This window comes from Shewanella carassii (assembly GCF_002777975.1).
GTDB classification, from domain to species: domain Bacteria; phylum Pseudomonadota; class Gammaproteobacteria; order Enterobacterales; family Shewanellaceae; genus Shewanella; species Shewanella carassii.
In genome coordinates this window covers 1-55,586 of sequence record NZ_NGVS01000029.1, presented here as the reverse complement: position 1 = coordinate 55,586, position 55,586 = coordinate 1, and the positions used below count along the sequence as shown (strand labels likewise).

At 53.6% G+C, this 55,586-nt stretch carries 62 protein-coding genes (1 of these 62 running past the window's edge); 49 read left to right on the top strand and 13 right to left on the bottom strand.

The genetic code is table 11. The annotated features are described in order from the left end of the window. A protein-coding gene (locus tag CBE72_RS14370; RefSeq protein ID WP_157929093.1) for a FliM/FliN family flagellar motor switch protein crosses the window boundary here: on the bottom strand, positions 1-242 show its start. The gene continues 475 nt to the left of window position 1, outside the view; only the first 242 of its 717 coding nucleotides appear in the window; it begins with the start codon at positions 240-242; its stop codon lies off the left edge, out of view. A 733-nt stretch (positions 243-975) separates the two neighbouring features. Here CBE72_RS14370 and CBE72_RS14365 point away from each other — a divergent pair. The 8 genes from CBE72_RS14365 to CBE72_RS14330 all read left to right on the top strand — a co-directional run bounded on the left by CBE72_RS14365 (position 976) and on the right by CBE72_RS14330 (position 8,654). After that, positions 976-1,824, top strand: coding sequence for a MotY family protein (locus tag CBE72_RS14365; RefSeq protein WP_100144422.1), 849 nt, complete (start codon positions 976-978; stop codon positions 1,822-1,824). A gap of 70 nt (positions 1,825-1,894) precedes the next feature. Continuing rightward, positions 1,895-3,139 (top strand): sigma-54 interaction domain-containing protein, encoded by a 1,245-nt coding sequence (locus CBE72_RS14360; RefSeq protein ID WP_100144556.1) that lies wholly within the window; start codon positions 1,895-1,897, stop codon positions 3,137-3,139. Between the two features lie 25 nt (positions 3,140-3,164). After that, positions 3,165-3,500 carry a flagellar hook-basal body complex protein FliE gene (fliE, locus tag CBE72_RS14355; protein ID WP_100144420.1) on the top strand — a complete coding sequence of 112 codons (336 nt, stop codon included), beginning with the start codon at positions 3,165-3,167 and terminating at the stop codon, positions 3,498-3,500. A gap of 9 nt (positions 3,501-3,509) precedes the next feature. Continuing rightward, positions 3,510-5,177: a flagellar basal-body MS-ring/collar protein FliF gene (fliF, locus tag CBE72_RS14350; protein ID WP_100144418.1), complete on the top strand. Its 1,668-nt coding sequence runs from the start codon at positions 3,510-3,512 to the stop codon at positions 5,175-5,177. A 10-nt stretch (positions 5,178-5,187) separates the two neighbouring features. Next, the gene (locus tag CBE72_RS14345; RefSeq protein WP_100144554.1) at positions 5,188-6,174 is read left to right on the top strand and encodes a flagellar motor switch protein FliG; all 987 of its coding nucleotides are present in this window, start codon (positions 5,188-5,190) and stop codon (positions 6,172-6,174) included. Continuing rightward, positions 6,174-6,911: a flagellar assembly protein FliH gene (fliH, locus tag CBE72_RS14340; RefSeq protein ID WP_100144416.1), complete on the top strand. Its 738-nt coding sequence runs from the start codon at positions 6,174-6,176 to the stop codon at positions 6,909-6,911. Before CBE72_RS14345 ends, fliH begins: the two co-directional genes overlap by 1 nt. Next, a complete protein-coding gene (locus tag CBE72_RS14335) occupies positions 6,901-8,226 on the top strand; it encodes a FliI/YscN family ATPase (protein WP_100144414.1) in 1,326 nt (441 codons plus the stop codon). The genes fliH and CBE72_RS14335 overlap by 11 nt, the downstream gene beginning before the upstream one ends. Beyond that, positions 8,223-8,654, top strand: a complete 432-nt coding sequence (locus tag CBE72_RS14330; protein ID WP_100144412.1) for a hypothetical protein — start codon at positions 8,223-8,225, stop codon at positions 8,652-8,654. The genes CBE72_RS14335 and CBE72_RS14330 overlap by 4 nt, the downstream gene beginning before the upstream one ends. Here CBE72_RS14330 and flgN read toward each other — a convergent pair. From flgN to flgA, 3 genes are read right to left on the bottom strand one after another with little or no spacing between them, the layout of a single operon-like run. Then, positions 8,637-9,089 (bottom strand): flagellar export chaperone FlgN, encoded by a 453-nt coding sequence (gene flgN / locus CBE72_RS14325; RefSeq protein WP_100144410.1) that lies wholly within the window; start codon positions 9,087-9,089, stop codon positions 8,637-8,639. The two genes, CBE72_RS14330 and flgN, sit on opposite strands and share 18 nt — an antisense overlap. Continuing rightward, on the bottom strand, positions 9,086-9,370 hold the full coding sequence (gene flgM, locus CBE72_RS14320) for a flagellar biosynthesis anti-sigma factor FlgM (protein WP_100144408.1): 285 nt from the start codon (positions 9,368-9,370) through the stop codon (positions 9,086-9,088). The genes flgN and flgM overlap by 4 nt, the downstream gene beginning before the upstream one ends. Positions 9,371-9,430: 60 nt before the next feature. After that, positions 9,431-10,177, bottom strand: coding sequence for a flagellar basal body P-ring formation chaperone FlgA (gene flgA, locus CBE72_RS14315; RefSeq protein WP_100144406.1), 747 nt, complete (start codon positions 10,175-10,177; stop codon positions 9,431-9,433). Between the two features lie 79 nt (positions 10,178-10,256). On the opposite strand from flgA, the gene CBE72_RS14310 reads away from it, so the two are divergent. From CBE72_RS14310 to CBE72_RS14205, 22 genes are all read left to right on the top strand, one after another. Then, on the top strand, positions 10,257-10,607 hold the full coding sequence (locus CBE72_RS14310; RefSeq protein WP_100144552.1) for a flagellar basal body rod protein FlgB: 351 nt from the start codon (positions 10,257-10,259) through the stop codon (positions 10,605-10,607). Between the two features lie 2 nt (positions 10,608-10,609). Then, entirely contained in the window at positions 10,610-11,020 is a 411-nt protein-coding gene (flgC, locus tag CBE72_RS14305) for a flagellar basal body rod protein FlgC (RefSeq protein WP_100144404.1), read from the top strand. A gap of 11 nt (positions 11,021-11,031) precedes the next feature. Continuing rightward, positions 11,032-11,697, top strand: coding sequence for a FlgD immunoglobulin-like domain containing protein (locus CBE72_RS14300; protein WP_100144402.1), 666 nt, complete (start codon positions 11,032-11,034; stop codon positions 11,695-11,697). Positions 11,698-11,708: 11 nt separating this feature from the next. After that, a complete protein-coding gene (gene flgE, locus CBE72_RS14295) occupies positions 11,709-12,908 on the top strand; it encodes a flagellar hook protein FlgE (protein ID WP_100144399.1) in 1,200 nt (399 codons plus the stop codon). Between the two features lie 10 nt (positions 12,909-12,918). Beyond that, positions 12,919-13,650: a flagellar basal body rod protein FlgF gene (locus tag CBE72_RS14290; protein ID WP_100144397.1), complete on the top strand. Its 732-nt coding sequence runs from the start codon at positions 12,919-12,921 to the stop codon at positions 13,648-13,650. 19 nt (positions 13,651-13,669) lie between these two features. Continuing rightward, the gene (flgG, locus tag CBE72_RS14285; protein WP_100144395.1) at positions 13,670-14,455 is read left to right on the top strand and encodes a flagellar basal-body rod protein FlgG; all 786 of its coding nucleotides are present in this window, start codon (positions 13,670-13,672) and stop codon (positions 14,453-14,455) included. Between the two features lie 5 nt (positions 14,456-14,460). Beyond that, a complete protein-coding gene (gene flgH, locus CBE72_RS14280) occupies positions 14,461-15,123 on the top strand; it encodes a flagellar basal body L-ring protein FlgH (protein WP_100144550.1) in 663 nt (220 codons plus the stop codon). A gap of 11 nt (positions 15,124-15,134) precedes the next feature. Then, positions 15,135-16,256 carry a flagellar basal body P-ring protein FlgI gene (locus CBE72_RS14275; RefSeq protein ID WP_100144393.1) on the top strand — a complete coding sequence of 374 codons (1,122 nt, stop codon included), beginning with the start codon at positions 15,135-15,137 and terminating at the stop codon, positions 16,254-16,256. Beyond that, positions 16,256-16,654: a rod-binding protein gene (locus CBE72_RS14270; RefSeq protein WP_100144391.1), complete on the top strand. Its 399-nt coding sequence runs from the start codon at positions 16,256-16,258 to the stop codon at positions 16,652-16,654. The genes CBE72_RS14275 and CBE72_RS14270 overlap by 1 nt, the downstream gene beginning before the upstream one ends. Then, positions 16,651-18,021: a flagellar hook-associated protein FlgK gene (flgK, locus tag CBE72_RS14265; protein WP_100144389.1), complete on the top strand. Its 1,371-nt coding sequence runs from the start codon at positions 16,651-16,653 to the stop codon at positions 18,019-18,021. Before CBE72_RS14270 ends, flgK begins: the two co-directional genes overlap by 4 nt. Before the next feature lie 10 nt (positions 18,022-18,031). Beyond that, a complete protein-coding gene (gene flgL / locus CBE72_RS14260) occupies positions 18,032-18,949 on the top strand; it encodes a flagellar hook-associated protein FlgL (RefSeq protein ID WP_100144387.1) in 918 nt (305 codons plus the stop codon). Between the two features lie 49 nt (positions 18,950-18,998). Further along, entirely contained in the window at positions 18,999-19,979 is a 981-nt protein-coding gene (locus tag CBE72_RS14255; protein WP_100144385.1) for a hypothetical protein, read from the top strand. 96 nt (positions 19,980-20,075) lie between these two features. After that, positions 20,076-20,858: a flagellin N-terminal helical domain-containing protein gene (locus CBE72_RS14250; RefSeq protein ID WP_100144383.1), complete on the top strand. Its 783-nt coding sequence runs from the start codon at positions 20,076-20,078 to the stop codon at positions 20,856-20,858. A gap of 253 nt (positions 20,859-21,111) precedes the next feature. Next, on the top strand, positions 21,112-22,449 hold the full coding sequence (fliD, locus tag CBE72_RS14245; RefSeq protein WP_100144381.1) for a flagellar filament capping protein FliD: 1,338 nt from the start codon (positions 21,112-21,114) through the stop codon (positions 22,447-22,449). An 11-nt stretch (positions 22,450-22,460) separates the two neighbouring features. Beyond that, positions 22,461-22,841, top strand: a complete 381-nt coding sequence (gene fliS / locus CBE72_RS14240) for a flagellar export chaperone FliS (RefSeq protein WP_100144379.1) — start codon at positions 22,461-22,463, stop codon at positions 22,839-22,841. After that, entirely contained in the window at positions 22,834-23,175 is a 342-nt protein-coding gene (locus CBE72_RS14235; RefSeq protein WP_100144377.1) for a hypothetical protein, read from the top strand. Before fliS ends, CBE72_RS14235 begins: the two co-directional genes overlap by 8 nt. Further along, the gene (locus tag CBE72_RS14230; protein ID WP_229672025.1) at positions 23,172-24,389 is read left to right on the top strand and encodes a flagellar hook-length control protein FliK; all 1,218 of its coding nucleotides are present in this window, start codon (positions 23,172-23,174) and stop codon (positions 24,387-24,389) included. Before CBE72_RS14235 ends, CBE72_RS14230 begins: the two co-directional genes overlap by 4 nt. Positions 24,390-24,416: 27 nt before the next feature. After that, on the top strand, positions 24,417-24,863 hold the full coding sequence (locus tag CBE72_RS14225; protein ID WP_100144375.1) for a flagellar basal body-associated FliL family protein: 447 nt from the start codon (positions 24,417-24,419) through the stop codon (positions 24,861-24,863). Positions 24,864-24,885: 22 nt separating this feature from the next. After that, positions 24,886-25,596: an RNA polymerase sigma factor FliA gene (locus CBE72_RS14220; protein WP_100144546.1), complete on the top strand. Its 711-nt coding sequence runs from the start codon at positions 24,886-24,888 to the stop codon at positions 25,594-25,596. A gap of 15 nt (positions 25,597-25,611) precedes the next feature. After that, complete coding sequence (gene motA, locus CBE72_RS14215; protein WP_100144373.1) at positions 25,612-26,469, top strand: flagellar motor stator protein MotA; 858 nt, start codon at positions 25,612-25,614, stop codon at positions 26,467-26,469. After that, positions 26,469-27,437 (top strand): flagellar motor protein MotB, encoded by a 969-nt coding sequence (locus tag CBE72_RS14210; RefSeq protein WP_100144371.1) that lies wholly within the window; start codon positions 26,469-26,471, stop codon positions 27,435-27,437. The genes motA and CBE72_RS14210 overlap by 1 nt, the downstream gene beginning before the upstream one ends. Next, positions 27,437-27,859, top strand: a complete 423-nt coding sequence (locus tag CBE72_RS14205; protein WP_100144369.1) for a PilZ domain-containing protein — start codon at positions 27,437-27,439, stop codon at positions 27,857-27,859. Before CBE72_RS14210 ends, CBE72_RS14205 begins: the two co-directional genes overlap by 1 nt. Positions 27,860-27,868: 9 nt before the next feature. On the opposite strand, the gene CBE72_RS14200 is transcribed toward CBE72_RS14205, so the two are convergent. The 4 genes from CBE72_RS14200 to hslR form a co-directional block, all read right to left on the bottom strand. After that, on the bottom strand, positions 27,869-28,300 hold the full coding sequence (locus tag CBE72_RS14200) for an acyl-CoA thioesterase (RefSeq protein ID WP_100144367.1): 432 nt from the start codon (positions 28,298-28,300) through the stop codon (positions 27,869-27,871). 135 nt (positions 28,301-28,435) lie between these two features. Then, entirely contained in the window at positions 28,436-29,977 is a 1,542-nt protein-coding gene (locus CBE72_RS14195; protein ID WP_100144365.1) for a phosphoenolpyruvate carboxykinase, read from the bottom strand. A gap of 166 nt (positions 29,978-30,143) precedes the next feature. Continuing rightward, a complete protein-coding gene (gene hslO, locus CBE72_RS14190) occupies positions 30,144-31,007 on the bottom strand; it encodes an Hsp33 family molecular chaperone HslO (RefSeq protein WP_100144363.1) in 864 nt (287 codons plus the stop codon). A 19-nt stretch (positions 31,008-31,026) separates the two neighbouring features. Further along, positions 31,027-31,425, bottom strand: coding sequence for a ribosome-associated heat shock protein Hsp15 (gene hslR / locus CBE72_RS14185; RefSeq protein WP_100144361.1), 399 nt, complete (start codon positions 31,423-31,425; stop codon positions 31,027-31,029). Between the two features lie 259 nt (positions 31,426-31,684). Between hslR and gspC the strand changes: the two genes are divergently transcribed. The 17 genes from gspC (at position 31,685) to CBE72_RS14100 (ending at position 48,001) form a co-directional block, all read left to right on the top strand. Beyond that, positions 31,685-32,599 carry a type II secretion system protein GspC gene (gene gspC / locus CBE72_RS14180; protein ID WP_100144359.1) on the top strand — a complete coding sequence of 305 codons (915 nt, stop codon included), beginning with the start codon at positions 31,685-31,687 and terminating at the stop codon, positions 32,597-32,599. 26 nt (positions 32,600-32,625) lie between these two features. After that, the gene (gspD, locus tag CBE72_RS14175; protein ID WP_100144357.1) at positions 32,626-34,749 is read left to right on the top strand and encodes a type II secretion system secretin GspD; all 2,124 of its coding nucleotides are present in this window, start codon (positions 32,626-32,628) and stop codon (positions 34,747-34,749) included. After that, on the top strand, positions 34,742-36,307 hold the full coding sequence (gene gspE / locus CBE72_RS14170) for a type II secretion system ATPase GspE (RefSeq protein ID WP_100144355.1): 1,566 nt from the start codon (positions 34,742-34,744) through the stop codon (positions 36,305-36,307). Before gspD ends, gspE begins: the two co-directional genes overlap by 8 nt. Positions 36,308-36,310: 3 nt before the next feature. Beyond that, positions 36,311-37,534, top strand: coding sequence for a type II secretion system inner membrane protein GspF (gene gspF, locus CBE72_RS14165; protein ID WP_100144353.1), 1,224 nt, complete (start codon positions 36,311-36,313; stop codon positions 37,532-37,534). 49 nt (positions 37,535-37,583) lie between these two features. Then, positions 37,584-38,018, top strand: a complete 435-nt coding sequence (gspG, locus tag CBE72_RS14160) for a type II secretion system major pseudopilin GspG (protein ID WP_100144351.1) — start codon at positions 37,584-37,586, stop codon at positions 38,016-38,018. 1 nt (position 38,019) lies between these two features. After that, positions 38,020-38,592, top strand: coding sequence for a type II secretion system minor pseudopilin GspH (gene gspH, locus CBE72_RS14155; protein ID WP_100144349.1), 573 nt, complete (start codon positions 38,020-38,022; stop codon positions 38,590-38,592). Beyond that, on the top strand, positions 38,579-38,962 hold the full coding sequence (gene gspI / locus CBE72_RS14150) for a type II secretion system minor pseudopilin GspI (RefSeq protein WP_100144347.1): 384 nt from the start codon (positions 38,579-38,581) through the stop codon (positions 38,960-38,962). Before gspH ends, gspI begins: the two co-directional genes overlap by 14 nt. Continuing rightward, entirely contained in the window at positions 38,943-39,674 is a 732-nt protein-coding gene (gene gspJ / locus CBE72_RS14145) for a type II secretion system minor pseudopilin GspJ (RefSeq protein ID WP_100144345.1), read from the top strand. The genes gspI and gspJ overlap by 20 nt, the downstream gene beginning before the upstream one ends. Next, entirely contained in the window at positions 39,674-40,663 is a 990-nt protein-coding gene (gspK, locus tag CBE72_RS14140) for a type II secretion system minor pseudopilin GspK (RefSeq protein ID WP_100144343.1), read from the top strand. Before gspJ ends, gspK begins: the two co-directional genes overlap by 1 nt. Before the next feature lie 48 nt (positions 40,664-40,711). Next, a complete protein-coding gene (gene gspL, locus CBE72_RS14135) occupies positions 40,712-41,902 on the top strand; it encodes a type II secretion system protein GspL (protein ID WP_100144341.1) in 1,191 nt (396 codons plus the stop codon). Further along, positions 41,903-42,382 carry a type II secretion system protein M gene (locus CBE72_RS14130; RefSeq protein WP_100144340.1) on the top strand — a complete coding sequence of 160 codons (480 nt, stop codon included), beginning with the start codon at positions 41,903-41,905 and terminating at the stop codon, positions 42,380-42,382. It abuts the gene before it with no gap. A gap of 9 nt (positions 42,383-42,391) precedes the next feature. After that, on the top strand, positions 42,392-43,153 hold the full coding sequence (locus tag CBE72_RS14125; RefSeq protein WP_100144338.1) for a type II secretion system protein N: 762 nt from the start codon (positions 42,392-42,394) through the stop codon (positions 43,151-43,153). A gap of 195 nt (positions 43,154-43,348) precedes the next feature. After that, a complete protein-coding gene (nudE, locus tag CBE72_RS14120; RefSeq protein WP_100144336.1) occupies positions 43,349-43,912 on the top strand; it encodes an ADP compounds hydrolase NudE in 564 nt (187 codons plus the stop codon). A gap of 60 nt (positions 43,913-43,972) precedes the next feature. Further along, entirely contained in the window at positions 43,973-44,785 is an 813-nt protein-coding gene (gene cysQ / locus CBE72_RS14115; RefSeq protein ID WP_100144334.1) for a 3'(2'),5'-bisphosphate nucleotidase CysQ, read from the top strand. Between the two features lie 4 nt (positions 44,786-44,789). Continuing rightward, on the top strand, positions 44,790-45,227 hold the full coding sequence (locus CBE72_RS14110) for a GNAT family N-acetyltransferase (RefSeq protein WP_100144332.1): 438 nt from the start codon (positions 44,790-44,792) through the stop codon (positions 45,225-45,227). 297 nt (positions 45,228-45,524) lie between these two features. After that, positions 45,525-46,139 (top strand): TetR/AcrR family transcriptional regulator, encoded by a 615-nt coding sequence (locus CBE72_RS14105; RefSeq protein WP_157929092.1) that lies wholly within the window; start codon positions 45,525-45,527, stop codon positions 46,137-46,139. Then, entirely contained in the window at positions 46,130-48,001 is a 1,872-nt protein-coding gene (locus CBE72_RS14100) for an MFS transporter (RefSeq protein WP_100144329.1), read from the top strand. Before CBE72_RS14105 ends, CBE72_RS14100 begins: the two co-directional genes overlap by 10 nt. A 65-nt stretch (positions 48,002-48,066) precedes the next feature. Here the strand turns inward: CBE72_RS14100 and mnmH are convergent, their stop codons facing one another. The 3 genes from mnmH to CBE72_RS14085 all read right to left on the bottom strand — a co-directional run bounded on the left by mnmH (position 48,067) and on the right by CBE72_RS14085 (position 51,459). Next, positions 48,067-49,182 carry a tRNA 2-selenouridine(34) synthase MnmH gene (gene mnmH / locus CBE72_RS14095; protein WP_100144327.1) on the bottom strand — a complete coding sequence of 372 codons (1,116 nt, stop codon included), beginning with the start codon at positions 49,180-49,182 and terminating at the stop codon, positions 48,067-48,069. Then, a complete protein-coding gene (gene selD / locus CBE72_RS14090) occupies positions 49,179-50,222 on the bottom strand; it encodes a selenide, water dikinase SelD (protein ID WP_100144325.1) in 1,044 nt (347 codons plus the stop codon). Before selD ends, mnmH begins: the two co-directional genes overlap by 4 nt. Positions 50,223-50,352: 130 nt before the next feature. After that, entirely contained in the window at positions 50,353-51,459 is a 1,107-nt protein-coding gene (locus CBE72_RS14085; protein ID WP_100144323.1) for an acyl-CoA desaturase, read from the bottom strand. Positions 51,460-51,602: 143 nt separating this feature from the next. On the opposite strand from CBE72_RS14085, the gene fabR reads away from it, so the two are divergent. Then, positions 51,603-52,217, top strand: a complete 615-nt coding sequence (fabR, locus tag CBE72_RS14080; RefSeq protein ID WP_025010659.1) for an HTH-type transcriptional repressor FabR — start codon at positions 51,603-51,605, stop codon at positions 52,215-52,217. Positions 52,218-52,541: 324 nt separating this feature from the next. Here fabR and trmA read toward each other — a convergent pair whose 3' ends face one another. Continuing rightward, positions 52,542-53,645, bottom strand: coding sequence for a tRNA (uridine(54)-C5)-methyltransferase TrmA (gene trmA / locus CBE72_RS14075; RefSeq protein WP_100144321.1), 1,104 nt, complete (start codon positions 53,643-53,645; stop codon positions 52,542-52,544). Between the two features lie 166 nt (positions 53,646-53,811). Here trmA and murI point away from each other — a divergent pair, with 166 nt between their 5' ends. Further along, positions 53,812-54,627, top strand: coding sequence for a glutamate racemase (gene murI, locus CBE72_RS14070; protein WP_100144319.1), 816 nt, complete (start codon positions 53,812-53,814; stop codon positions 54,625-54,627). A gap of 2 nt (positions 54,628-54,629) precedes the next feature. On the opposite strand, the gene CBE72_RS14065 is transcribed toward murI, so the two are convergent. Further along, entirely contained in the window at positions 54,630-55,079 is a 450-nt protein-coding gene (locus CBE72_RS14065; protein ID WP_100144317.1) for an RNA recognition motif domain-containing protein, read from the bottom strand. Positions 55,080-55,586 lie beyond the last annotated feature (507 nt).

Here is a 55,586-nt window from a genome sequence, read left to right as displayed (position 1 = left end):
CTTTCCAGCACACCTTGCATCACCTTGAGTCCCAAGCGATATTCAGACTGAGTCGGGGCTCCCAGAGGCGAGTACAGCAGACTGGATTGACCGCCATAGTAGCTGCTGGCCAACTGTTCCAGAGTGCAACGATCAATTCGTAATAAACCCAATAGTTTGCGTTGATATTTAAAGGCAAACCAATGATGTTTATTACAACTTTTCAGTACAGTTTCACCCGGCGTTAATTCGGTACGAATCAATGCCGGTCTCCCTTGCCTGGTTAAAGGCTTGAGAATTTGATTTACCGCTTGCAACAATCCTTGATTACAGTTATCCAACTGACCGAATAAACGGCTACGGGCTAATTTTTCTCTAATTAGAGCAATTGGCCTACAATCATGAGTCTGATCTGATTTTATTAGCTCTGCCCGTGCAGTTATCTTCATTACATTATTACCGTGCAGTTATTTTCATTAAACTATTACCGCGCAGTCGCCGCCCGCAACAATACAGCTACAAAAGTAAGTCATATTTTCGAAAAAATTTAACCTGCCCTATATTTGACATAGGGGGCAGAATATTATCTAGAGTCTGCGCATCATACAAGCTGAAAAGCATGTATTTATTCAGTGTCAAAAAAGCATAATTGAGACAAAAAATTGACACATTGATGTTAATCAAAAAACAGCATTTGTAATTTGACAGGATACATTTGTATGGGGTATTTTCGCCGTCAATTTTCTCTTTGGAATTGCGATTTTTATTATTCTGAGCACTTTTTGTTATCTTGAAGTTTGCTGGAATAGTTATTTTCATAGTGAATAAAGTTACACCAAATTATTAGCATGATATTCGATATAAAACGTATTTAACATTCGATAATAGATCGTAATTTATTCGCTTCGAGTTCACTGCTGGAAATTAGGAGTAATGCCAAAGGAATTTGCATCGTAGGTATTCCACCCACTTACCCACCACCAACTGGAATTTACTGTGTTGAAGCCTTTGACTCTAGCTTTGTGTTTCTTGCTGTTCAGCTCAATCAGTCATGCAGTACCAAGCAATCAGCCTGTGACTTACAGGGTCGCTGCCGATGACACCGACTGGCAGCTGACCACTAGTGTCTTTGCTTGTCGCCTCAGCTATAGGGTTCCCGGAGCCGGCTTGTTGCAGTTGGAATTGCTTCCTGGGCAGCACTCTAATTTGTCTTTGACTTCATCTTGGTTGACTCAAGCTATTCCGGCACAGGCCAGTGTCAGTTATCCGGCATGGAGTCAGGGGTTCCCGGACGTCATTCAGAGCCATCCTATGCATTGGCAGGCTGGAAAAGCCAGTCTGCGAGCAGACCAATTGGACATCTACCTCAAGGGGTTGGAGCAGGGATGGCGCTGGAAATTCGCCTTGGGTCAGAATGCGGAAATGATCTTGGAAGTGGATACTCTCAGCGCCAAGGATCACTTGCAGGAACTGTCTCAATGCCGACACAAGTTAGTGCCCCAAGATTATGAATATGTACATGATCTTTCGATTTTTTACCCTTCAGGCACCGCAGGTTTGGACTCGGCCATGTTGGCTGATATCGCGGCAGTTGCCCGTTATGTGGAAGCCGACCGCTCTATCAAGACCATACTGATCGATGGCCATGCTGATGACAGCAGCTCGCGCCTGGTTGATCTGGTCTTGAGTAAAGATAGGGTGGAAAACGTGGTGGCTGCTTTGGTGGAAATGGGGGTGAAACGGCAGATGATCGAAGCCAGACATCATGGCAATCGTCAGCCCTATTCCAAAGAACGCTCTGAAGTGAACCGTAGAGTACGGATTCGACTGGTCAAAGCAATATGAGGATAGCGTCTTGAAAAATTACAGCGTGGTCGGCTGCAAGGGACTGGTAACGGCTCAGACGGCTCAGCTCATGGAAGACGAAGGCTTCAATATCATAGAGAGTGGTCAATCCTGGTTGGCGCTGGTTGATATTTCTGATTGCACCCCCGAGGAGGTCGCTGGTCGCTTACATCGACAGCGGGCTCACAATCTGGTTGCCCTGCTGCAACCTGAGCAGACAGAGCTGGCGGTCAAAGCCATGCAGGCTGGAGCACAAGACTACTTGCTGCTGCCCCTGGATGAGGGACAGCTGATCAAGCTGCTGTTTCGCCTGCGGCAGATGGAGCAGGAAGACAGTGAACTGGTGGTGGCTTCCCCTCTGAGTCGGCAGTTGTTGATGTTGGCTCACCGAACCGCCAAGGCCGATACCACAGTCTTGCTTACCGGCGAGAGTGGTACCGGCAAAGAGCCGTTGGCACACTTTATTCACCGTCATTCCAGTCGTAGAGAGCAGCCTTTTGTGGCGGTGAATTGTGCCGCTATTCCTGAACAGATACTCGAGTCGGTATTATTTGGCCATGTTAAGGGGGCCTTTACCGGAGCGTCATCAGATCAGCCGGGTAAATTCGAATTGGCAGAAGGTGGCACTCTGTTATTGGATGAAATCGCCGAATTGCCTTTATCTCTACAGGCTAAACTCTTGCGGGTTTTGCAGGAAAGGGAGGTCGAAAGAGTCGGCAGTCATAAAGTCATTCCCTTAAATATACGCGTGATTGCAGCAACCAATAAAAATTTAAAAGAAGCTGTTTCTCAAGGTCGGTTCCGGGAAGATCTCTATTATCGTTTAGATGTCTTGGCGCTGGAATTAAAACCACTTAGAGATAGGGCGGAAGATATTATTCCGCTTGCGGAACATTTTATTCAGCTTTATAGCTATTTGACTAATGGTCATGAATGTTATTTAAGCGAAGCGGCGAAAAAAGCCTTAATTAGTTATGACTGGCCAGGCAATGTCAGAGAATTGGAAAATGTGATCCAACGAGCCTTAGTCATGCGCCATGGCACTATTTTACAGGTGGTCGATTTAGGGATCAGGCTACCGGACAATATTGAAGTCATGGCGGCGGTTCCCGAATCGATTAATGGACTGAAAGCTTCTAAAAAACATGCTGAATTTCAATATGTCATCGAAGTTTTAAAGCGCTTTGGCGGTCATCGCAGCCGCAGTGCCGATGCTCTGGGAATGACTACCCGGGCGCTGCGTTACAAGCTGGTACAGATGCGTGATGCCGGCATAGATATCGACAGCCTTTTAGCCAAGGCCAAGGCCGCCTGACGGCTGACAACAGAGAATGGCAGTAATGAGCAACAACAGTATTTCCGCCGGTTTTAACACTATCCAGCAAACCCTGGCGATCCATAAAGAGATCGCCCAGGGCGCAATCATGCCATCCATAGATGGACATACCCCGCAAGTCGTCTCCTTCGGCAGCCTGATGAAACAGAAGCTGCAGGAGATCAACCAAGATCAATTGACTTCATCAATGCTGACCCAAGCGGTCGATAGCGGCAAGAGCGATGATCTGGTCGGCGCCATGGTGGCGTCTCAAAAAGCCAGTTTATCGTTTTCGGCCTTGATGCAGGTGCGTAATCGCCTTGTACAAGCTTTTGATGATGTGATGAAAATGCCCATTTAAGGACAATAGATGTCGATGAGTTTAGCCCTGCCAGCAAAACAGTCTGCCGCCGGACAGAAGCCCATGCTGGATGCGATAAAGGGAAAGTTATCCAATGTGAATCAAATGCTGTTGCTGGCCATCCTGGCCTCAACAGTCGCCTGTGTGTTGGTGTTGTTTCTCTGGAGTGGCAGTCAGGGATATCGGCCCTTGTATGGGCTCAAGGAGAAGGTTGATAGCAGCCAAATCATAGAAATCCTTGAGGGCGAAGGTATCGACTATCGCCTGGATGCCAACTCAGGACAGATCCTGGTCGCGGAAAACAAGCTGAGCTCGGCGCGGATCTTATTGGCGGCCAAAGGGGTACAGGCGCAACTGCCCGAAGGACTGGAAGACTTGGCCAAGGCGCCAATCGGTACCAGTCAGTTTATGGAGCATGCCCGCTACCTGCATGGATTGGAAGGGGAACTGGCGCGCACCATAATGGCCATTGACGCCGTGCGTTATGCCCGGGTACACCTGGCCATCCCCAAGCGAACCCTGTTTATTCGCGCCGAACCGGAAAAGCCGACAGCATCTGTGATGTTGGAACTCTATTCCGGGGCGCGCCTGAATGAGTCCCAGGTTGCCGCCATTGCCAATTTGGTTTCCGGCAGTATTACCGGCATGGCACCTGCACAGGTCAAAATCGTTGATCAGGCGGGGAATTATCTGAATGCTGAGATGACTTCCGAGCAAGATATCAGCCAATCTCGCAGCAAACAGCTCAAGTATACCCGCGAACTGGAAAATGACCTGCTTGCCCGCGCCGAGGCGATGTTGACGCCGATCCTGGGGCGAGACAACTATCAGGTGCAACTGGTCGCCAAGGTGAACTTCAATCAGGTTGAAGAAACCCAAGAGTCAGTGGATCCCAATCCAGTGATGACTCAGGAAACGCTCAATAAAGATCAGACTAATGGCAACTTGGCCCTGGGGATCCCTGGCGCCCTGAGCAATAAGCCGGTCTCCAAGAAGAAAGGCAAGAAAGAGGACAACGAAGAGAGCAGCCTGCGGCAACAGGAGACCCGCTCTTATGAAGTTGGACGCTCGGTGCGGCACACCAAATACCAACAGATGCAGCTGGAAGGGCTTTCGGTTGCGATTCTGCTGAACCAACAGGCCGCGGGCAAAGAGGGTTGGCAACCACAGCAGTTGCAACAGATAAGCGATATGGTCAAAGACGCCATAGGTTTTTCTGATGAACGTGGTGATCAACTCAACATCAATAGCTTTGACTTTGTGGTACCGGAAAAGCCGGTGATAGAGCCGCTGCCCTGGTGGCAGAACGAACATATGTTCGAATACCTCAAGTACGGCATAGGTACTTTGCTGGCGCTACTGCTGATTTTGTTTGTCCTGCGCCCCTTGGTGCAACATCTCACCACTGGCAGTGCCCGCCCCAAAGGGGTGTCCGACAAGAGTGCCGATGACAGCAAAGCCATCTCGGTAGAGGCCGAGCCGCAACTGGAAAATAGCGCACCGGAACAACTGGCATTGCAAGCCGAGGACAGCCAGGCGCTGCCTCAGTCCAACTTGCCACCGCCAGGCTCGCCATTGACAGTGAAGATGCAACATCTTGGTATGTTGGCAACCGAAGAACCGGCCAGGGTTGCTGAAGTGATCAGCCATTGGATGAAGGATAAAAGTCGTGACTGAACAAACCACTCTGGACAATCTTGAACAGGCCGCCATGTTGCTGCTGTGTATGGGGGAAGAGGGTGCTTCCCAAGTAATGGCTCATCTCGACCGCCAGGACGTAGAGCAGTTGAGTTACAAGATGGCGCGCCTGTCTTCGGTGACTCAGCATGAAGCGGAAGCGGTACTGAATCGTTTCTTCGACCGCTACAAAGAACAGGCGGGTATTGCCCGGGCCTCGAGAGCCTATCTGCAGAAGACGCTGGACTTGGCTCTGGGTGACAGAGTCGCCAAGGGGCTTATCGATAGCATCTATGGTGATGAGGTCAAGATGCTGGTGAAGCGGCTCGAATGGGTCGATGCCAAGCTGTTGGCGCGGGAGCTGCAGCATGAACACGTGCAACTGCAAGCCATCATGTTGGGCCTGCTGCCGCCGGAAATTGCCGCTCAGGTGCTGCAGTACTTGCCTGGCGACAATCAGGATGAGGTGTTGGTGCGTATCGCCCGCCTCGGCGAGTTGGACCGGGATGTGGTAGAAGAGCTGCGGCAACTGGTGGAACGCTGCATGGTGATGGCGATGGAAAAGAGCCATACCCAGGTTTCCGGTGTGCGTCAGGTGGCCGATATTCTTAACCGTTTCGATGGCGATCGTGAGCACTTGATGCAGATGATACGTCTGCAGGATAGCCACTTGGCCAATGATGTGACCGAAAACATGTTTGACTTCATTATCTTGGGTCGTCAGAAGCCGGAAACCCTGCAGGAGATCCTCGGTGCTGTCGAAGCCGAGTCTCTGGCCTTGGCGCTCAAGGGTATCGATGGCGAACTCAAACGTACCCTGCTTACCGCACTGCCCAAGCGGATGTCTTCAGCCATTGAAACCCAATCAGAAGCCTTGGGTGCGGTGCCGCTGAGCATGGCCAATGACGCGCGGCGCAGTATTATGGATACGGCCAAAGAGATGATGGAAAACGGTGAAATTGAGCTGCAGCTGTTTGAAGAGCAGGTGGTTGAATAATGGCTGAAGATAAACGGCATTGGCGCCTGGGGAGTTCCCCGGTACGCCGTTACCAATTTGCCCCTTTGGAAGGTGAAAATGACACCAGCGCTCCCCAAGGCAATTGGCAAGACTTCCAGCAGGCAATGGATCGTGGCTACCAGGAAGGCTGGGAACAGGGTTATGAAGCCGGTAAGACCCAGGGGGAAGCCGAGGGCCGTCAACTGGGACAGCAGTCCGGCCTGCGTGAAGGGATAGAGCAGGGACGTCAACAGGGGCTGGCCCAGATAGATGAACAGCTGAATCAATTGTTGACTCCGATGACCGCCCTGCAGCAGCTGCTCAGTGAGAGTCAGGCGCAGCAGATCCAGGCGCAGCAGCAACTGATTGTCGACCTGGTCAGAAGGGTGGCACAACAGGTGATCCGCTGTGAGTTGTCGTTGCAGCCGTTGCAAATTATCGCCCTGGTCGAAGAAACCCTGCAGGCCCTGCCCAAGGATGCCGTTGATATCAAGATCCATCTGGAATCATCGACCATCAAACAGCTACAACATTTGGCGGCTGACAAGGTGGCACAATGGCATCTGGTGGCCGATGACAGCCTTAGCCAAGGTAGCTGCCGGGTGGTCTGCGATCAGTGTGATGCCGATGCCTCCATGGAAACTCGGCTCAACAACTGTCTCGATCAGGTTGAAGCGCATCTGAATGACAATGTCATGACAGCCCCAGAGGTTCCAGTCGAGACTCATGAAGACTAATGTTTTGACCGGAAACTGGCCTATGGTACCGGTTGCCCAGATTTATGGGCGTCTGACACGAGTGAGTGGCCTGTTGTTGGAAGCCGTTGGCTGTAATCTCGGCATAGGTGATCGCGCCATGGTGGAGCGGCGCGATGGGGTCTATGTCGAGGCCGAGGTTGTTGGTTTCCATCAAGGCATTCTGTGTCTTATGCCCATCACTGATACCCAGGGGCTCAGTCCGGGTGCCCGGGTGATCCCCCAGACAGATACACATAAGATCCCCCTCGGCAGCGGTTTGCTCGGCCGGGTTCTCGATGGTCTCGGTCAGCCTCTGGACGCACTGGGCCCCTTGAGTGGCGTGCAGTTATACCGTCCAGTGACTCAGGTTCCCAATCCTTTGGCCAGGCAACCTATATCACGGATCCTGGATGTGGGGGTTCGGGCCGTCAACGGCTTGCTGCCGGTTGGCTGCGGTCAACGGATCGGTCTGTTTGCTGGCCCCGGCGTGGGCAAGAGTGTGCTGCTGGGCATGATGACCCGTTTCACCGAGGCCGACCGTGTGGTGGTGGGACTGATTGGTGAACGCGGTCGCGAAGTACGTGAATTTATTGAACAGGCCCTGGGCGAAGAGGGGCGCCGCCGCGCCGTGGTCGTGGCCGCACCGGCCGACACCTCACCCCTGATGCGCCTCAGAGCCATGCGTTTGTGTCATCAGATAGCCTGTGGTTTTCGCGATGAGGGCCATAGGGTGTTGCTATTGGTGGATTCGCTGACTCGTTACGCCCAGGCGCAGCGGGAGATCGCCCTGAGTCTGGGAGAGCCTCCGGCCACCAAAGGCTATCCGCCATCGGCGTTTGCCCAACTACCATCTCTGGTGGAGATGGCCGGTAACGGTACCCATCCCCAGGGAACACTGACGGCGTTTTACACCGTGTTGACCGAAGGGGAAGAGGCCCAGGATCCCATCGCCGATGCGGCCAAGGCGATACTGGATGGCCACTTCTATTTGAGCCGTCGTCTGGCCGAGGCCGGACATTTCCCGGCGCTGGACTTGGGAGCATCGGTCAGTCGTCTGGCAATGCAGATTGCCCCCAAGGAACAACAACAGGAGATGGCGTTAGTTCGGCGCATGTTGGCGCGCTATCAGGAAGTACGGGAACTCTTGCCGTTAGGGGGCTATCAGCCGGGACAGGATCCCGAGTTGGATGCCGCCGTAAAATGTTATCCATTGATTGCCGCTTATCTCACTCAAGCCACAGAAGATGCGGTCGACTTGGCCAGCAGTCAGGAACAGTTGCAGGCGTTGACCCAGGCCTTGCGGGGTGAAGCATGAAACTGTTGCAACGTCTGAGCAGCTTGGAGCAGCGCAAACTCAGTGAGTTGGCAGAACAAAAGCAGGCGTTGCAGCAACGTCAGGCTCAGGTGCAAGGGCAGCAACAGCAGGTGGCCTTGTTGGAGTCTCATTACAGCCAGTTTCGTCAGGGTTCGATAGTGGGTCTTCGCAATAGCCAGGCCTTGTTGCAAAGGCTGCAACCCTTGAAATTAAGCCTCAGCAATCAACAGCAGTTATTGGGCAATGAGCAACAGCGGTTGCATGGTTTGTGGCAGCAGCAGTTAGGGCGATATCAAAGGGTGAATTGGTTCGGTGAGCAGCAGCGCCAGCGTCAACGGCAACGCCAGGAGCAGCAAGAGCAATTTCAACTTGATGAGTTGGCTTGCAGCCGCTCTGTGCGACTTAAGGGTTCAGAGAAACTGAGGTGAGCTTGAAGACTGTTGGTATTCGTCGGCGTTATTGATGCCCAGAATGCCGCGGATCACTTCTTGTTGCCGCACCAATAGCTGACCATTGAGTTCATTAAGCCGCTGACTCTCCTTGGCTTGTTGCAGCAGTTGTTGCCACAGTTGCTCCAGCTTGCTGCCAGCCGACGCCGGAAGTTTACGGGCCAATAACTTGATGCCCTGATGATCATTGCTGACGCCTATTTGGGTCAGATAACCACTCCTTTGCTGTGAACTCTGTTGTAACTTGGCAACCAGCCTGTCCTGCAGTTGATTGTGTTGAATGAGTCCCTGGTTATCGTGGCGCAGCATCAACTGGCGCTGCTGTTGCAACAGGGCTTTCAATTCTCGGTAATCCAGTATGTCTTGGCGGATCCCGGCGACCAGATGGTTCAACGCCTGGCGTTTTCCGCTCATTTGGCGTGTTTCCCATGTTGCTGCAGCATGGCCGTGGCCATCGCTTCGACATCCAGCTCAAAACTGCCCTGTTGCAGCGCCTGTCGCAACTCGGCCACCTTGAGTTGATCCACTTCGCTCTCTTGGGCCAACTGAGCCTGAGCCTGGTTCAGCCAGTGATATTCAGGGCTCACCTTATCCTGCTCAGTTGTGGATGCCGTGGTTTGCTGGCGTTGACGCCGATTCGCCGCAGTGACGCCGTTGTCACTGACAACTGTATGCAGACGATGCGTAATTTCCATGGGACCCCCGAAAAAATATGTTCTGATCAGTAAAAGCGACCGCAATTGCCAAAAATAAAATTAATTTTGCGGTGTGACAATTCCCTTGGCGATGGGATAGGCCTTGATGACCTTTTGCGAGCTTAAATTTCGCACTCGAATCACCTCTCCACGGGAGGCGCTTTCCAGAGCTGTGCCTGGCATCTGTGCCTCAAAACCCTCCTGACTGACTTGAATGATCACCTGCTCACCGGCGCGAACCCAGTCACTCTGGGTCAGTTGCCGCAACAAGATAGCTTCCCCGGCACGGACCCTGCGGGCCACCTGTTTGCCTATTAGCTCGCGTTGGCTGGCGATGATATCCCGGTCGCTGGCCTGCAAGGTCAGCCAGCGCCACTCTATGTCCTGCGCCTCGATAACGCTGCCTCTATGCAGCGTCTGGGTCAACACCGGTAGCTTGGCTTTGACATCGACCCTGGCGCGTAGAAAAAAACGCCATTCGGCCGCCGGACAGCTTACTTCGAGTGACACCCGCCCCCAGAGTGGCGCCGAAGGATTCGCCAGCCTGATAGAGGGTTGTTGCGGGCACTCGGCCAGACGTTTGACCCCGGAGGGCAAGTTCATATGGATCTGGCTTTTTAGCGGCTTCATCTCTTGGGCCGCAGCAAATTGCTGCAGTTGTTGCTGCAAATATTCTCTGGCCGTCAGCTCAATTTTGCTGGCAGCGCCGAGCGCCGGTAACGGAAGCAGCGGAAATAACAGCAGAAACAACAAGGCGAAAGAGGAAATTGGGGTTCCGCAATTTGAACGGGATTGCTCTTTAGTCATTGTATTTAAAGGTTAAAAAGTATTGGCATGGTATTTGTTATAAGGAGCGAAAACTATGGATACCTTACTAGGAGAAACCATGGCTATCAAGCTTGATGCGGCATTGGGTCTGCATCCTCAATTATTGGATTTCAGGGTAGAGCGCAGCAAGGTGCTGGCCGGTAATCTGGCCAACGCCGAAACCCCGGGATATCAAGCCAGAGATCTGGACTTTGGTGCCTTAATGGCGCAGCTGGATGCCGGAGTGCCTTTTACCGGGCAGTACACAGTGGGGTATCGGGTGCCTTATCAGGCCAGTGCCGATAACAGCACGGTTGAGTTGGGAGAGGAACAGGCGCGCTTTTCGCAAAACGCCATGGACTTTCAGACCAGCTTGACCTTTCTCAACATGAAAATCCAAGGCCTGAAGGCCGCCATCGAAGGGAAATAATCGTGTCATTTGCAGAGATATACCAGGTCGCCGGCAGCGGCATGACGGTACAGACCCTGAGGTTGAACGCCATTGCCAGTAATTTGGCTAACGCCGGTGTCGCGGCAGAATCCAGCGATAGCGCCTATCGGGCGATCAAGCCGGTATTCGCGACTCTGTATCAACAGCAGGATAACAGTGTCAGCGCCCGGGTACAGATGAAGGCCTTGGTCGAGTCCGATGCGCCGTTGGAGACCCGTTATGAACCCGGCCATCCATTGGCCAATGCCGAAGGCTATGTGACCTATTCCAATGTCAACACAGTGGAAGAGATGGCCGATATGATGGCCGCCAGTCGTGCGTTTGAAACCAGTGTCGAAGTGATGAACCGTGCCCGCTCCATGCAGCAGGGACTGTTGGCTCTGGGTAAATAAGGGACAAAATGATGCAGCAAGTAACTAGTCTCACGACTCGCGAAGACGGACAAAAGGCCGATGCGATTCGCGCCAATGGCAATGATCCCGATTCACTGAAAAATGAATTCATGTCGCTGATGATCGCCCAGATCAAGAACCAGGACCCGACCAACCCCTTGGATGCCAGCGAGTATCTGGGCCAATTGGCGCAGTTTTCCCAGGTAGAGAGCCTGGAGGCGATGCGCAACAACCAGAAAAACCAGATGACCATGATGGAAAATCTCGGCTTGGTGCAATCGGCTTCCCTGATTGGCAAACAGGCCATGGTACCGGCAGATAGCTTTACCGCTGGGGATCAAGCGATTAACGGCAAGGTTTTCCTCGAGCACAGCGCTTCATCGGTCACGATCGAAATTAGCGATCTTAATGGTGAAACCGTGCAAACCCTGGAGCTTGGCACTCAGGCTGCGGGCGACGTTGATTTTCAAATCAACCCCGAGGGGCTGGGTCTGCCTCCGGGGGAATATCAGTTGAAAGTTCAGGCCAGCGATGGAGATAAAGCACTGAAGGCTCAGTCATTTCTTTCCGGCGAAATCAGCAAGGTTCATTTCGTCAGTGCCAAAGGCATGATGATGGCTGAGCTGGCCAATGGTTTGGGCACAGTGTCTGTGCTGGATATTTCCGAAGTTTCGTAACAGGAGACAAGATGTCTTTCAATATTGCATTAAGTGGATTGCAGGCTACCAGCCAGGATCTCAACACCATAAGTAACAACATCGCCAACGCTTCTACCTGGGGTTTCCGTGGTGGTCGCAGTGAATTTGCCGCCATCTACAACAGCGGCATGGGTGCCGGTGTCAATGTGATGAACACCAGCCAAAACTTTTCCCGCGAAGGTACGCTGACCTATACCGGCCGTGAACTGGATATGGGTATCCAGGGCAGTGGTTTCTTTATGCTGCGTGGCACCGAAGGGTCAAACCTTTATGCTCGCGCTGGGATCTTCGGCCAGGATGCACTGGGCTTTATCACAGATCCGGTCGGTAACCGTTTGCAGGGCTATCCAGCCAATGCCGAGGGGGTATTGCAGACAGGGACCATGGGTGATTTGCAGATCAAGACAGGTTCTCTGCCGGCCAAGGCCTCGAAACAGGTCAATCAGGTGTCTAACTTAGATGCGCGTATGGAAGCGATTGATCCGGCCAAAGAACCATTTTCTCCCGATAAGCCAGCGAGTTATCACTCTTCAGGCACTGTGAGCGTGTTCGATTCGCTCGGTAATCAGCGTTCCCTGACTCAGTATTATGCCAAGACCGGCGACAATGAATGGAAAGTCTACTTCGTGCTGGACTCTGTCATCCTCGAGCCTAAAGATGGCCACAGCCTGCAGTTTAATAAGAAAGGCAGCCTGACCAGCGGTAAAGAGTTAGACCTGACATTGCCGGCCAAAGATGGCGCTGAAGACCTTAACCTGGCCATCAGTTATGACGGATTCACCCAGTACGCCAATGACTATAACAACTCCAGTTTGAGTCAGGATGGTTATGCCGCCGGTGAGTTCAACAAGATCCGCCTGGATGACAGCGGCATGATCTATGGTACCTACACCAATGGTCAGGAGTTGCTGCAAGGCCAAGTCGCACTGGCTGACTTCAATAATCCCAATGGTTTGACGCCTGTGAGTAACAACGCCTGGCAAGCCTCTGCGGCTGCAGGTCAAGCCACAGTCGGCGCTCCCGGAAGCGGAACTCTGGGTAGCCTGAAGGGGGCTTATCTTGAGGGATCCAACGTGGATACCACCGCCGAAATGGTGAGCCTGATGACGGCGCAGCGCAACTATCAGTCCAATGCCAAGGTGCTGGATACCAACTCGACCATGCAGCAGGCCCTGCTGAACGCCATTTAACGGATAACCCATGGATAAGATGATTTATACCGCGGCCCAAGGGGCCAGCCGTATTTTGCAATCCCAGGCGATTCGGGCCAATAACCTGGCCAACGCCGATACCCAGGGGTTCCGGGCCGATCTGGAACGGGTTGCTGCGCTTCCGGTCGAAGTTACCCAGGGTAGCTTCGCTTCGCGGATCCTGCCGCAGACCCAGATTGCCGGTTTCAACAGCCAGCATGGTGAAATGATGACCACCGGCCGCCCTTTGGATCTGGCGATCAAGGGCGATGGCTATTTCACGGTGCAAACACCTGAGGGTGAAGCCTATACCCGCAACGGTGCCATCAGTGAAAACGCCAATGGCGAGCTCTTGGTCAACGGATTTCCGCTGATGAGCACCAACGGTCCCATGGTTCTGCCTCAGTACAGCGATTTGATCGTCAGCGAGGACGGGCGCTTATCTGTTATTGCCGAGCAGGGCGGGCTGATCGAAGAAGTCGGTCAACTCAAGTTGGTGAATGCGGCTCAGACCGAACTGCACAAGGGGGCCGATGGCCTATTTTACGCCAACAATGGTGAGGCGCAGGTCTCTGAGCAAGTAAGAGTCGCCTCTGGCGCGTTGGAGAGCAGCAATGTCGATGCCGTGGGGGAACTGCTGGCATCTATGGATCTGGGACGCCAGTTTGAAGTGCAAATCAAGCTAATGAAAAGCGCAGAAAAGTTGGCCGAGGCAGGTAATCGCCTGCTGCGTGATGCCTAATTATTGAGGAGAGTTTTAGATGCAATCGGCATTATGGGTGAGTAAAACCGGCTTAACGGCTCAAGATGTGAAGATGACGACCATCGCCAACAACCTGGCCAACGTCAATACCACAGGTTTCAAACGCGATAGAGTTGGCTTCAACGATCTCTTCTATCAGGTACAACGCCAACCCGGCGGCCAAGTAGACGAGCTCAATGAGTTGCCTTCTGGGCTGCAGTTGGGCACCGGGGCACGGGTAGCCAGCACCCAAAAGGTGTTCACCACGGGTGATATTCTGACGACCAATCAGCAGCTGGACATCGCTATCGAGGGCCAGGGTTTCTTCCAGATTGAGGAAGCCAATGGCGAAGTGGCTTACAGCCGCGATGGTCAGTTTTATCGCAACAGTGATGGCATGATGGTGACCTCCCAGGGCTTGCCCTTGGTACCCAATATTCAGATCCCCGAAACGGCCACCGGGATCACCATAGCCGAAAACGGTGTGGTGAGCGCCAAGGTTGCCGGTCAGGCCGAGGCCGCTGAGCTGGGACAGATCACGCTAGCACACTTTGCCAACCCGGCCGGGCTCGAATCTCGTGGTAACAACTTGTACCACGAAACCGCATCATCCGGCGTGCCGATCGAAGGGGTTCCCGGCGAGGAAGCTTTGGGTAGTCTGCGTCAGGGGGCTCTGGAAGGGGCCAACGTCAACGTGGTCGAAGAGATGGTAGAGATGATCTCGACTCAGAGAGCCTACGAGATGAATGCCAAGGTGGTCTCTGCCACTGACGACATGCTGAAATTCCTGAACCAATCGGTATGAAGATAATGAGACTCTTGTTGGCACTGCTGATGCTGTCGCTCAGTGGTTGTATCTCCCACTTCCCCGACGCAGAACAACAGCCGGGCAATAAGGATTGGGCGCCGCCCGAGGTGGACTATTCGCTGCCCGATGCCAAAGACGGCAGCCTGTATCGCCCCGGCTTTATGTTGACCCTGTTCAAGGATAAGCGGGCCTTTCGCGAGGGAGACATTCTCACTGTATCCCTAGATGAGAAGACCTATTCCAGCAAGAAGGCCAATACCCAGACCAATAAGTCTCAGGATCTGAACTTTGGTTTTCAGGGGGCGGTGGAAGACAGCAGCTTAAGTGCCAATGGTGAGGGCAAGTTCGGCCGCGGCTTCAATGGCAGTGGCGCTACGACTCAGCAAAACCAGCTTTCCGGTGCCATCACAGTGACAGTGGCCAAGGTGATGCCTAACGGCGTGCTGTTGATCCGTGGTGAGAAATGGCTTCGTCTCAGTCAGGGTGATGAGTATCTACGTCTTATCGGGCTTATCCGCTCGGATGACATAGATAACCAAAACACTATCTCATCACAGCGGATTGCCGATGCCCGCATTATCTATGGTGGCCAGGGGGCCATTGCCGACAGCAACGCCATGGGTTGGGCGGCACGCTACTTCAATAGCCCTTGGTTCCCGATGTAACAGGAATGATGATGACAAGACTGCTTTTAGCTCTGCTGTTGTTGGGGCTTTCCATGCCGGGCCAGGTCTTGGCCGAAAAGAGCCGCCATCTGCTGGATATGGTCGATGTGCAGGGGATCCGTGAAAACCAGCTGGTAGGCTACGGCCTAGTGGTCGGTCTCGACGGTACCGGTGACAAGAACCAGGTGAAGTTTACCGGCCAGTCGGTGGTGAACATGCTGAAACAGTTTGGGGTGCAGATCGATGGCAACATGGATCCCAAGCTGAAAAACGTTGCCGCCGTGGCCGTGGTGGCCAATGTGGCAGCGCTGGCCAGTCCGGGACAGACTCTGGATGTTACCGTCTCTTCCATCGGCGACGCCAAGAGCCTCAGGGGCGGCACCTTGCTGATGACGCCACTGCGGGCGGTCGATGGTGAAATCTACGCCGTTGCCCAAGGGAATCTGGTGGTGGGCGGCGTGTCGGCTCAGGGCCGAAACGGTACTTCAATGACTATCAACGTGCCCACAGTGGGCACCATTCCTGAGGGCGCGCTGCTGGAAGCGGCCATCCCCAGCTCTTTTGCCAGCAACCCACAGGTCGTTCTCAACCTGAAACAGGCCGGTTTCCGCAGTGCCCGAAATATCGAAAAGGCGATCAACGCCGTGTTCGGTCCGGATGTTGCCAAGGCCGAGAGCCATGCCAAGGTGACGGTGAGAGCGCCACAATCGGAGCGTGAACGAGTGATGTTCATGTCCATGCTGGAAGACATCATGGTCGAGCCGGGACGTATTCCGCCCAAGGTGGTGTTTAACGCTCGTACCGGTACTGTGGTGATGGGCGGTGATGTGGTGGTGCGCAAGGCCGCCGTCAGTCACGGCAACCTGACAGTGACCATTACAGAGAAACAACAGGTCAGCCAACCCAATCCGGGGATCTTCGGCGATGCCGCCGGCAAAACCGTGGTAACCAATGATTCGGATGTGGATATTCAGGAAGAAGACGGCCGTATGTTTGTTTGGCCCGAAGGCAGTTCTTTGAACGATATTGTACGTGCCGTCAACAGCATGGGCGCTTCGCCTATGGATCTGATGGCCATTTTGCAGGCGCTGGAAGAGGCCGGTGCCCTGGAAGCTGATCTGGTGGTGATCTGATGAAAGTAACTCAAAACCAGGGGCTGCTGGGGCGGCTCGACTCCGGTGACTTGATTAAGGCTCATGGTGAAAAGGGCGCCCTGCAACAGGTCAGCCAGCAGTTTGAAGCCATGTTTCTGCAGACAGTGTTGAAACAGATGCGCACTGCCAGTGATGCCATTGCCGATGAAGAGAATCTACTGTCATCCAGCAACGATGGTTTGTATCGGGATTGGTACGATTCTGAGCTGGCTTTGCATCTGTCACAGATGCAGTCGACCGGGCTGGCCGATGTTATGAGCCGTCAATTGGGAGCAAAACTTCAGTTTAGTGCCGAACCGGTCGCTTCTTCTGAAAAGACAACCACGGCAATGCAACCTGCGCTGTTGGTTCCGCCTGTCCATAAGGAGATTGAATGAATCTGCTCAACAACGCCATGTCCGGCTTGAATGCCAGCATGGCGGCCTTACAAACCATGTCCAATAACACCAGTAATGCCATGGTGCCGGGGTATTCCCGCCAACAGGTGTTGCTCAGTTCGGTCGGTGGCGGTGCCTATGGCTCCGGTCATGGGGTCAGCATTGACGGCGTGCGGCGGATTTCAGATCAGTACCAGGTGATGCAGTTGTGGCGTACCGGCAGCGATGTGGGCTTTGCCGGTGTTAAAGAAAGCTACGCCGGTCAACTGGAACAGTTGATGGCGGCCGACAGTAATAATCTTTCCACCGGTTTTGATCACCTGTTTGCCGCCATGAACGCGGCAATGGAGCAACCCAATGATCCCGCGCTCCGGCAGGCGGTGCTCAATGAGGCCAACGGCGTGGCGCAGCGCTTTCACTCCATAGCCTCAGGGCTGGACAGCCAGGAGCAGCAAATCGTCGGCCAGACTCAAGCCAGCGTCAAAGAGATCAATACACTGTTGGAGAAGATAGCTCGCTTGAATGAAGATATCGCCGCCGATGGTGCCTCCAAGATCCCTTCGGCATCGCTGTTAGATAACCGGGATGCCGCCATAAGTGAATTATCTTCACTCATAGACATTCGAGTAGTGATGGATGACAAGGGCCTGGCCAATATCTCCCTCTCTCAAGGGCAACCGCTGCTGAGCGGTATAGTTCCGGCGACACTGAAGAGTGTTACCGACCCAGCAAACCCAAAGCAGCTCAAGTTAGAACTGCATTTTGGTCAATCGCAATTCAAATTGCAGGAAACCGGTGGCCAGTTGGGAGCACTGCTGAACTACCGGGATACCAGCTTGAAGCAGAGCCGGACTTTCCTCGATGAGCTGGCGACTCAGATTGCAACTCAGATGAATAATATTCAGGACAAGGGCACAGATCTGTCCGGCAAAAAGGCGACCCAGACTTTCTGGAAATGGGATGCATCCAATCCCGCCGGTAGCCTGATCTTGAACCCGAATCTGAGCGCGGGTGATTTGGCTTTTGGCAAGGATGGCACCCCAGGGGATAACAGTAACCTCAAGGCCTTTGTCGCCTTGGCGAATGAGGAGTTGGCTTTTGCCTCCTTGGGCAATAAGGCCACCCTGGGCAATGCTTACGCCAGCAAGGTGGGGGAACTGGGCAGTATTTCCCGCCAGGCGCAGCAAGAGAACAAGACCGCCTTGGCGCTGCAGAAAGAAGCACAGAGCCAATGGGCCAGTACCAGTGGGGTTAACCTGGACGAGGAAGGGGTTAACCTGATCGTCTATCAACAGTCTTACCAGGCCAATGCCCGGGTGATAGCCACCGCCGATCGGCTGTTTCAATCCCTGCTTGACAGTATTTAAGGAGTCGTAGATGCGGGTAGCTATGTTTAATATGTACAGTGGCAATTTGCACTCCATGCAACAGACACTGAGCCAGTTGGGAGTGTTGGATCAACAGTTATCCAGCAGCAAGGCGTTACTGCGTCCATCCGATGATCCTATCGGCAAGGTAAAGGTGCTCAACTGTGAGCGGGATCTGGCTAAGACCAATCAGTACATAGATAACATCGACAGCCTGTCGACCAGCCTGGAACGGGCAGAGACCTATCTCGACAGTCTGGTACAGGCGCAAAATCGGATGCGGGAGATTGTTATCTCGGCCAACAATGGTCAACATTCGGCCGCCGACCAAGAGGGCTATGCCGATGAACTGTCGGCACTGATGGACACCTGTGTCGACATTCTCAATGCCCGTGATGCCGCCGGTAATTATCTGTTCTCCGGCAATCACACTCGTACTCCGACAGTGGAGTTGGACGCCAGCGGTCAGTATCAGTTTAAGGGGGATGCCGAGCATCGTCAGGTGCAGATATCGGCCGATTCCTGGGTCGATGCCAACGTGACGGCGAAGGAGTTTTGGTTCAGCAACGGTAGTGAGGATCTGCTCAATCAAACTGCCGAGTATATTAAAGTGCTGCGGGATCCGAACAAGGCGCCTGGTGATGCCGACTTCGAAACCGTGGCCGGAGCCATGATGCAGTCTCTGGACGATACTCTCTCCAGCCTAGGTGCGGCGATCACCGACATAGGTGGCAAGCAGAATCGCTTGAGTCTGGGTAAGAGTAGTCATCAAGAGATGGCGCTGTTTACCAAGGAAGTCATAGGTGAAACCGAGGCGTTGGACTATCCGGCAGCCACTTCAGAGTTTCAGATGAAGTTGACGGCGTTGCGGGTGTCGCAGCAGAGTTTTGTCAAAATCAGTCAACTGACACTGTTTAATCATCTTTAATTCGGGTTTGGAAGATGCCTCACTTGTATCACGACTGTCATAGGTTGCCATGATCCATTCGGTTACTGATGCCCTGAAACTGGCCGGACAGATAAGGCCCATAGGTCAGAGTGCACCACTGCTGGATATGGCGGTGGTGAGTACGACGGAGAACGCCTGGCGTGAGCTATTGCCGTTCCGGCAAGTGGCGTTTGAACGTTGGGAGCGGGCCACTCGGCTGCAACATAACATCAGTGCCATGCAGCTGGTGGATAATGGCTTTGAAGAGGTGCAGCGGATCCTCGAGAGAATGCGCCCCTTGTTGCTGATGAAACCCTCTGCCGAGCAGTTTGAACGACTGCAGCTGCTGCAAAAGCAGTTGCAGCAGCTGCAACCCAGTTATCTGCAGTATCCCTTGTGGGATCCCATGTTCAATATCATCTATCCCAGGCGTCGGGCGCTACGGCGCCGTTTTCGACTGCGGGCGGTTTCCCTGCTTGAACCTAAACACAGGGACGAGAGCCTGCAGCTCCTGTTACCAAGCGCCGATGGCCCACAGAGTGTATTGTTGCACCTACCGGCCAATATGGAGCCGAACAGCCTGGCACAACTGCTCGGTGAACAGCTGGCGCCCTTAGGTATCAGCCTGGCGCTGGAAAATAACGAAGCGGTCTTGGAGTGTGATGATCAGTTGTGGCAACTGTTGCAGGGAAGTCTTAGCCTCAGTGGTCAGGGGATGCGTCTGCCGGCCGGCGAGATGCACAATATCCGACTGGAGGAGTTGCTCGACTGGCGTGATCCCAGGGAGTGGCGTTTCGACAGTAATGAGACCTTGCGACAGACCCGAGCCAAGTTGGAACGGACGCAGCGGCGGATAGAACATTGGCGCCAGGATTGGCAGGCACAGAAGCAACAACTCTTAAGTAATTTGTCCCAGCAGTTGCAGGCAGTGTCTTTGCCCCAGGTGAATGCTTGCTTTGGCTCGCAACTGCAGGCCTTGTTGGCGCAGGCCAATATCGGTCGCGGTCATGCTCAAGACCTGCTCAGGTAATTTTTTTTAAATTTTTTTCAGTGTGGCTTTCAGTTTGGTTTTTTAGGGTCGCTTTGTTGTTAGTGACACAAATACACTCTTTGGGAGAATCCAACCATGTTGTCTGTACATACTAACTACGCCTCTCTGGTGGCTCAGAACTCTGTAAACAAAAATAACAGCCTGCTGTCTACCGCCATGGAGCGTCTGTCTACCGGTATGCGCATCAACGGCGCCGATGATGACGCCGCTGGCCTGCAGATTGCCAACCGTCTGAACGCCAACGTTGTTGGTATGAGCACTGCCAGCCGTAACATCTCTGACGGCGTATCTATGCTGCAAACTGCCGATGGTGCCCTGAGCGAACTGAGCTCTATCTCCAACCGCATGAAAGAGCTGGCTACCCAGCATGCCAACGGTGTGAACTCTGCCGATGATAAAGCCGCTCTGAAAGCTGAATTTGATGCACTGAAGGGTGAAGCGACCCGTATCAAGACCAACACTGAATATGCCGGTGAGAAACTGTTCACCAAACTGAATACAGGTGTCACTCTGCAGATTGGTGCCAGCAAGGCCGAAACTATGGAAGTTAAGCTGGATGCTCAACCAGATGAATCTGCCCTGGATATCGCTGACTTGGATACCATCAACACCTTTATCAATGAGATCGGTACCAACCGTTCTGCTCTGGGTGCCAACATCAACCGTCTGGGCCACACCGCCGCTAACCTGGCCAACGTGACCGAAAACACCAAGGCCGCTTCTGGTCGTATCATGGATGCCGACTTCGCCAACGAATCTGCCGCCATGACCAAGAACCAACTGCTGGTTCAAGCCGGTACCAACGTACTGTCTCGTGCTAACCAGAACACTAGTCTGGTTATGGGTCTGCTGGGCTAAGCGAACCTTTTTGTTTCAGGCGCCGTCCGCAAAGATGGCGCTTTTTTTTAAATGTTATTCGGGAATGGCTCGCCATAGCGGAAGTGACTTTTCCCATTTCCGAGTCTCTGGGGAAGAGACTGTACCAAGTAATAGCTTCTTACCTTACCAACTATCAATATTTACAATGGGTTAGACATGCCTTCTGAATGGCATGCCTCTTGCTATCCCAAATGTTCCAAAGACACGAACCAGTGTCCAGAAGGAGTTGAAAATGATTTCCGGAATGAGTGGTGCCCAATTCGCGCAGCAGTTGATTAGCGCTGAACGAGCCGGCAAAGACAATCTGTATCAAAGCAGTAAGGCGGGCTATCAAAAACAGCTCGATGCCTACAGTCTGCTGGATAAAGGCTTGGATCGTTTAAACACCAAACTGACAACCTTGGGGACCGATGCCTTTAAGGGCAGTGTTGCCGAGGTGACAGATGAAAATATCCATGTCAGCAGTTCAGTCAGTGCACCGCAGGGAAACTTTCAACTGTCGGTAGAGCAATTGGCTCAGGCGCACCAGTTGGTTAAGCCTTTTGCATCGGAAGACGCCACTTTACCGGCCTCGGGTGTCATTCAGATCAGCATGGGCGGCAAGACCATGACGGTGGACTTGGCTACCACCAGCGCTGGCGGCGCGACCTCGGTCAGTGAGCTTAGGGATTTGATCAACCAGCATCCCAACAATCCCGGGGTGCAAGCGAGTTTGGTGCGCACCGGTGGTCAGGTGCAGTTGATGCTGACCTCTAAGGAAACCGGTAAATCCAACAGTATCAGTATCACTTTGGATGGCGGTGATTGGGGCATGACTGAGACTCAGGCCGCACAGGATGCCAAGGCGACCCTCAACGGTATGAGCATTACCTCGGCCAGCAATATGTTGAAGCAAGTGGTAGACGGGGTGGACATTGAACTGCGTAAGGTTCACAAAGCCGGTGACAGCAGCAATATCAGCATTAAGGCCGACCAGGAAGCCGGTAAAGAAGCCATCAAAGCTTATGTTGACACAGTCAACGAACTGTTGCGTCAAATCGGTGGCTTAACCCGTGGTCTGGGAGCCGAGGCTTTTGGGGATTCTGACTCTACCGACGAGGATGACAAGAAGGCCAACAAGATAGATGAGAGCCAACTGGGGATCCTCAAGGGCGACACCAGCCTAAGAACGCTGCAGCAACAGCTGCGTGAATTGAGCTTTCAGAAAGCCCCTAATGGCCTGACTTTGGCCGATGCCGGCATAGAGCTGACCCGAAATGGTGAATTAAAGCTGGATGAGAAGAAGCTGGAAACAGCCCTGAAGACCCAACCTCAGGCGATCAGCGATCTCTTCGGTGCCAAGGGCGGCATGGTCGACAAGGTGCAGGAGATCACCAAGCCTTTCACCCGTTTCGATGGCTATATGGATATGAAGAAGAGCAATCTAAAGCGCCAGTTGGATCGGGTCGAAGATAGTATGGAGCGTCATGATCGCATGATGCAACAACGTTATGACATCTATTTGAAGCAGTTCACCGCGATGGAAAGCACCATCAATGAGTTGAACAGCGCCAGTGGATTGTTTTACTGAGGAGTTATTCGATGTTTTATGAGCAGGATCCTTTTAGCGGTTACCGTCAGGCCAGTCTGGATGCCAGGGCGGCTGCGGCCAATCCCCATGAGATGGTACGGATGCTGCTTGACGGTCTACTGGATGAGTTGGCCCGCGCTTCGGGACATATGGAGCGCAAGGCATTCGAGGCCAAGGGTCAGAGTATCAACAAGTGTTTGAATGTGATCCATGGACTCGATGTGTTGTTGGATATTGAAAATGGCGGTGAAGTCGCTGCAAATCTCAATCGACTCTATGACTATTGTAGCCGCCAGTTGGTGAGTGCCAGCGTGGAAAACAGCCCTGAGGCATTGCAGCCCGTGGTGCAGGTTATTCAACAGATCCGGGAAGGTTGGGCCCAGCTTGAGTGAGTCGATAGTCAGCCGGTGGCAAGTCCTGGGACAGCGCCTGCAACAACTGGCCGCAGAAGAGAATTGGTCGGGAGTGCGCCGACTCAATCAGCAGATGATCCAATTACTGCGCCAGAGTGGTAAACCCAGCAGTCAGGCCGAACTGCTGGCGCGCCAATATCTGGAAAGCTGTCACGCTCAGGTAATTGCACAGTTGCAAACCCAAAAGACATTAGTCCAGCGGCAGATGCGGCAATTGTTGGAGCAACAAGAGGGCCTGTCTGCGTATCAACTGACCCAACTCAGCCAGCCTGAATTTCAGCCGGAAATAACCACTAAAGGAGACTCGTATTGAGTATTGCGCTTATCTCATCTCTGGTAGAGACGCCATCGCAAAAAGTATCGTTACCGTCTCATCCAGATAATAGTGGCGATAGTCATAGTTACCAGCAGGAAGAGGAGTCTGTTTCTCAGGCTCAAGCCCAGGCGGATAAACCCGCGGTCAAAAAAGATCCCGCTGGGAAAACCGATAGCCTTGCTCCGACCGACACTGCCGAGGCGGTTAAAGACGATGCCTCCACTGAGAGTGTGAATGTGGCGGCGTTGATGACTGAAGTGCCGGTTCATGAAACGGCGGTGACAGTCCAGCCAGTGGGGCAATTTATGCCTTTGGCCCAACAAACCACGGCCACTGTTGCCGGAGCCGTCTCTGAGTCGGTAAGCGTTGCGGCTATGGGGGGCAGTCCGAGCAAGGCATTAGGGGCCGATGCCCTGAATCCCATGCTGGCCAAGGATGACGGCGTTGCTCGAACCAATATGGCGACCATGGCTAATCTGTCTTTGGCTCAAGGCAATCGACTGCCACAGCCACAAGGTTCGGCGCAGGTTCCGCTGGTACATCAGCAAGCTGTGAGTTCAGTGCCCACAACCGTCAGCGCATTTAAAGGCGAACAATTTGTACCCTTGAATGCGATGGAACACGGCCTGGTGCAAGCTCGCACCGCAACGACCCCGGCGTCTACATTGAGTGAATGGCGCATGGATCCATTGGCTAAGCCGGTGGCTGACATCGGCATATTGCAAACCGAGGCGACTGTTCAGCTGCATGAGCGGCCCTCTGTCAGCCAGTGGGGCCCTTTGCCGCTGACTGCGCAGGCGTCCCATGTACAACATGCCAAAGAACTCCTGTTGCCTTTGCGTGATCAGCTGAGATTTCAAATCGATCAGCGGATTCAAACTGCAGAGCTGCAATTGACTCCCCCCGAACTTGGACGGATTGAGTTAAATATTCGCTTGGATGGGGATCGGCTGCATATTCAGATGCATGCCGTTAATAACCAGGTGCGGGATGCCTTGCTCAGTGGTTTGGAGCGTTTGCGAACTGAATTGGCGTTGGAGCACAAGGGAGATATTGCGCTGGATGTTGGTTCCGGCTCGGAACAGGGACCGTCAGAGCAACACGCTCGCAGAGGCAATGCCGGTGGCATTGCTGCTTCCGTTGGGGAGGAGTTGCCCGTTGATAATGAAGTCGAGCGCAAGAGTGATCGGCAACTGAATCTACTGGCCTGATGATAGAGATTGAGCAGAATAACTAAGATGAAACGAAATTTAATTATTGCAGCCTTGCTGATCCTGGCCACTGCTGGTGGCTTTTTTATTGGGCATAACCCTCCGGCATTTTTGGGCAATTTGCTGGCGCCGGAAAAAAAGTTGCCGCCACCACCTGCACCTGCCCGCTTCTATCCCTTGGATAAGATGGTGATCTCTATTCCTGGAGATGAGTATCCACATTACTTGTTGCTGGAGTTGGCGCTCAAATCCCGTAGCGACAAGGCGGCCGAGGAGATCAAGGCGGCCGATCCGCTGATCCGCAACACCATGATGAGAATGTTCAGCGCAAAAGAGTTCAAGACGCTGAATAAGCCCCAGAATCTCGAGGCGCTGCAGCTGGAAGCCAAGGAAGAGCTGGCCAAGGTTTTGAGCGAAGATCAGTTTTCCCTGGATATCGAAGAAGTGCTGTTCACCCGAATGGTAATTCAATAGCGGAGGCGACTTGGACAGTGAGATGACAGCCTATGATTTAGGTTATCAGGCGTACGACAATGAGCGGCAGTCAGAGCAGGCGTTGTTGCATCAATATCTGCCCTTGGTAAAGCGTACTGTTTGTGCCCTCAAGAGTCATTGTGGCCCGCTTATCGGCCAGGAGGACATGGAACAGATCGCCTTGATGGCATTGCTTGAGGCCGCCCGGCGTTACCCGGGTGAATACGATGCGGGGTTTATCTCTTTTGCCGGGCAGCGGATCCGCGGCGCGATTCTCGACGAGTTGCGACGTCTGGATTGGCGTCCTCGCTCGGTAAGACAGCAGGCACATTCGTTCAATGATGTTGTCAGGCAATTGACCCGGGAGTTGGGCCGTTACCCGAAAGACAGTGAAGTGACAGAAAGAATGGGTCTGACCCAGGAAGAGTACCGGGATTACCTGCATGCCACTCTGGCCGAATCCATGAACAGTCTGGATGAAATGCTGGGTGAGGGGCTTTCCCTGGGTGGCCAGGACAAAGAAATTGTCGATTTTGAACGAAATCAGCTGTTAATTGCAGCAATTAAACAATTGAGCAACAGAGAACAGGTTATTTTGTCGCTTTACTATCAACATGAACTCAATCTAAGAGAGATAGCCGCCACCTTGGGGCTGACAGAGACCCGGATCTGTCAATTACACAAGGCCGCCGTACGCCAGTTACAGGCGATTTATCGGCAGGCGCAACTCTGATTTGGAACCCTGTTAATGAGTAAATTAGTTGGATTATTGGTTATTTTAGGCTGTGTTTTTGGCGGTTTCGCCTGGGCCGGCGGTAATCTGTTGGCATTGTGGCAGCCGGCGGAGATTTTGATCATTTTAGGTGCCGGTGTGGGGTCTTTGTTGATCGCCAATCCCCGTGCGGTATTGCAGGAACTCTGGCAACAGGTACGTAAAGTCACCAGTCAGGATAATCCGGAGCCTGAGCTTTATCCCCAGCTATTCGGTTTGATGAATATGCTGATGGGGCAGATACAGTCTCAGGGGATGAAGGTGCTGGATGCTCACATTGAAAACCCCGATGAGAGTTCACTGTTTTTGATGTATCCGGTGGTATTGGAACATCCGCAATTATTGCAGTTTTTAGTGGATAACCTGCGGCTGCAATCGATAGGCAAGATTTCCCCTCATGATCTGGAAGCGATTCTGGAAGAGGAGATTCATCGTATCGAAGAAGACAGTTTACGTCCCTCCCAGGCCCTGGGCCGCATGGCCGAGGCTATGCCGGGCTTCGGTATCTTGGCGGCGGTAATGGGGATCATCATTACCATGTCAAAAATCGATGGCCCTATCAGCTTGATTGGGGTCAAAGTGGCGGCCGCTCTGGTGGGAACCTTTATCGGTATCTTTGCCTGTTATTGTTTGTTTGAACCCTTGTCAAAGGCGCTGGAACACCAGGTGGAACGCCAAATCAGTCAGCTCAAGTGCATTGCCGCCATGCTGACTACTTTCGCCAAAGGCAAGCCGCCTATCCAGGCGATCGATGCCGGTAGGAAACAGATCCAGACCGAGAATCGCCCCAGCTTCGTGGAACTGGAAAAAATTCTGACGGAACAGAGAAGTTAATGGCTTCAAAATCTCAAGAGATCGTTATTCGCCGGGTTCGGGCGAACAAAAAACATGCTGCTCATGGCGGAGCCTGGAAGGTGGCTTTTGCCGACTTTACCCTGGCGATGATGGCGTTCTTCATGGTGTTGTGGATCATGCAGGTGGCCGATCAAAAAGAGCGCGAAACTGTAGTCAAGTATCTCAATGGCGAACTCTACCCATCCGGTGATATCAATCCGTTCGATCTGCGTAATATCCCTTCAATTATCGATCTCGAGGGTCAGCCCGCCATGCAGCAACCCGTGGTGCCGTCACCGGCCCATGGTGACGAGATGCGTGGGCCTGAGAGCCGTGCCCGTATTCCAGAGGGAAAATGGCAGGCTAGAGCCGGAATGGGTCCCAAGTTGAATGCGGTGATCCCCGGAGAGTATGCCACTCAGGCGCAACTGGAAGTGTTGGCGCGACAGATCCGCCAGGTTGTGGAAAAGGCCGGCATGGGCAAAAACGTACAGTTGGATGCCGTGCCTCAGGGGATCCGGATCCGTATTCACGATAACAGTGAGCAGTCTATGTTCAAGGTGGGGCAGGCGCAGATGCGCCCCTATTTTGAAGATCTGTTACTGGCCCTGGCGCCGTTACTGCAGCAGGTTAAAAATAAGCTGACGCTTTCAGGACATACAGACTCTCTACCGTATGTCGGTCGCAGCTATACCAACTGGGAATTGTCCAGTGAGAGAGCGCTGATTGCCAGACAGACCATAGAGTTTGGAGGGGTTCGCTCAGATCAGATCTTGCAAGTCAGTGGTATGGCCGACAAGGTCCCTTTTGTTGGCGAGGACCCCTATAATCCGGCCAACCGCCGGGTTGAAATTTTGATCCTTACCAAGGAAGCTTCGGCGCAGCTACAAAGTTTGGCTGGCGGTCAGGAACTTTCCCAGGCCAGCGATGTGGCCAGCTTTAATCAGCCCAGAGACAGGTATCAGTGATGACAGACGAAGTCGATAGTGAAGAGCAGCGGCGGGAACATGTTCGCATTAGTTTGCGTTTGGGGAATGACGCTGACTTTTTACTCGACTGTGATGGCATGACGGTGCAGTTGGGGCACTGGCACTGGTGGCGTCCGGGCAAACTGGGACTGGGTAATATCAAGGATATCAGCCGTGGCGGTGTTGGCTTGATCACCGCCTGTCGGTTGCAGCCTGGGATGAAACTGAAGCTGATACTGACAGATGAGCTGATGTTACCTATCAGTATTACCCATGGGCGCCAGTTGCATGGACCTCTGTGGTTTTACGGAGGCCAATATCTGGAGCTCTCCAACGAGGAGTTGTTCCAGGCACTGCGTCTGGTTCAACTTCACCGACGAAAGCTGAGACAAAGCCGACGTCAGCCTGTCATCGAACCCTGATTTTCTTGTTTAACTCTCTTGGCCGTGCTGTTGGAGGATCGTCAGTAATTCCTGCGGCAGCTTGGCCTTGGTGCCCTTCCTGAAGTCATACATCACGGCGACCGAACTGCCCGTGGTTGTGACGGCCCTTTGAGCCTGGCTATAGGCTTCGTAGTGCATGGTAAATCTGTCTTCGCCGATATCGCTTACTCGGACCCCAACCAGCAGGGTATCCGGATAGGTGACCGGGCGTTTGTATCTGGCCTGGTTTTCACTGATCACCGGCCCAATGCCTTGCTTGTACATTTCGTCCAAGGGAAAGTAGCGGTTGAAGAAGTCGATTCTGGCGGTCTCGAAATAACGGAAATAGACCACATTGTTGACGTGTTGCAGGGCATCCATTTCGCCCCAGGCCACCGGAATTTGTGAGTGTTGTGGGTAACGCTGAGTAAAATCTTCCATATTTAAACGACCGTTTCATTTTGGGCTGCTCAGAATAGCAACAGCCGTCTCATGCCTCAAGGGCTCGTTATCCTTTCGGGCAATCTAAAACACAAACGGCTCCATGAGGAGCCGTTTGAGTGACATCTGCTGTTATCAGGCTTTGGGGCCGGCGGCCTTGATGGCATCAGACACCTGATACTTGGCGAAGTTGCTCTGGAAGGATTCGGCCAGCTGCTTGGCGTACTTGGCGTACTCCTCCTTGTCGGCCCAAGTGTTGACCGGATTCAGCAATGCGCTGTCGACGCCGGGAATGGCAACCGGGACATCCAGGTTCAACTGCTCGATATGTTCGGTTGGCACTTCTTTGAGTTCACCGCTGACGATGGCATCAACAATGGCGCGGGTGACAGGAATGTCGAAACGTTTGCCCACGCCGTAAGGGCCACCGGTCCAACCTGTATTCACCAGGTAAACTTGGCTGCCGAAGGCTTGGATACGCTTCATCAGTAGCTCGGCGTAAACCCCGGCAGGACGAGGGAAGAAGGGTGCACCGAAACAGGTGGAGAAGGTCGACTGAATCGCGGCGGTTGAGCCCACTTCGGTGGAACCCACCTTGGCGGTATAGCCCGAGAGGAAGTGATAGGCCGCCTGCTCCTTGCTGAGTTTGGCGACCGGAGGCAAGACACCGGAAACGTCACAGGTGAGGAACACCACGGCGTGCGGCTCGTTGCCACGGTTGTCTTCCTTGCGCTGAGCGATGTGCTCCAGCGGGTAAGCGGCGCGGGTGTTCTCGGTCAGGCTGGCATCCTTGTAATCGGGCACGCGCTGCGCGTCCAGTACCACGTTTTCCAGCACAGTGCCGAAGCGAATCGCATCCCAGATCACCGGCTCATTCTTTTGACTGAGATCGATACACTTGGCATAACAACCACCTTCAATATTAAAGACGCCGCCTTCGGCCCAGCCGTGCTCGTCATCACCAATAAGGAAGCGCTTGGGATCGGCAGACAGTGTGGTCTTGCCTGTGCCCGAGAGGCCGAAGAAGAGGGTGGTGTCGCCATCTTTGCCGACGTTGGCCGAGCAGTGCATCGGCAGCACGTCTTTGGCCGGCAACAGGAAGTTTTGTACCGAGAACATGGATTTTTTCATTTCACCGGCATAGCGCATACCGGCCAGCAGTACCTTACGCTCGGCGAAGTTGATGATCACTGTACCGTCCGAGTTAGTGCCATCGCGCTCGGGTGAGCAGACAAAGCCAGGGGCATTGATGATCTGCCACTCGGGTTTGTGACTCTGGTTATAGTGCTCTGGCACGATAAACAGGTTGCGGGCAAACAATTGGTGCCAGGCGTACTCGGTAGTGACCCGGATCGGCAGGTAGTGCTCGGCATCGGCGGCCACTTCCAGTTCAGAGACAAATACTTGTTTGTCGGCCAGATAGGCTTCGACTTGCTCCCACAGGGCGGCGAATTTTTGCGGTTCAAACGCTTGGTTGACCGCGCCCCACTCGATATCGGCCTCGGTACCTGGTTCCTTGACGATAAAACGGTCGGCGGGGGAACGGCCGGTGCGCTCGCCGGTCTGGGCCACCAGGGCGCCGTTGGCTGTCAGGGTGCCTTCGCCGCGCAGAATCGCCTGCTCGATCAGTTGGGCACTATTGAGGTTGAGGTGGATGCGGTTTGCTTCTGCCGCCATAAGTAAGGTCTCCATCTATTGTGAGGTCTGATATGGTCCCGGTCTGCTGCCGGGTTGGCGCGATTGTAACTTAAGCCTCGGCTAAAGTGTGAGCAAGATCTGGAAAATGGTTAAAAAAAGAGGGCGATCACTCGCCCTCTTGAAAAACGACAGATTTATCGCCCCATTATTGGGGAGTATCCGGTGTCTGGCTGTTGGCAAAGATGGCTTCGATATCGATGGCATCGAAGCGATATTGACGGTTGCAGTATTCACAACCCATCTCCACCTGGCCTTTTTCCTGAATGATGGAGTCTATCTCTTCCTTCGCCAGGGTGCGGATCGCCGCGGCACTGCGCTCACGGGAACAGGTACACTTGAAGCTGACGCTCACAGGATCGAACAGTCGCACCTGCTCTTGATGGTAGAGGCGGTGCAGGACTTCGGTGGCCGGTAGGTTGAACAACTCTTCGGCCTTAATCGTCGCGGTCAGCTGAGTCAGGTGTTCAAACTCAACGTTGTCACTCTGCTCGCTCGGCAATACCTGCAGCAGCATACCGGCGGCATGTTCGCCATCGGCAAATAACCAGATACCGGTAGGCAATTGCTCAGATTGGGCAAAGTAGCTCTCCAAGCATTCGGCAATGCTGGGCTTATCCAGCGCCACGACGCCCTGGTAACGCTCGCCTTCGGTCGGGGTCAGGGTGATCACCATATAACCTTGACCAAAGAGCTGTTCCAGTGATGTATCGTTGGCAATCTCGCCCTGCCAACGGGCAACGCCCCTCAATTCTTGACGGTTGTTACCGTTGATCACCGCCAGTGACACCGGGCCGCCCTGACCCTGGAGTTGCACACTGATATCACCTTCAAATTTCAGCGTGGCTGTCAGCAGCGAGGTGGCGGCCAGCAATTCACCCAGCAGGACCTTAAGGCGCTCCGGGTAATCTTGGGCATTGATTATCTGACGGTAGCTGTCGCTAAGCTGGGCCAGTTCACCCCTTACATCGGCGTTATCAAACAGATAGCGATGGAGAGTATCTTGGTTCATTGGGTTTCTCACAGTTAATTCAGATCTCGCGGAAGCGGATGATTTGCCGCCTCTGTTTCTTGTCCGGCTTGGTATCGGGCGCCGGATTATGCAGTATGTTGAGCCTTCTGGCTTCAGCATTACTTTCCCGCTTTTGTATACTCTGCGGCGTTTCTTCGTACAGGCTCTGGGCGATAGCCGCCCCCTGACGGACACCGGAAACTTTTTTTATGACGATCTCTTTTTCGTCATATCCCTGGCGTAACCTAATGTGCGCACCGACTTCTGCCAGTTTGCTGGATTTGGCCCTTTGACCGTTGTAATGTACTTTACCGCCGTTGATCATCTCTTTGGCCAGGGCGCGAGTCTTGTAAAAACGCGCCGCCCAGAGCCACTTATCGAGCCGGACCGCCTCGGTGTTGTCATTGCTATTGGCCATGGTTCCTCCTGCTTACCGTTGAAAAAGGGGATGAGTTCACAACTCGAGGATAAATCCCTTGTCCAAGCCGTTGGTACAGGGTTAAACAGTGGGGCTGTTTACACCTTTTCCAGGCGCGCAAAGGTAGCATAATCGTACAATTTTCGCCAATCTCCCCCCTGTTATGGTCTTGTTGCAAACAAACGGGTGGGTTAGCATGGCACAGGGTTCAGTCACTAACATAATCAGAACAGAGACCTGATTAGAGGGTCCGGAAAATATGGATTTATTGGATAAGATTATCGCCAAGACGGGCAACATACCGCAAAAACCCGCCAGCTCTGCCGTATTTTGGCTTCTGATGCTACTGGTTCTGTATTTGATGGCCCAGATCAGCTGGAAGTTGATCCCCTCAGAGAAGTCGGCGGTTAACTGGACCCCCACTCCGGTTTCTGGCACCCCATCCCAGCATGTCGATATCGGCAGTATCAATGGTTTGGCACTGTTCGGCAAGCGAGAGGCCGGTAGCGTCAAGCCCAAGTCTGAACCCAGTGTCGAAATGATCACCGATGCCCCCAAGACTTCACTGTCTATTTTGTTGACCGGGGTGGTGGCATCCAGTGCCGAGCAGAAAGGCCTGGCGGTCATCGAGTCTCAAGGCAGCCAGGAGACCTACAGTCTGGGCGACAAGATAAAGGGCACTTCGGCATCACTGAAAGAGGTGTATGCCGATCGCATCATTATTACTAACGCCGGTCGTTACGAGACCCTGATGCTCGACGGCCTGCAATATACTACTCAGTCACAAGCCAACGCCCGCTTGCAACAGGCCCGCAGCGAGGGTGATGTCACCAAACTCGATCGCCGAGATGCCGACATTGGCCGCGAGTTGGGCGCTTCCCGCGATGAGCTATTGGCCGACCCCAGTAAGATCACCGACTACCTGGCAATTTCACCGGTCCAAAAGGATGGTGAAGTACAAGGGTATCGGCTTAACCCGGGTAAGGATGTCGGATTATTCAAGGATGCCGGGTTTCAGCCCAATGACCTGGCAAAATCCATCAATGGTTATGATTTAACTGATATGAGCCAGGCGCTGGAATTGATGAGCCAGTTGCCGGAACTGACCGATGTCTCTGTGATGGTAGAGCGCGAGGGTCAGTTGGTTGAAATCATGTTCAGTTTGCCGCAATAAAGCAGGTTTAGGGGAAATCACAATAAATGAACAATAAACGGATTCGAACCAAGCTTATCGCTGGTCTGGTAGCCTCTGCAGCCTTGTTTACCCAGCAAAGTGCTTGGTCTGAACAATATGCGGCCAACTTTAAAGGCACCGATATTCAGGAATTTATCAACATAGTTGGTAAGAACCTCAACAAGACCATCATTGTCGACCCCACCATACGCGGCAAAATCAATGTCCGCAGCTATGACATGCTCAACGATGAGCAGTATTACCAGTTTTTCCTCAACGTGCTGCAGGTCTACGGCTATGCCGTGGTCGAGTTGGAAAACAATGTCATCAAGGTGATTAAAGACAAAGACGCCAAGACCTCTTCCATTCGGGTTGCCGATGACAAGGCGCCTGGGCTGGGTGATGAGATGGTGACCCGCATTGTGGCGCTGTACAACACAGAAGCCAAGCAACTGGCGCCTTTGCTGCGTCAGCTCAATGACAACGCCGGTGGCGGTAACGTGGTCAACTATGATCCTTCCAATGTGTTGATGATCACCGGCCGTGCCAATGTGGTCAACAAGTTGGTGGAAATTGTGCGCCGGGTAGACAAGCAGGGCGACACCGAAGTGCAGGTAGTGCCCTTGGAATACGCCTCTGCCGGTGAGATGGTACGGATCATAGATACCCTCTATCGCGCCAGCGCCAACCAGGCACAACTGCCGGGACAGGCGCCCAAGGTGGTGGCCGACGAGCGGATCAATGCCGTGGTGGTCAGTGGCGATGAACGCAGTCGTCAACGGGTAGTCGAGCTTATTCATCGTCTCGACGCCGAGCAGGCCAGCACGGGTAACACCAAGGTGCGTTATCTGCGTTATGCCAAGGCCGAAGACCTGGTGGAAGTGCTGACCGGTTTTGCCCAAAAGCTGGAAGCTAAAGATGGCGCCACGCCGACTCCAGGTAGCGCCGCTGGTAAACGCCGCAATGAAATCAATATCATGGCCCATGAAGACACTAATGCCTTGGTGATCAGTGCCGAGCCGGATCAGATGCGCACTCTGGAGAGTGTGATCAACCAGTTGGATATCCGCCGCGCCCAGGTGCTGGTGGAAGCCATCATAGTCGAGGTCGCCGAAGGGGACGATGTGGGCTTCGGCATTCAGTGGGCCACCGAGGCTGGCGGCGGTACTCAGTTCAACAACCTGGGCCCCACTATAGGGGAGATAGGCGCGGGTATCTGGAATGCGCAGGACAAGAAGGCTTCCCAGACCTGTACCGGTTCGGGTGACAACCTGACCTGTACCGATAACCCTGACGTTAAAGGCGATATCACTCTATTGGCCCAGGCGCTCGGTAAGGTAAACGGTATGGCCTGGGGTGTGACCATGGGCGACTTTGGTGCCCTGGTGCAAGCTGTGTCCAGCGATACCAACTCCAACGTGTTGGCGACGCCTTCTATTACCACCCTGGATAACCAGGAGGCATCCTTCATTGTCGGTGACGAAGTGCCTATCCTCACCGGTGCGCAAAACTCCAGTAATGGCAACAGCAACCCATTCCAAACCGTTGAACGTAAGGAAGTCGGGGTCAAGCTCAAGGTGGTGCCACAGATCAACGAAGGCAACGCGGTTAAACTCACCATTGAGCAGGAAGTGTCCGGCATCAATGGCAAGACCAATGTGGACGTGACCTTTGCGACTCGTCGCCTGACGACTACCGTAATGGCCGACTCTGGCCAAATCGTGGTGCTGGGGGGACTGATCAACGAAGAGGTGCAGGAAAGCGTCCAGAAAGTGCCTTTCCTGGGCGATATCCCGATTCTGGGACACCTGTTCAAGTCATCCAGCAGCGGCAAGAAGAAAAAGAACCTGATGGTGTTTATCAAGCCGACCATCATCCGTGATGGTGTCACCATGGAAGGCATTGCCGGCCGTAAGTACAACTACTTCCGTGCTTTGCAGCTGGAACAGCAGGAACGTGGTATCAACCTGATGCCGAGGACTGATGTACCTATTCTGGAAGAGTGGAGCCAGGAAGAATACCTGCCACCCGAAGTCAATGAGATCCTCGATCGTTACAAGCAGGGTAAGGGACTGGATACCAAGATGCGTAAGACAGACTCCACCCTGAAGACCTTGGAAGAAAACAAGCAGGACGAAGCCGATGAGTGAAGTCCAGCCGCCAACAGACGATCTGGCCCAGGTTTCCAGTGAACTGGCGCTGACCGCCGAGGCTGAAAGTGACGAGCTGTTTCACTCAAGCAGCCGTGAGCGACTGCCGTTTGCCTTCGCCCACAGATACAATCTGGTGCTCAGTAAAGGCCAAGATGAACGGCTGACCCTCTATTACACCCAGGCAACACCTTTGTCTGTGTTGTTTGAGGTGCGTCGCTACGCCGGCCAGGAACTGCCGCTGCACAAACTGGAAGCCAATGAGTTTGAGCGCTACCTGACTCAGGCCTATCAGAGTAACTCTTCCGAGGCGCAACAGCTGATGGAGGACATAGGCAATGAGATGGATCTCTTTACCCTGGCAGAAGAGATGCCGCAGACCGAAGATCTGCTGGAAGGGGAAGATGATGCACCTATCATCAAGCTGATCAACGCCTTATTGTCTGAAGCCATCAAAGAAGAAGCCTCGGATATTCACATCGAAACCTACGAGAAGCAGCTGGTGGTGCGTTTCCGGGTCGATGGCGTGCTCAAGGAAGTGCTCAAGCCGAACCGTAAGCTTTCATCACTCCTGGTATCGCGGATCAAGGTTATGGCCCGTTTGGATATCGCCGAGAAGCGGGTGCCGCAGGACGGCCGGATCTCGCTGCGTATTGGTGGCCGCGCCGTGGATGTGCGGGTATCGACCATGCCGTCGAGCCACGGCGAGCGGGTCGTGCTGCGTCTGCTGGACAAGAACGCCGGTAATCTGGACTTGGCACAGCTGGGGATGAAAGACAGCATACGTCGCCAGTTTGATGAGCTGATCCGTAAACCCCACGGCATTATTCTGGTCACCGGCCCTACGGGTTCGGGCAAGAGTACCACCCTCTATGCCGGTCTGACCGAGATCAATCACAACGACATCAACATACTCACAGTTGAAGACCCGATCGAATACGAGCTGGAAGGCATAGGCCAGACCCAGGTCAACACCAAGGTGGACATGACCTTCGCCCGCGGCTTGCGAGCCATTTTGCGTCAGGATCCTGATGTGGTGATGATAGGGGAAATCCGTGACCTGGAAACGGCGCAGATTGCGGTGCAGGCCTCACTCACCGGCCACTTAGTGATCTCTACCTTGCACACCAACACGGCTTCCGGCGCCATTACCCGCTTGCAGGACATGGGCGTTGAGCCTTTCCTGGTGTCTTCCAGTCTGCTGGGGGTGCTGGCTCAGCGCCTGGTGCGGACTCTATGCAACGAATGTAAGGAAGCCCATGCCCCGGATGCCCGCGAACGTGAACTCCTGGGCATAGGCGATGAAGACGCGGTAATCTATCGTGCCAAGGGCTGCAAGAGCTGTGGCCATAACGGCTATCGTGGCCGTACCGGGATCCATGAACTGCTGCTGGTGGACGACAATGTCCGCGAACTCATTCACGGCGGCCGTGGCGAATTGGCGATTGAGAAATACATTCGTCAGCACAGCCCCAGCATTCGCCATGACGGCATGGTCAAGGTGCTGGCGGGGATCACTACCCTGGAAGAAGTGCTGCGCGTGACCCGCGAGGAGTAATTCATGGCGGCATTCGAGTATAAGGCGCTCAATCAAGCCGGAAAGCAGGTCAAAGGGGTTATCGAAGCCGATACCGCCAGACAGGCCCGCAGTCAGCTGCGTGAGCAGAAGCTGATGCCGCTGGATATCGCCCCGGTCACCGAAAAGGAAGCCAAGGCCAGCAGTGGCAGTTGGTTGGCCCGGCGCAAGAAGATCTCTGTGGCCGAATTGGCGCTGATCACCCGCCAGATAGCGACTCTGGTCGCCGCTGGTTTGCCGGTGGAAGAGGCCCTCAAGGCCGTGGGCCAACAGTGTGAGAAGGACCGTCTCGCCTCCATGGTGATGGCGGTACGCTCGCGGGTGGTAGAAGGCTACTCGCTGGCCGACTCCATGGCCGAGTTTCCCCATGTGTTTGATGATCTCTACCGCGCCATGGTGGCCTCGGGTGAAAAGTCCGGCCATCTGGAAGTGGTGCTCAATCGCCTGGCGGACTACACGGAGCGGCGCCAACAACTCAAGACCAAGCTGACCCAGGCGATGATCTACCCCATAGTGCTGACCACAGTGGCTATCGGCGTCATCGCCGTGCTGCTGGCGGCCGTGGTGCCCAAGGTGGTTGGCCAGTTCGAACATATGGGTCAGGAGTTGCCCGGTACCACCCAGTTTTTGATTGCCGCCTCTGACTTTGTTCAGCATTACGGCTTGTTCGTCCTGGGCGCGATAGTATTGCTGGCACTGCTGTTTCAGAAGATGCTCACCAAGCCCGCCTTCAAACTCAAGTATCACAAGCTGTTGCTGCGTTTGCCTGTGGTGGGCAAAGTCAGTAAGGGGTTGAATACTTCACGCTTTGCCCGAACCTTGAGTATCCTCAGTGCCAGTTCCGTGCCGCTGCTCGACGGCATGCGGATTGCCAGTGAGGTCTTGTTGAATGTGCGGGTGCGTCAGGCGGTGGAAGAGGCCACGGCCAGAGTGCGCGAGGGAACCAGTCTGGGGGCGGCACTGACTAATACCAAGCTGTTCCCGCCCATGATGTTGTATATGATAGCCTCGGGCGAGAAGAGTGGTGAGCTGGAGCAGATGCTCGAGCGCGCCGCAGATAACCAGGACAGGGAGTTCGAGTCCAACGTCAATATCGCCTTGGGGGTGTTTGAACCCCTGTTGGTGGTGAGTATGGCCGGGATAGTGTTGTTTATTGTTCTGGCGATTTTGCAACCGATATTGGCGCTCAACAATATGATTAGTGGCTGAGTCTCATTTCACCGCAGCCATTTGAGGTTTTTTAGGAGGAAGTAAGTTAATGCAAAGCAACAACAGACAGAAAGGTTTTACCCTGTTGGAAGTAATGGTGGTGATAGTGATCCTGGGGATCTTAGCCTCCATGGTGGTACCCAATCTGATGGGTAACAAGGACAAGGCCGACCAGCAAAAAGCGGTGTCTGACATAGTCGCGCTGGAAAACCAGCTGGATATGTACAAGTTGGACAACAGCGTGTACCCCACAACCGAACAGGGGCTGGAAGCTCTGGTCGAGAAGCCGACCATTTCTCCTGAGCCACGCAACTATCGTGACGGCGGTTATGTTAAGCGCCTGCCTATGGATCCCTGGGGCAATCCTTACCTGCTGATGAGCCCGGGCGAACACGGCAAGATCGACGTCTTCAGCTCAGGCCCTGACGGCCAACCTGGCACAGAAGACGACATAGGTAACTGGAATCTGCAAGACTTCCAATAAGATGCAAATTGGGCGCTCACGGGGTTTTACCCTGCTGGAAGTGATGCTGGTGGTGCTGCTGATGGGGCTGGCAGCTACGGCTGTGACCATGACCATGGGGGATAGCGGCCCCAAGCAGCAGTTAACCCGTGAGGCGCAGAGGTTTATGGCGGCCACCGAGACAGTGCTGGATGAAACTGTACTCAGTGGCCAGTTTATCGGCGTGGTGGTGGACAAGGATAAGTACCATTTCGTGCTGTTTAAAGAGAACAAATGGCAACCGCTGGAGCAGGACAGGCTGCTGGCCGAAAAGCAGTTGCCGGAAGGCATTACGCTGTCGGTCGAGCTCGAAGGCTTGCCTTTGGTGCAGGAAGATGAAGAACAGGACTCCTGGTTCGATGAGCCCTTTATCGAGTCGGATGCGGACAAGAAGAAGTTTCCCGAGCCGCAGATCATGCTGCTGCCAAGTGGCGAAATGACCGCTTTCGAGCTGAGCTTTATCGCCAGCGACAGCCTGGGCGAAACCGTCGAGGTGCTGGTCAGCGGCGATAGCCTGGGGCGGCTCAAACTGGGGAGATTCGATGATTTCGAATAACCCAGCCCGGCAAAGGGGGATGACGCTGCTGGAGGTGATAGTCGCCCTGGCAGTATTTGCCATTGCTGCGGTGGCCATTACCAAGAGCCTAGGCGATCAGATTGCCAATATGCCGATTCTGGAACAGCGCACCCTGGCGCAGTGGGTGGCCGATAACCAGATGGTGGACGCCAGGTTGGAAAAGGGCTTTCCGGCCCTAGGGCGTAAAGATGGTCGCAGTGAACTGGCAGGCCAAACCTGGTATTGGCGCAAAGAAGTGGTCAAGACCACAGATGATAATTTTCGGATGATCCGTATCAGTGTCAGTGATGATGACAAATTCGAGCGGATCATCGCTCAGGTGAACTCATATGTACTCAAGCAGGAATAGCGGCTTTACCCTGCTGGAGATGCTGATCGCCATAGCGATCTTCGCCATGCTGGGGCTGGCGGCCAACGCCGTATTACAAACTGTGCTGAAAAATGATGAGGTCACCCGTGACTTTTCACAGCAGCTCAAGTACCTGCAGCAGGGCTTTGGGGTATTGGAGCGGGATCTGGGACAGATGGTGGCCCGTACTCCTAGGCTGCTAGAGGGCGGCCGTGGCAACACAGTGCTGCAGACCGGGACAGATATGCTGGATTCTGAATCCGAGGCGCTGGTGTTCTTTCGTCTCGGTTGGCTTAATCCGGGTGGTTTGCTGCCAAGAGGCAGCCTGCAATCTGTGGCCTATGTAGTGCAGGAGGGGCGGTTCGAGCGTTGGTACTACCCCTATCCCGAGCCGGAGTTTGGCGCCGAACCGATTAAAACCGTATTGATGGACAGGGTGTTATCGGTCAAGTACGCGTTTTTTGTCGAGGATAAATGGCAGCGTCAGGTCGATGCCAGTAAGTTGCCCAAGGCGATCGCCATAGAGATAGAGACTGAGGATAGAGGCATCATTAGCCGCAAATTCCTGTTACCGGTTGGGGCCCCCGCGGCCGACAAACAGGATGACAATGGCGGCGGTGCCAATAACGGCAACCAGGACGATGAACCGCAAGAGCCGGGAGCCGATGGCCAGGAGGACGATAACTCTGGTCAAGGCAAGGAGGAGCTCTGATGGGAGGCAAACAAAGAGGTGTCGCCCTAATAGTGGTGTTGCTGATAGTGGCGATTGTGGCTGTGCTGGCCACCAGTATTACCGGGCGCAACCAGTTGTCGGTGCGCAGAACCTTGAACCTGGCGCAGTACGACCAGGCTTACTGGTATGCTATTTCGGCCGAAGAGTTGGCGCGTAAGGTATTGAAACAGGATTTGGATGACTCGGAAGGCAGGGTGCATCTGCAGCAATACTGGGCCATGGCAGATGTGCTGTTTCCGGCGGAAAACGGCGAAATCGGCGGCACCATTTCTGACCTTCGCAGCTGCTTTAACCTCAATGCCTTGAGTGTCAGCAGCAAAGAGGCCGACGGCCAGTCGCAAAAGATGCCGCTGGCCGCAAGACAGTTCAAGGGGTTGTTGGAATCCCTGGGGATGGATGAGTTCGGCGCCGAACGGCTGACGCATACCCTGAAAGATTATCTGGATGAGGACTCGATAACCTCACCCTTCGGCGCCGAAGATGCCGAGTATGAAGCAAGGGTGGTCCCTTATCGGGCGGCCAATACCTTAATGAGTCACAGCAGTGAGCTGCGGGCCGTGTTTGGTTTTAACCAAGAGACTTATCGCATTTTAAGGCCCTACGTTTGCGCCATACCGGGAAATGACCGACAGTTGCTGAACGTCAATACCATCAAGGTCGAGCAGGCAGCACTGTTGGCCGGCATGCTGGAAAATAAGATCTCGGTAGGTGAGGCCGAAAGCATTATTAACCAACGCCCCGCAGAGGGCTTCGACAAGATAGAAGATTTCTGGGCGTTGGGATCGCTGACCACTATTGCCAGTCAAGACGATCAGCTCAAGTCCAGTTTTGTGGTCGACAGTAAGTTTTTCAAGCTGGAGGCCAAGGCCAGGGTGGATGATGCCCTGTTCCGTTTGGAGAGCATGCTGCACGTAGTGGGTGGTAATCAGCTCGAAGTGTTGACCCGGCAATATGGCGGACAAGAATAACAAGACAAGCCCCTAAGCCTCCAAGGCCAGGGATTGTGGAGAATAATAGTGAGTGAACGCTTATTTATCCGTTTAGGCAAAAATCTGGGCTCGCCCTGTGCTTGGGTCGTTTGGTCTGAGCAGGAACAGGAGATTATCGCCTCGGGAGAACTGGCTGATGCGCGGTCACTGGAGACCTTGGCGCAGCGGGCCGGTAATCGCCCTGTCGATGTGTTGGTGCCGGCCAGCGCCCTTCAGCTCACCTCGGTTGAGCTGCCGGAAAAGGGCCAACGCCAGGCTCTAAAGGCGTTACCTTTTCTGCTTGAAGATACCCTGGCCCAGAATGTTGATGAGCTGCACTTTGTGGTTGGCCCCCGCAGTGGCGAGAGCCTGAGTGTCGTTGTCGTTGCTCACGAACAGATGCAAAACTGGCTCTCCTGGCTGAATGAGGCAGGGCTCAAAGTGCGTAAAATGGTGCCAGATTGCCTGGCACTGGAGCGGGAAGACTGTGATTGGGCCTTGATGGCCTATGAAGATCAGCTGTTGCTGCGTACCGGCGAAGGCATGGGGATGAGCATGCCCAAGGAGTGGCTGCAGCCCTTGCTGCCTAGACTGCTCGAAGAGCAGCAAACCGCGCCGAGCCTGGCCTGCTATACCGAATTTCAATGGCCAGAGCTGGAGTGTCGGCAGATGCCGCTGGAGATGCCCATGCTGGTGTTGGCCAAAGGTGTGCTCAAGTCGCCTGTCAATCTGCTGTCCGGCCCCTATGTCCCCAAGCGTGAATACAGCAAGCACCTGCTGCTTTGGAAGCGAGTAGCCGTTGTTGCCGCTGTCGCGCTGCTGCTCGGTCTGGTCAACAAGGGACTCAATATCCATCAGATGCAGATCGAGGCCGATGAGCTGAAGGCTCAGAGTGAAAGCATTTATCGCCAGGTGGTTCCCGGCAGTTCGCGGATAGTCAATCTGCGCTCGCAGCTGGAGTCTCAACTCAGAACCCTGCAGGGCAGTGGTTCGAGTGGTGAGTTCTTTGTCATGCTGGATGGACTCGAAGGTGCCTTTAAACAAGTGCCGGATCTCAAGCCCAACAGCCTGAGATTTGATGCCGGGCGGAATGAAATCCGTATGCAGGTGACAGCCAAGAGCTATGCCCAGATAGAGCAGTTTAAAGAGCTGGCCGGGCGTCAATTCCGTCTCGAAGGCGGGGCGATGAACAGTACTGACAATGCGGTCACCAGTACCCTGACCCTAAGGAGCAAATAAATGGAAAATTTGCGTAACTGGTGGGAATCACTGGCACAGAGGGAGCAGCAGTTGGTTGCCGCCATGGCGGTGATAGTGGCTGTTGGTATCCTCTACTGGGGGATCTGGACGCCGATCAGCAATGCCGAGCAGCAGGCGCAGAAGAGCCTCAATGCTCAAACCCAGATGCTCAGCTTTGTGAAACAGACGGCCAATAAGATTGCCGGTATCAAGCAGAGTGGTAACAGACCGGCTCTCAAGGGCAGTCTCAGCACTGTGGTGACCCAGAGCGCCGCCAGCTATGACCTGGAGATCACCCGCATGGCACCACAGGGAAAACAGATCCAGATCTGGATGGATGAAGTGCCCTTCGATAGCCTGATCTCCTATCTTGGCGATCTGGTACAGAAACAGGGCTTGTCGCTGGATAGCCTGGATCTGGCCGAGGGTGATAGCCCTGGCATGGTGAAAGTCAGACGAATCCAGTTATCTCAGTCGTAAGGTGTTGTCTTGAAACTGATTAGTAAAATAATACTCTGTGTGCTGATCTACCTGGCATTTATGCTGGCACTCTTCCCTGCACGCTTGGCGGTTTCGCTGGCCCCGCTGCCGGCCAATCTGCAGCTTGGTGGCGTCAGCGGCACCATCTGGAGCGGCAGCATTGATGTGATTAAGTTGCAGCAACGTCAGTTGGAGCAACTGAGTTGGGAGCTCAGCCCCTGGGCGCTGCTTACCGGCAGAGCCAAACTGGACTTCCAGCTGGGCAGTCGCGCCAGTGCCGTCAATGCCAAGGGCCTAGTCACCCTGGCTGCCGGTGGGATCAGCGCTGAGAAGTTGCGTTTTGAGGCTCCTGCCGAGTTTCTCTTGGCCGACAGTCGTCTGCCATTTCGCACTCAGGTAAGCGGTGAACTCTCAGTGTTACTGGACACCCTAGAGCAAGGCCAGCCTTGGTGTGAGGCTCTCGGCGGTAAAGTCTTTCTCAACCGGGTCGGCATCAAGAATCAGTTTGGCCAGTATCCTTTGGGAGACATAGAGCTCGGTCTGCAGTGTGTTGCCGGTCAGGTACAACTGGCGACCGATGAGGAGAAAAACGCCATAGGCGTGGCCGGTACCTTGCTGCTCAAGGCCAATGAGCAACTTGAGGTCAAGGCTCGCATTCGTGAGACTCAGGCTCAGTCTGAAGATCTGAAAAAAGCTTTGCCATTTCTGGGCAAGCGTGATGCCCAGGGATATTTCCCCATCAATTACAACGGCAAGATCCCGGGCTGGTGATAAGTCGGCAGTCGGGGGGCTCGGCTGCCGTTTAGTCAACTCGCCTCTTATGCCGATCTCAACGTTTCCGTGGCGGTATTCAGCCGTCCAACATCCTAAATGGCCCGGCAAACGCTGCGGCTCTGTTATTTCGTGTGAATTGGTATAACATGTAGCCTGAGTCACATTTTCAGTTCGTCAGCGTCAGAGGCCTCTATGACAGAGCGGCAGAAGAAGCCGGAAATATTACACACCGAAGTTGTCGCCCGCAGTCGTCTGTTTCAAATTGAACAGGTACATCTGCGTTTCTCCAATCAAGAGGAACGCCATTACGAACGGATGAAAGGCGCCAGCCGCGGCGCCGTGATGGTGGTGCCGGTTCTCAATGGTGAGTGGCTACTGCTGGGCAGTGAATATGCCGCGGGTACCCATAACTATGAGCTGGGCTTTCCCAAGGGGTTGATCGACCCGGGTGAATCCGCCGCCGAGGCCGCCAATCGTGAATTGCAGGAAGAGATAGGTTACGGTGCCCGTAAGCTGACCAAGCTGAAGGAGTTGAGCCTGGCCCCCGGGTATTTTGCCAGCAAGATGCAGATTTTCCTGGCCGAAGATCTCTACGAGAGCCGCCTGGAAGGCGATGAACCTGAACCGATAGAACTGGTTCCCTGGCCGCTGGCGCGCTGGCAAGAACTGCTGGATATGAATGACTTTTCAGAGGGACGCAGCGTCAGCGCCTTGTTTTTGGCGATGAAACAGCTGAAACTGACTGAGTCACCCTAAAAATTGGCCACTCCCGGCCACTGACTTTTGCTTATCCGATGGAAGGCGTTTGGAGTAGTTATGAAGCCAGAAGAGTTGATAGATCACGTTATTGCCATTGCAACGGAAGCGGGGCAGAAAATTCGTCAGATCTACCAACAAGGCAGTTTCAGCAAGGAAACCAAGGAAGACAACACCCCTGTCACATCGGCCGATATTGCCGCCCATAATATTATCTGCAGCAGCCTACAGGCATTGACCCCGGATATTCCGGTTTTGTCCGAGGAAGCCGCCGATATTCCCCTCTCTGAACGTGGCCACTGGCGCCGTTATTGGCTGGTGGATCCCTTGGATGGCACCGGAGAGTTCATTGCCGGCAGCGGCGACTTCTCGGTCATTATCGCCCTGGTCGAGCATAACCGCCCCATCATGGGCGTGGTTTATGCACCCATGACGGAGGTGTGTTACTACGCCATCGCAGGTCTTGGTGCTTACAAACGTACTCCCAAGGCTGAGTTGAGAATTCATAGCAAACAGTTGCCGAAAGAACAGAGCCACTCTCTGCGTCTGGCGGTCAGTCGCCGTCAGGATCCTCAGTCTGTGCTCAAGCTGTTCAACCAACCCAAACATTGTGAGCTCGTGGTGCTCGGCGGCGCGGCGCTCAAGAGCTGCCTGGTTGCCGAGGGCAGGGCAGATTGCTATGTGCGGGTGGGCCCCACGGGCGAGTGGGATACAGGCGCGGCGCAGATCATCATAGAAGAAGCCGGTGGCCAGTTGATGGATACCGAGTTGCAACCCCTGACCTACAACGAACGTGAGTCACTGGAAAACCCCAACTTTATTGTGGTCGGCTCCCCTCATCTCGAGTGGGACAAGATGTTGGCCGGAGACTGAACAGATGCAGATAAGACCAATATCCAGAGCCGATCTGGATGCCGTATTGGCCTTGGAGCTGGCAACCTTCGGTGAGCACTGCTACCCGGACTTCTTTTTCCGTCAGGCGCTGGATGCCTGGCCTTCGGCCTTTCTGGGGGCCTTTGTCGATGGGAAATTGGCCGGTTATCTGCTGCGGGTGACTGGCGAGCAGCCGAGACGCCATTGGTTGTTGTCACTGGCCGTGTCTCCTGCGCAGCAGGGCCAAGGGATAGGCAAGCGCTTGCTCAGTACTTGTCTGGATGATTGCCGCCATGGTGTCGATGAACTGCTACTGACGGTCGCGCCGGATAATCCTGCACGCCATCTCTACAGCCGCATGGGGTTTGAAAACCTGGGGCTGGAAGCCGACTATTTTGGCGTTGGTGAGCACAGGTTGCTGCTGCGCTGGCAAGCTCAATAGCCACAGCGTTGCGCTCGCCCCGGTGGTTGGGTGAGCGCGCCGGGTCGTGGTTGAGAACGCCATTCGATATAAAGCCATATACCCAAATCCTTGAACTCATTTTCCTGAGTGTATTGCCCCTGTGCCTGCGATGCACAGGAGGCTGGTCTGCCTGGATTCGATCACTTTTCTGAAGATATTTCCCAAGGTTAACTAACGGTATTCAGCAATCCTGTCTAAAAAATATCATATTGTGAACATTGTTTTTTATTTTGAAGGCTGTTAGTCTGCTGCCATCTCTTTTCAGGAATGGACACTATGGCAAGACGCAAGGAACACAGTCATCAAGAGATCCGCCTCATGGCACTGGATGCCGTCGAGCAGTTGTTGACGCAGGAGGAATATACCAGCCTGAGTCTTAGACGGATCGCCTCCCAAGTGGGCTATGCCCCCAGTACCCTAATCAACCTCTTTGGTAGCTACAACTATCTGCTCCTGAGCGTATCCGCCAGGGTCTTGGAGCGCCTGCTTGAGCAAATGCAATTGGTGTGCGAACAAACATTCGCAACCGGCGAGCTGAAGCTGTTGGCACTGGCCAAGGCTTATGCCGAGTTTGCCCATAGCCAACCCCAGGCATTTCGTTTGGTGTTTGCCTTGCATCTGGGGCCGGAAGAACCTCTGCCGGAATCGCAACAACAGCTGATTGCCGAGCTGATAGGCTTGCTCGAACAGCAACTCGGTGACTTGTTGCCAAACTTGCCCTCATCCAAGTTGGCGCTCGCCAGTCGCAGCTTCTGGAGCAGTATCCATGGGCTGACCGGCCTGGCGCTGGACGATAAGCTCTTCAGTCAGGCTTCGTGGTTGCAGTTACTGACATTTCAGGTGGACTTGTGGTGGACGGCGATGCAACTGGAGGAGGGAACATGTTCCTGAGTAAACGATTTTTACCCTATTTCGCCACTCAATGTCTGGGGGCACTCAACGACAACATCTACAAGAATGTGTTGCTGCTGCTGGTGACCTACAGCCAGGTCGATAACCTGCCGATGAGTGTCGATCTGTTTGTTAATCTGGCGGCGGGGATCTTCATCTTGCCTTTCTTTCTGTTTTCCGCCCATGCGGGGATGGTGGCCGACAATATGGACAAGGCGCTGATGATCCGCAGGTTAAAGCTGCTGGAGCTTATCATCATGTCCTGCGCCGCCGCGGCGATTATGGCGCAAAGCTATCTGTTGATGTTGCTGCTGCTGTTTCTTACCGGCACCCAATCGGCCTACTTTGGCCCGGTAAAATACTCGCTGCTGCCGCAGGCGCTTAGAGAAGATGAGTTGGTCACCGGTAACGCCTGGGTAGAGATGGGCACCTTTCTGTCTATTTTGATAGGCACCTTGAGTGCCGGGCTGCTGGTAACCAGTGACAACGGCCTGATGTGGGCGGCGATAACTGTATCTGTGCTGGCCTTGGCCGGTTTCCTCTCCAGCCGGGCGATTCCATCACTGCCGGCGCCGATGCCGATAGACAAGGTACGCTTTGCGCCCCTGTCCGGCACTCTGGCCAGTATCAAGCGGGTACGGCAAACGCCGTCAATCTGGATGGCGATTTTGGCAATCAGTTGGTTCTGGTTTTTGGGTGCCACCTACCTGACCCAGTTCCCCAATTTTGCCAGAGGCTCGCTGCACTCGGACGCCACTGTGGTGTCGCTGCTGCTGGCGCTGTTTTCCATAGGTATTGCGGTCGGCTCCTTTGTTTGTGAGCGCTTCTCCTTTGGTCATGTAGAGCTGGGGTTGCTGCCTTTCGGGGTGGCCGGGTTAACCTTTTTTGGCCTGGATCTGCTGTGGGCCATTCCTGACTACAGCCAACTACCGGCGGGATATCTCTATGACATAACTGAGTTTGTCGGCCGCAGTGAACACTTTAGGTTGATGTTGGCACTATTTATGGTGGGGGTTAGTGGCGGCCTGTTTATTGTGCCTCTGTACGCCTTTATTCAGTCGCGTTCGGCCCCGGGTGAATGTGCTCAGGCCATAGCCGCCAACAATATCATCAATGCCCTGTTTATGGTGTGTTCGGCGATATTGTCGATAATATTGCTGGAGCTGGTGGGTCTGTCGATCCCTCAGCTATTTACTCTGCTGGCGGTATTCAACGCCGTGGTAGCGTTGTATGTCTATAGCCGGGTGCCTGAATTTACGCTGAGGTTTATCAGCTATCTGCTGAGCCATCTCTTGTATCGTCTTAAGGTTGAAGGCCGGGAAAACATTCCCAAGCAGGGGGCTGCCGTGCTGGTGTGTAACCATGTCAGTTACGTCGATGCCTTGGTGCTGCTGGGAGCATCCACTCGCCCGGTGCGCTTTGTGATGGATAAGAGCATAAGTGAAATGCCCCTGCTCAAGTATCTGTTTCGCCACGCCGGGGTGATCCCTATCTGCTCACCGAAAAAGTGCATTGATACCTATACCCGGGCCTTCGAGCGTATTCACCAGGCGCTGACCAATGAGGAGTTGGTGTGTATTTTCCCTGAGGGCAGGTTGTCTCCCGATGGTGAATTGCATGAGTTCCGGCCCGGTATCGAACAGATACTGGCAAAGGATCCTGTGCCTGTGGTGCCTATGGCGCTCAAAGGTTTGTGGGGATCTTATTTCAGCCACAAAGATGGCCATGCTCTGACGACCCGGCCAAGACGTTTCTGGTCCAGGATTAAGGTCAATATCGCAGCTCAGGTACCCGGTGCAGAGGAGAGCCGTCACTCGCTGCAACAGCGGGTAGCCGATCTGCTGGCCAAACCCGACCGCTGAGGTCATGTTAACGAAAGAGCCCGGCATTTGCCGGGCTCTTTAGATTGAATCTCTTGCTTTTGAATTCATTTGGAGCGGTTTGACCGCCTCTCATCCAGCCACTGGTGAATGGCCTGACGGTCTCCGCGGAAGATGATCCGCTCGGCCTTTTTTTCCAGTTGGTACTGGTACATGGGGTCGTAATACTTCTCCAGCAGTAGAGTAATCCACTCCAGGTGTTGCTCTGTAGTGTTGCGTTGCAACTGTGTCTGCAAGCTTGAGTCGACCAGTTCCAGTAGTTGGTCAGTTTGTTGATGTCCCATACGCTTGCGTATGCCCTCGACACTCTGACGCAGATAGGCGCCAAACGCCGCCATGCCTTCTTCTGCGCCATAATGCTGTTCAAAACCGCGCAGCATCTTGTGCACATACTCATCCAGAAGGCGAGGGAGTCTGGCCTCCAGTGGCTCTTCCAACACCACAACCTGCGCCTGTTGCATGGCACTGAAGAAGGCTTTGGGTATGGCGCGGCGGCCAATCAGGAAGCTTTCGTCTTCCAGCAGCAGGCAGGACTCTTGCCTCTCTTGATGCCTCAACAGTTCCCGAGCCAAGCTGTTTTCAAAATTGATCTGACTGGGCTGTGGCGTCACATTCTTGCCAAAGCTCGAGCCTCTGTGATTGGCTGTGCCCTCCAGATCCACAGCTTCACTGCGGCTGAGAATAAACTCTGTCTTGCCTGAGCCGGTAATACCGCTGAGGATCAACAGCTGTTGCTGCTGCGGGGTGTTATCTATGGTATCGATAAGATACTGGCGCATCGCCTTGTAGCCACCCTGAATATAGGGCACTTCAAGACCGGCCTCGCGGATCCATTGCTGGGTCAGTTGAGAGCGCAGACCACCCCGAAAACAGTAGAGGTTGGCATCTGGGTGGGCGCTGAAGAAATCCAGCCAGGCTTGAATACGCGCGGCCTTGATCTTGCCTTTGACCAGTGAATGGCCGAGCTCTATGGCGGCGGCCTGCCCATGCTCTTTATAACAGGTGCCTACCTTCTGCCTTTCGCTGTCATTCATCAATGGCAGGTTAGTGCTGGCCGGAAAGGCACCCTTGGCAAACTCAACCGGCGCCCGCAGATCGACCAGGGGACGATCGGATAGGAATATCTCCCGGTACTCTGCAGGCGCGATTATCTGTCGACTCATACCAGCTCCACCCATTGCTGACGGTCGTCGCGATGGTCGAGCGCACCTATACAGTGTAGCTCCAGCCCTTGATTGGTCAGCAGTTGCTGCAGTTCGGCCTCACCCTCGGCGCCGACGGCGATGAGTAGACCGCCGCTGGTTTGCGGATCGCACAGTAAGGCTTTTTGTTGCTCGGAAACCTCGGGGAGGTGCTCACCGTAGCTGTCAAAGTTTCTGTGGGTGCCACCCGGGATACAACCCATGGCCAGATACTCGGAGGCTTTTTCCAGCAGTGGCAGTTTGGCGGTATCTATGCTGGCCTTGAGGTTGGCGCCCTGACACATCTCCAGCAGGTGGCCTGCCAGACCAAAGCCTGTCACGTCTGTCATGGCGTGAACCGTGCTTATCTTGGCGACTTCGGCACCTATCTTATTGAGTTGGCACATGGCCTCTGGGGCGATATTGACATCCTGTGGCGCCAGCTTCTTCTGCTTTTGTGCCGTGGTCAGTATGCCAATTCCCAAGGGCTTGGTGAGATAGAGCTTATCACCGGCCTTGGCGGTATCGTTCTGCTTGAGGTGCTCCAGCGCCACTGTGCCGGTTACCGCTAGGCCGAAGATAGGCTCAGGCGCGTCTATGCTATGGCCTCCGGCCAACATGATCCCGGCATCCATGCAGGCTTGGCGTCCGCCATCCACGACCTGCTGGGCTATCTCGGGTGACAGCTTGTTCACCGGCCAACCCAGAATGGCAATCGCCATAATAGGCTTGCCGCCCATGGCATAGATATCGCTGATGGCGTTGGTCGCCGCGATACGGCCGAAGGTGAAAGGGTCATCGACTATCGGCATAAAGAAGTCGGTAGTACTGATAATGCCTGTGTGATCATCCAGCTGATAGACCGCCGCATCATCCCGGCTCTGGTTGCCGACCAGCAGGCGGGGATCTTTAAAGTCCGGCAGCTGAGAGGCCAAAATAGTGCTGAGAACTTTGGGGGAAATCTTGCAACCGCAACCTGCGCCGTGGCTGTATTCCGTGAGTTTGACTGACTGATCTGACATAGTCGGATCCCTGAATGATTGAAATAACCCCCGATCATAAACAGAAACGGCCGCAGTACAAGTCGGCCGTTTCACAACTCAAGTAAATTTTGTTAAGCGGATCGCTAACCTTCTACTGTTAATAAAGACTTTAGGCGATGCTGGCCCGTAGTCGGTGCCATTGTTTGCGTTGGGCGCGAAAACGTAAACGCATTTCGCTCACCTGCGAAAGCAGATGTTTATCGGCCAACTGCTGCTTGCGTGCTTCGAGCAGCGCCTTTTTGGCTTCGAAGTAGGCCAGCAAGTGGCTCTTTAACTCTTCGTATTCAGCCTGCAGCTTTTCCAGGACCTCCTCGCAATTGGGCAGGTGGGCCACCTTATGCTGGGCGCACTTGAGTTGCATCTGCAACTTGGCCGCCTCGATGCGTTCCTGAGGGATCTTGCGTAGGTCTTTGGCTAGGCTAAACCAGGACAGAAAACGGATCAGCCACTTGGTAGGGTCGTACTGCCACCAATGGATACCATTGCGGTAATCGTTTTCAAAGATATGGTGGAAGTTATGGTAACCTTCACCATAAGTGAACAGCGCCAGCACACCGTTATCTCTGGCACTGTTGCGATCTGTATAGGGTTGTTTGCCCCAGATATGCGCCAGCGAGTTAATGAAGAAGGTGCAGTGATGCACTACCACCAGGCGGAGCAGGCCAGCCAGCAGCAACATCGACAGGATATCGCCGTTCAACCAGCCAAGCAGGGCGGGTAGGCCTACATTCATCAGCAGTGCCAGTAGCAGATAATGCTTATGTTGCCACATGATAATGGCATCATTTTGCAGGTCTCTGACGTTGTTGTAATCGTGATAACGCTGTGCCTGATACTCCCTGAGCATCCAACCAATATGGCTGTACCAGAAACCCATGTTCGCTGAATAAGGATCCTTGTCATTGTTGTCCACATGCTTGTGATGAACACGATGATCCGAGGCCCAATGTAAGGCGCTGTTCTGCAACGCCAGCGCACCACCTAGGGCAAACAGGAAACGCACGGCCGGATGGGCTTTATAAGCCTTATGTGACCACAGCCTGTGGTAACCGGCGGTAATAGACAAACCACTGGCAAAGGCCAACAGTACGAAGGTGAACCATTCACTGAGCTCAAAGCCATGACTGATGCCTCGCCAAGGCACCAAAATACAAGCACCGGCAAACGTCAGCAGGAAGAGGATCAGGTTGGTCCAGATGAGGGGAGGTTTTTTCATTATGATGACTTCCAAAACACTTTAAGCTAACAAGTGTACGCTAAGTTGCTATTAGAGCACAATCACAGTGACACTAGCCGAGGATGTGATTATTGAGTAAAGCCTGTATTATTTGCGCAACAGATCCAGCGAACGGAATAAAGATGGGAATCAGAGCACAGCAGAAAGAGAAGACCCGCCGCGCCTTGGTGGATGCTGCATTCAATCAATTGAGTGCCGAGCGTAGCTTTTCCAGTCTGAGTCTTAGGGAAGTGGCCAGGGAAGCCAATATAGCGCCGACCTCTTTCTACCGTCATTTCAAGGATATGAATGAGTTAGGACTGACTATGGTCGATGAAGGTGGCCTGACGTTGAGACAGATGATGCGTAAGGGACGTCAGCGCGCCGAGGCCGGCGGTAGTGTTATCCGCATCTCGGTCGACACCTTTATGGAAGTATTGGAATCCAACCCCAACGTATTCAGGATCCTGTTGCATGAGCGTTCTGGCACTTCTGCCGCCTTTCGTGCCGCCGTGGCGCGGGAGATAGAACACTTTATCTCGGAATTAGCGCACTACACCGAGGACACAGCCGGCCGCAGCCCTGAATTGGCTAGGGCACAGGCCGAGGCTCTGGTGACTCTGGTGTTCAATGCCGGCGCCGCTGCTTTGGATATGAAACGTGCCGATCGCAAGATTCTGGCCGACCGGCTGGTGACTCAGTTGCGAATGGTGGCAACGGGCGCCGAAGCGTTGCAGCAAAAGCGCGATAGCCGCTGATAAAAATTTTTTGCCCAAACAAAAGAGCCTTTCGGGGCTCTTTTGTTTGGTTCATCCCTTCCAGTCGGCAGGGGTGTAATGGATGAACCGTTGAAGTCTCCATTCCATCTATGACCTCTGCTTTATCTGTGCAGTCCCACATTTCTTTGAGTTGCTTCGGTAGTCCTTTCCTCTTTAACTGCAGTTAAAAAGGGGGGACGTCCCTCTATGAACTGGACGGTGACGCTTATGCGGAGCCCGCAAAGCCGTTTTGATAATCGCTTTGCAGGTTCTGCAGTCTTTCATGGTATCGGCCAGTGTCTTATTGGGCTTGCCACGCCTAATCTATAGGCTTTTTCTGGAAAGCAGTACACCCGCTTCCATGTGGTCGGTATAGGGGAACTGATCAAACAGGGCAAAGCGTTTGATCTCGTGAGTTTGACTCAACTGTTCGAGATTATCGGCCAGGGTTTGCGGGTTGCAGGAAATATAGAGGATGGACTCATAGCCCTGCACCAGATTAACAGTATCGGGATCTAGGCCGGCTCGCGGTGGATCAACAAAGATGGTGTTGCAGTCGTAACTCTTGAGGTCAATTCCTTCCAGACGTCTGAAGCTACGCTCCCCCGTCATGGCCTGGGTAAATTCCTCGGCCGACATACGAATGATCTGCAGATTCTCAGTGCCATTTTGCTCAATATTGTATTGAGCGGAATCGACCGAGGGTTTAGCTAACTCGGTTGCCAGCACCTTGTTGAAGTTTTGTGCCAGGGCTATGGAGAAGTTACCGTTGCCACAATAAAGCTCAAGCAGATCGCCACTACTGTGGCGGGTACAGTCTATCGCCCACTCCAACATCTTGGTTGCCACTTGGGCATTGGGCTGGGTGAAGCTGTTTTCTACTTGTTTATAGATGTATTCCTGCTGGTTGACTTGCAGACGTTCGATGACGAAATCTCTGTCCAACACAAACTTCTGTTTGCGTGCTCGACCGATAATGTCGACCTTGAATGCTTTCTCGAGCCTCTGTTTCAACGCCGTGGCTTCATTGAGCCAGTTATCGTCCAACTGCTTGTGATACAGCAGTGACACCAAAATCTCGCCGGACAAAGTAGAGAGGAAGTCTACTTGAAACAGCTTGTGCCTCAGTATGCTGTTGGGGCGCAGCTCGGCCATCAGTGCTGGCATCATTTGATTGATTAGCGCGCTGGCGGGCAGAAACTGATCGCAACGAACCTTAGCTTTTTGCTGTTGGTCAAACATATAGTAGTAGAGATCTTCCCCGTCATGCCAAACCCGGAATTCAGCCCTCATACGGTAGTGTTGTGGAGCAGAGGGAAACACCTCCAGAGCTGGGGGAGTGAAGCGGGCAAAGGCCTGTTCCAGTTTGAGGCGCTTTTGTTCCAGCTGCGCATCATATTGACTTGGGTCCATTGCTTCTAAATTCATAATATTCACTCTTGGCTTCAAACGGGGGCGCAAATATTATACTACGTGGCGCCGATGTCCAGTTTCACGCCTTTGTGCTTTTGCCCAAGCTATGAAAAAATAGCGCTTCATCTGCCGTTGTGGCCTCAAGCCACGACATCTTTTGTATATCGTTTAGAGGCTCAACTTGTCGCGACCCATACTGGTTTTTGACTCAGGCATAGGTGGCCTGTCTGTGCTTGGGGAGATCCGCAAGCTATTACCACAGAGACAGTATTGCTATCTGTTTGATAACGCGCGCTTGCCCTACGGTGAGTTGGCGGAAGCCGAGTTGATAAGTGGGTGTGTAAATCTGGTTGTGACTATGGCTAAACAGATAGATGCCGCGATAGTGGTCATCGCCTGCAATACGGCCAGCACCTTGGTTCTTCCCGAGTTGAGGGCTCAACTGACGATCCCGGTTGTTGGTGTTGTCCCGGCAATTAAACCGGCGGCGGCTATCTCCAAGCGCAAACATATAGGTTTGTTGGCCACCCCAGGCACAGTCAAGAGAGCTTACACTAAGGAGCTGATCAACCACTTTGCCGATGATTGCCGAGTCGAGCTCTTTGGTTGCTCTGAGCTGGTGTTGCTTGCGGAGGCTAAGGCAGCCGGCCAGGTGATCGATATAGAAGAAATTGCAAGGTTGCTGCAACCTGTCATCTACAGTGAATTGGATGTGTTGGTACTTGGTTGCACTCATTTCCCTATGTTGAGGTCTGAGATACAACAAATAGTTGGCACGGGTGTGCAGTTGTTGGATTCTGGCGAGGCGATTGCGAAACGGGTCAAGAGCTTGCTGCAATATCAGCAAGAGCCGACTTCTTTAAAGCAAATCGATAATGAGCGGGCCTTCTATACCAGTAAGGATATTACAGAAGGATTGAAATCAACGCTGGCCGAGTATGGTTTTGTTCAAACGGCCAAGACTTCGACCAGCGTGATAGAGTCGAACGGGGGTTGAGACTACTCTTGTTTATCTGTCTCTTGTGATTTGGCTTCGCGTACTTTCAGGGTGCGTTCCTGAAAGATGAAGTCATTTAATTTGGTCATTGCCTTTTGAGCACCGGCTTCAGACATCTCCACGAAACCAAACCCCTTGCGTCTGCCGGTCTTGCGGTCTCTGACCAAGCGAACCGAATTTACCGGACCATATTCCTCAAACAATGACTTTACTTCAGTATCGTGAGCTCTATAAGGCAGATTACCCACGTAGAGGGTCATAGTCGGACCATTATAAGTTTCTTGTCCTTTTGCTTGAACCTGACTTGGGCTAGAAGTAAAGGTATATACAGCGGCAGCAAGAAGGGCTCCAATGGGGAAGGCTAAAAATGCAGGCAGTTGAGGTGTGAACTGGTATATCGCAAATGCTCCAAGAATGGCGATACCCAGCACAATCAAAAATGACTTTTGCATAAAAAATGTTCTCAGTGAAGAAGAGTTGATAAATTACTGTTAACAGCGATGACTATGGTAATGAATTATTTACCTTTAAACCAGACTGATGCCCAAAAAATGACCTTTGCTCTCATTTTTGAATAATGATAAGGCTGTTTTTTGAACGAATTTGAGGTTGGGAGTACGGTTAATAATCAGTGTGATGAAAAGGTGTTCGCTTGGTGCTTGGTGGGGGAAAAAGCCCTTGCGTAAATGTTTTGGCTCCCTATAATGCGCTCCCACTGACACGGCACAGCGGCAACGCGAAAGACGTGACAGGGTCGAAGAAAAGCGGCTCTTGAGTCCTTTCAACGACAGGCGAAAAAAGATGGTAAATACCTCTTGACGCCGAAGCAGGAAAGCGTAGAATACGCAGCCCTGACCCGATGGGAACCATCGTGGTACTGCTCTTTAACAATCTATCAAGCAATCTGTGTGGACACTCACAGGCATTGAGAAATCGACAAAACGATTTAACTCGATGAA

Coding starts and splice junctions, on each gene's coding strand:
- fliD (WP_100144381.1), top strand. CDS start 21,112: ATGATTTCCGGAATGAGTGGTGCCCAATTCGCGCAGCAGTTGATTAGC.
- CBE72_RS14330 (WP_100144412.1), top strand. CDS start 8,223: ATGAAACTGTTGCAACGTCTGAGCAGCTTGGAGCAGCGCAAACTCAGT.
- CBE72_RS14210 (WP_100144371.1), top strand. CDS start 26,469: ATGGCTTCAAAATCTCAAGAGATCGTTATTCGCCGGGTTCGGGCGAAC.
- selD (WP_100144325.1), bottom strand. CDS start 50,222: ATGTCAGATCAGTCAGTCAAACTCACGGAATACAGCCACGGCGCAGGT.
- CBE72_RS14195 (WP_100144365.1), bottom strand. CDS start 29,977: ATGGCGGCAGAAGCAAACCGCATCCACCTCAACCTCAATAGTGCCCAA.
- CBE72_RS14290 (WP_100144397.1), top strand. CDS start 12,919: ATGGATAAGATGATTTATACCGCGGCCCAAGGGGCCAGCCGTATTTTG.
- fabR (WP_025010659.1), top strand. CDS start 51,603: ATGGGAATCAGAGCACAGCAGAAAGAGAAGACCCGCCGCGCCTTGGTG.
- CBE72_RS14200 (WP_100144367.1), bottom strand. CDS start 28,300: ATGGAAGATTTTACTCAGCGTTACCCACAACACTCACAAATTCCGGTG.
- gspD (WP_100144357.1), top strand. CDS start 32,626: ATGAACAATAAACGGATTCGAACCAAGCTTATCGCTGGTCTGGTAGCC.
- fliH (WP_100144416.1), top strand. CDS start 6,174: ATGGCTGAAGATAAACGGCATTGGCGCCTGGGGAGTTCCCCGGTACGC.
- CBE72_RS14310 (WP_100144552.1), top strand. CDS start 10,257: ATGGCTATCAAGCTTGATGCGGCATTGGGTCTGCATCCTCAATTATTG.
- gspC (WP_100144359.1), top strand. CDS start 31,685: ATGGATTTATTGGATAAGATTATCGCCAAGACGGGCAACATACCGCAA.
- fliF (WP_100144418.1), top strand. CDS start 3,510: ATGTCGATGAGTTTAGCCCTGCCAGCAAAACAGTCTGCCGCCGGACAG.
- fliE (WP_100144420.1), top strand. CDS start 3,165: ATGAGCAACAACAGTATTTCCGCCGGTTTTAACACTATCCAGCAAACC.
- CBE72_RS14110 (WP_100144332.1), top strand. CDS start 44,790: ATGCAGATAAGACCAATATCCAGAGCCGATCTGGATGCCGTATTGGCC.
- mnmH (WP_100144327.1), bottom strand. CDS start 49,182: ATGAGTCGACAGATAATCGCGCCTGCAGAGTACCGGGAGATATTCCTA.
- CBE72_RS14205 (WP_100144369.1), top strand. CDS start 27,437: ATGACAGACGAAGTCGATAGTGAAGAGCAGCGGCGGGAACATGTTCGC.
- hslO (WP_100144363.1), bottom strand. CDS start 31,007: ATGAACCAAGATACTCTCCATCGCTATCTGTTTGATAACGCCGATGTA.
- motA (WP_100144373.1), top strand. CDS start 25,612: ATGAGTAAATTAGTTGGATTATTGGTTATTTTAGGCTGTGTTTTTGGC.
- flgE (WP_100144399.1), top strand. CDS start 11,709: ATGTCTTTCAATATTGCATTAAGTGGATTGCAGGCTACCAGCCAGGAT.
- flgK (WP_100144389.1), top strand. CDS start 16,651: ATGAATCTGCTCAACAACGCCATGTCCGGCTTGAATGCCAGCATGGCG.
- flgA (WP_100144406.1), bottom strand. CDS start 10,177: ATGACTAAAGAGCAATCCCGTTCAAATTGCGGAACCCCAATTTCCTCT.
- flgH (WP_100144550.1), top strand. CDS start 14,461: ATGAGACTCTTGTTGGCACTGCTGATGCTGTCGCTCAGTGGTTGTATC.
- CBE72_RS14100 (WP_100144329.1), top strand. CDS start 46,130: ATGTTCCTGAGTAAACGATTTTTACCCTATTTCGCCACTCAATGTCTG.
- fliS (WP_100144379.1), top strand. CDS start 22,461: ATGTTTTATGAGCAGGATCCTTTTAGCGGTTACCGTCAGGCCAGTCTG.
- gspF (WP_100144353.1), top strand. CDS start 36,311: ATGGCGGCATTCGAGTATAAGGCGCTCAATCAAGCCGGAAAGCAGGTC.
- CBE72_RS14360 (WP_100144556.1), top strand. CDS start 1,895: ATGGAAGACGAAGGCTTCAATATCATAGAGAGTGGTCAATCCTGGTTG.
- flgL (WP_100144387.1), top strand. CDS start 18,032: ATGCGGGTAGCTATGTTTAATATGTACAGTGGCAATTTGCACTCCATG.
- CBE72_RS14255 (WP_100144385.1), top strand. CDS start 18,999: ATGATCCATTCGGTTACTGATGCCCTGAAACTGGCCGGACAGATAAGG.
- gspG (WP_100144351.1), top strand. CDS start 37,584: ATGCAAAGCAACAACAGACAGAAAGGTTTTACCCTGTTGGAAGTAATG.
- CBE72_RS14335 (WP_100144414.1), top strand. CDS start 6,901: ATGAAGACTAATGTTTTGACCGGAAACTGGCCTATGGTACCGGTTGCC.
- CBE72_RS14130 (WP_100144340.1), top strand. CDS start 41,903: ATGGAAAATTTGCGTAACTGGTGGGAATCACTGGCACAGAGGGAGCAG.
- CBE72_RS14300 (WP_100144402.1), top strand. CDS start 11,032: ATGCAGCAAGTAACTAGTCTCACGACTCGCGAAGACGGACAAAAGGCC.
- trmA (WP_100144321.1), bottom strand. CDS start 53,645: ATGAATTTAGAAGCAATGGACCCAAGTCAATATGATGCGCAGCTGGAA.
- CBE72_RS14105 (WP_157929092.1), top strand. CDS start 45,525: ATGGCAAGACGCAAGGAACACAGTCATCAAGAGATCCGCCTCATGGCA.
- CBE72_RS14275 (WP_100144393.1), top strand. CDS start 15,135: ATGACAAGACTGCTTTTAGCTCTGCTGTTGTTGGGGCTTTCCATGCCG.
- flgG (WP_100144395.1), top strand. CDS start 13,670: ATGCAATCGGCATTATGGGTGAGTAAAACCGGCTTAACGGCTCAAGAT.
- flgN (WP_100144410.1), bottom strand. CDS start 9,089: ATGAGCGGAAAACGCCAGGCGTTGAACCATCTGGTCGCCGGGATCCGC.
- CBE72_RS14220 (WP_100144546.1), top strand. CDS start 24,886: ATGACAGCCTATGATTTAGGTTATCAGGCGTACGACAATGAGCGGCAG.
- CBE72_RS14250 (WP_100144383.1), top strand. CDS start 20,076: ATGTTGTCTGTACATACTAACTACGCCTCTCTGGTGGCTCAGAACTCT.
- gspE (WP_100144355.1), top strand. CDS start 34,742: ATGAGTGAAGTCCAGCCGCCAACAGACGATCTGGCCCAGGTTTCCAGT.
- cysQ (WP_100144334.1), top strand. CDS start 43,973: ATGAAGCCAGAAGAGTTGATAGATCACGTTATTGCCATTGCAACGGAA.
- gspJ (WP_100144345.1), top strand. CDS start 38,943: ATGTACTCAAGCAGGAATAGCGGCTTTACCCTGCTGGAGATGCTGATC.
- flgM (WP_100144408.1), bottom strand. CDS start 9,370: ATGGAAATTACGCATCGTCTGCATACAGTTGTCAGTGACAACGGCGTC.
- CBE72_RS14065 (WP_100144317.1), bottom strand. CDS start 55,079: ATGCAAAAGTCATTTTTGATTGTGCTGGGTATCGCCATTCTTGGAGCA.
- CBE72_RS14085 (WP_100144323.1), bottom strand. CDS start 51,459: ATGAAAAAACCTCCCCTCATCTGGACCAACCTGATCCTCTTCCTGCTG.
- hslR (WP_100144361.1), bottom strand. CDS start 31,425: ATGGCCAATAGCAATGACAACACCGAGGCGGTCCGGCTCGATAAGTGG.
- gspK (WP_100144343.1), top strand. CDS start 39,674: ATGGGAGGCAAACAAAGAGGTGTCGCCCTAATAGTGGTGTTGCTGATA.
- gspH (WP_100144349.1), top strand. CDS start 38,020: ATGCAAATTGGGCGCTCACGGGGTTTTACCCTGCTGGAAGTGATGCTG.
- CBE72_RS14270 (WP_100144391.1), top strand. CDS start 16,256: ATGAAAGTAACTCAAAACCAGGGGCTGCTGGGGCGGCTCGACTCCGGT.
- nudE (WP_100144336.1), top strand. CDS start 43,349: ATGACAGAGCGGCAGAAGAAGCCGGAAATATTACACACCGAAGTTGTC.
- CBE72_RS14225 (WP_100144375.1), top strand. CDS start 24,417: ATGAAACGAAATTTAATTATTGCAGCCTTGCTGATCCTGGCCACTGCT.
- gspI (WP_100144347.1), top strand. CDS start 38,579: ATGATTTCGAATAACCCAGCCCGGCAAAGGGGGATGACGCTGCTGGAG.